45 protein-coding genes, 1 tRNA gene and 1 pseudogene (2 of these 47 cut by a window edge) are annotated in these 57,671 nt (G+C 56.1%); 31 read left to right on the top strand and 16 right to left on the bottom strand.

Annotated features, from left to right (window positions below; translation table 11 throughout):
* On the bottom strand, positions 1–886 hold the 5' portion of the coding sequence (locus P273_RS0103145) for an NAD(P)-dependent alcohol dehydrogenase (RefSeq protein ID WP_024627037.1). 212 nt of this gene lie to the left of the window's left edge; 886 of the gene's 1,098 nt are visible here — the first part of the coding sequence; its start codon is at positions 884–886; its stop codon lies off the left edge, out of view.
* Positions 887–1,112: 226 nt separating this feature from the next.
* Here P273_RS0103145 and P273_RS0103140 point away from each other — a divergent pair, with 226 nt between their 5' ends.
* The 6 genes and pseudogenes from P273_RS0103140 (at position 1,113) to P273_RS0103115 (ending at position 7,610) form a co-directional block, all read left to right on the top strand.
* The gene (locus P273_RS0103140) at positions 1,113–1,994 is read left to right on the top strand and encodes an AraC family transcriptional regulator (RefSeq protein ID WP_024627036.1); all 882 of its coding nucleotides are present in this window, start codon (positions 1,113–1,115) and stop codon (positions 1,992–1,994) included.
* 202 nt (positions 1,995–2,196) lie between these two features.
* Positions 2,197–3,363 carry an extracellular solute-binding protein gene (locus tag P273_RS0103135; RefSeq protein WP_024627035.1) on the top strand — a complete coding sequence of 389 codons (1,167 nt, stop codon included), beginning with the start codon at positions 2,197–2,199 and terminating at the stop codon, positions 3,361–3,363.
* A gap of 508 nt (positions 3,364–3,871) precedes the next feature.
* A complete protein-coding gene (locus P273_RS09210; RefSeq protein WP_253269560.1) occupies positions 3,872–4,561 on the top strand; it encodes a carbohydrate ABC transporter permease in 690 nt (229 codons plus the stop codon).
* Positions 4,558–5,373: a carbohydrate ABC transporter permease gene (locus tag P273_RS0103120; protein WP_024627033.1), complete on the top strand. Its 816-nt coding sequence runs from the start codon at positions 4,558–4,560 to the stop codon at positions 5,371–5,373. Before P273_RS09210 ends, P273_RS0103120 begins: the two co-directional genes overlap by 4 nt.
* 95 nt (positions 5,374–5,468) lie before the next feature.
* Positions 5,469–6,038: pseudogene (locus P273_RS10245) on the top strand (family 31 glucosidase); the annotation flags it as partial.
* A gap of 84 nt (positions 6,039–6,122) precedes the next feature.
* The gene (locus P273_RS0103115) at positions 6,123–7,610 is read left to right on the top strand and encodes a TIM-barrel domain-containing protein (protein WP_253269559.1); all 1,488 of its coding nucleotides are present in this window, start codon (positions 6,123–6,125) and stop codon (positions 7,608–7,610) included.
* A gap of 486 nt (positions 7,611–8,096) precedes the next feature.
* Here the strand turns inward: P273_RS0103115 and P273_RS0103110 are convergent, their stop codons facing one another.
* From P273_RS0103110 to P273_RS0103095, 4 genes are all read right to left on the bottom strand, one after another.
* Positions 8,097–10,103, bottom strand: coding sequence for a glycoside hydrolase family 127 protein (locus P273_RS0103110; protein ID WP_024627031.1), 2,007 nt, complete (start codon positions 10,101–10,103; stop codon positions 8,097–8,099).
* A 49-nt stretch (positions 10,104–10,152) separates the two neighbouring features.
* A complete protein-coding gene (locus tag P273_RS10205; RefSeq protein ID WP_024627030.1) occupies positions 10,153–10,971 on the bottom strand; it encodes a carbohydrate ABC transporter permease in 819 nt (272 codons plus the stop codon).
* 12 nt (positions 10,972–10,983) lie between these two features.
* On the bottom strand, positions 10,984–11,925 hold the full coding sequence (locus P273_RS0103100) for a carbohydrate ABC transporter permease (RefSeq protein WP_024627029.1): 942 nt from the start codon (positions 11,923–11,925) through the stop codon (positions 10,984–10,986).
* Positions 11,926–12,103: 178 nt separating this feature from the next.
* Entirely contained in the window at positions 12,104–13,429 is a 1,326-nt protein-coding gene (locus P273_RS0103095) for an ABC transporter substrate-binding protein (protein WP_051354112.1), read from the bottom strand.
* Between the two features lie 246 nt (positions 13,430–13,675).
* On the opposite strand from P273_RS0103095, the gene P273_RS0103090 reads away from it, so the two are divergent.
* From P273_RS0103090 to P273_RS0103080, 3 genes are all read left to right on the top strand, one after another.
* Positions 13,676–14,695, top strand: a complete 1,020-nt coding sequence (locus tag P273_RS0103090) for a LacI family DNA-binding transcriptional regulator (protein ID WP_024627027.1) — start codon at positions 13,676–13,678, stop codon at positions 14,693–14,695.
* An 880-nt stretch (positions 14,696–15,575) separates the two neighbouring features.
* Positions 15,576–17,213: an anthranilate synthase component I family protein gene (locus P273_RS0103085; protein WP_029676076.1), complete on the top strand. Its 1,638-nt coding sequence runs from the start codon at positions 15,576–15,578 to the stop codon at positions 17,211–17,213.
* Positions 17,194–17,769: an aminodeoxychorismate/anthranilate synthase component II gene (locus tag P273_RS0103080; RefSeq protein ID WP_024627025.1), complete on the top strand. Its 576-nt coding sequence runs from the start codon at positions 17,194–17,196 to the stop codon at positions 17,767–17,769. Before P273_RS0103085 ends, P273_RS0103080 begins: the two co-directional genes overlap by 20 nt.
* Positions 17,770–18,012: 243 nt before the next feature.
* Here P273_RS0103080 and P273_RS0103075 read toward each other — a convergent pair whose 3' ends face one another.
* The 5 genes from P273_RS0103075 to P273_RS0103055 all read right to left on the bottom strand — a co-directional run bounded on the left by P273_RS0103075 (position 18,013) and on the right by P273_RS0103055 (position 23,268).
* Positions 18,013–18,984: a siderophore-interacting protein gene (locus tag P273_RS0103075; RefSeq protein WP_024627024.1), complete on the bottom strand. Its 972-nt coding sequence runs from the start codon at positions 18,982–18,984 to the stop codon at positions 18,013–18,015.
* 188 nt (positions 18,985–19,172) lie between these two features.
* Entirely contained in the window at positions 19,173–20,036 is an 864-nt protein-coding gene (locus tag P273_RS0103070; protein ID WP_024627023.1) for an ABC transporter ATP-binding protein, read from the bottom strand.
* A 5-nt stretch (positions 20,037–20,041) separates the two neighbouring features.
* Positions 20,042–21,100: an iron chelate uptake ABC transporter family permease subunit gene (locus P273_RS0103065; RefSeq protein WP_029676074.1), complete on the bottom strand. Its 1,059-nt coding sequence runs from the start codon at positions 21,098–21,100 to the stop codon at positions 20,042–20,044.
* A gap of 2 nt (positions 21,101–21,102) precedes the next feature.
* Entirely contained in the window at positions 21,103–22,152 is a 1,050-nt protein-coding gene (locus P273_RS0103060; RefSeq protein WP_024627021.1) for an iron ABC transporter permease, read from the bottom strand.
* A 45-nt stretch (positions 22,153–22,197) separates the two neighbouring features.
* Positions 22,198–23,268 carry an iron-siderophore ABC transporter substrate-binding protein gene (locus tag P273_RS0103055; RefSeq protein WP_024627020.1) on the bottom strand — a complete coding sequence of 357 codons (1,071 nt, stop codon included), beginning with the start codon at positions 23,266–23,268 and terminating at the stop codon, positions 22,198–22,200.
* A gap of 428 nt (positions 23,269–23,696) precedes the next feature.
* On the opposite strand from P273_RS0103055, the gene P273_RS0103045 reads away from it, so the two are divergent.
* The 5 genes from P273_RS0103045 (at position 23,697) to P273_RS0103025 (ending at position 28,428) form a co-directional block, all read left to right on the top strand.
* A complete protein-coding gene (locus P273_RS0103045; RefSeq protein ID WP_024627018.1) occupies positions 23,697–24,392 on the top strand; it encodes a lantibiotic protection ABC transporter ATP-binding protein in 696 nt (231 codons plus the stop codon).
* Positions 24,389–25,225, top strand: coding sequence for a hypothetical protein (locus P273_RS0103040; RefSeq protein WP_024627017.1), 837 nt, complete (start codon positions 24,389–24,391; stop codon positions 25,223–25,225). The genes P273_RS0103045 and P273_RS0103040 overlap by 4 nt, the downstream gene beginning before the upstream one ends.
* Position 25,226: 1 nt before the next feature.
* Positions 25,227–26,051: an ABC transporter permease gene (locus tag P273_RS0103035; protein ID WP_024627016.1), complete on the top strand. Its 825-nt coding sequence runs from the start codon at positions 25,227–25,229 to the stop codon at positions 26,049–26,051.
* Between the two features lie 158 nt (positions 26,052–26,209).
* Positions 26,210–26,932 carry a response regulator transcription factor gene (locus P273_RS0103030; protein ID WP_081709247.1) on the top strand — a complete coding sequence of 241 codons (723 nt, stop codon included), beginning with the start codon at positions 26,210–26,212 and terminating at the stop codon, positions 26,930–26,932.
* Entirely contained in the window at positions 26,920–28,428 is a 1,509-nt protein-coding gene (locus P273_RS0103025) for a HAMP domain-containing sensor histidine kinase (RefSeq protein ID WP_024627014.1), read from the top strand. The genes P273_RS0103030 and P273_RS0103025 overlap by 13 nt, the downstream gene beginning before the upstream one ends.
* A 1,429-nt stretch (positions 28,429–29,857) precedes the next feature.
* On the opposite strand, the gene P273_RS0103015 is transcribed toward P273_RS0103025, so the two are convergent.
* From P273_RS0103015 to P273_RS0103000, 4 genes are all read right to left on the bottom strand, one after another.
* Positions 29,858–30,154: an ATP-binding cassette domain-containing protein gene (locus P273_RS0103015; protein ID WP_198217313.1), complete on the bottom strand. Its 297-nt coding sequence runs from the start codon at positions 30,152–30,154 to the stop codon at positions 29,858–29,860.
* Between the two features lie 397 nt (positions 30,155–30,551).
* Positions 30,552–30,845 (bottom strand): ABC transporter transmembrane domain-containing protein, encoded by a 294-nt coding sequence (locus tag P273_RS10240; RefSeq protein WP_024627011.1) that lies wholly within the window; start codon positions 30,843–30,845, stop codon positions 30,552–30,554.
* 433 nt (positions 30,846–31,278) lie between these two features.
* Positions 31,279–32,709 carry an ABC transporter permease gene (locus P273_RS0103005; protein ID WP_024627010.1) on the bottom strand — a complete coding sequence of 477 codons (1,431 nt, stop codon included), beginning with the start codon at positions 32,707–32,709 and terminating at the stop codon, positions 31,279–31,281.
* A complete protein-coding gene (locus tag P273_RS0103000) occupies positions 32,706–33,371 on the bottom strand; it encodes an ABC transporter ATP-binding protein (RefSeq protein WP_231575806.1) in 666 nt (221 codons plus the stop codon). Before P273_RS0103000 ends, P273_RS0103005 begins: the two co-directional genes overlap by 4 nt.
* Positions 33,372–33,482: 111 nt before the next feature.
* On the opposite strand from P273_RS0103000, the gene P273_RS09960 reads away from it, so the two are divergent.
* The 5 genes from P273_RS09960 (at position 33,483) to P273_RS10235 (ending at position 42,428) form a co-directional block, all read left to right on the top strand.
* Positions 33,483–33,869: a hypothetical protein gene (locus tag P273_RS09960; protein WP_155804679.1), complete on the top strand. Its 387-nt coding sequence runs from the start codon at positions 33,483–33,485 to the stop codon at positions 33,867–33,869.
* 357 nt (positions 33,870–34,226) lie between these two features.
* Positions 34,227–37,358: a cation-translocating P-type ATPase gene (locus P273_RS0102990; protein WP_024627007.1), complete on the top strand. Its 3,132-nt coding sequence runs from the start codon at positions 34,227–34,229 to the stop codon at positions 37,356–37,358.
* A 124-nt stretch (positions 37,359–37,482) separates the two neighbouring features.
* A complete protein-coding gene (locus P273_RS0102985) occupies positions 37,483–41,298 on the top strand; it encodes an AAA domain-containing protein (RefSeq protein WP_081709232.1) in 3,816 nt (1,271 codons plus the stop codon).
* Between the two features lie 537 nt (positions 41,299–41,835).
* Positions 41,836–42,126, top strand: coding sequence for a type II toxin-antitoxin system RelB/DinJ family antitoxin (locus P273_RS0102980; RefSeq protein WP_155804678.1), 291 nt, complete (start codon positions 41,836–41,838; stop codon positions 42,124–42,126).
* On the top strand, positions 42,123–42,428 hold the full coding sequence (locus tag P273_RS10235) for a type II toxin-antitoxin system YafQ family toxin (protein ID WP_029676068.1): 306 nt from the start codon (positions 42,123–42,125) through the stop codon (positions 42,426–42,428). Before P273_RS0102980 ends, P273_RS10235 begins: the two co-directional genes overlap by 4 nt.
* A 183-nt stretch (positions 42,429–42,611) precedes the next feature.
* Here the strand turns inward: P273_RS10235 and P273_RS0102970 are convergent.
* Positions 42,612–42,684 (bottom strand) — tRNA-Lys (locus tag P273_RS0102970).
* Between the two features lie 497 nt (positions 42,685–43,181).
* Here P273_RS0102970 and P273_RS0102965 point away from each other — a divergent pair.
* The 11 genes from P273_RS0102965 to P273_RS0102915 all read left to right on the top strand — a co-directional run bounded on the left by P273_RS0102965 (position 43,182) and on the right by P273_RS0102915 (position 54,762).
* Positions 43,182–43,919, top strand: a complete 738-nt coding sequence (locus tag P273_RS0102965) for an ABC transporter ATP-binding protein (protein WP_024627003.1) — start codon at positions 43,182–43,184, stop codon at positions 43,917–43,919.
* Positions 43,919–45,340, top strand: coding sequence for an FtsX-like permease family protein (locus P273_RS0102960; protein WP_024627002.1), 1,422 nt, complete (start codon positions 43,919–43,921; stop codon positions 45,338–45,340). Before P273_RS0102965 ends, P273_RS0102960 begins: the two co-directional genes overlap by 1 nt.
* Positions 45,341–45,737: 397 nt before the next feature.
* A complete protein-coding gene (locus P273_RS09490) occupies positions 45,738–46,643 on the top strand; it encodes a sensor histidine kinase (protein ID WP_172637234.1) in 906 nt (301 codons plus the stop codon).
* Entirely contained in the window at positions 46,636–47,310 is a 675-nt protein-coding gene (locus P273_RS0102950) for a response regulator transcription factor (RefSeq protein ID WP_024627000.1), read from the top strand. The genes P273_RS09490 and P273_RS0102950 overlap by 8 nt, the downstream gene beginning before the upstream one ends.
* 322 nt (positions 47,311–47,632) lie before the next feature.
* Positions 47,633–48,196, top strand: a complete 564-nt coding sequence (locus P273_RS0102945) for a GNAT family N-acetyltransferase (protein ID WP_029676066.1) — start codon at positions 47,633–47,635, stop codon at positions 48,194–48,196.
* A 1,062-nt stretch (positions 48,197–49,258) separates the two neighbouring features.
* Complete coding sequence (locus P273_RS0102940) at positions 49,259–50,167, top strand: ABC transporter ATP-binding protein (RefSeq protein ID WP_024626998.1); 909 nt, start codon at positions 49,259–49,261, stop codon at positions 50,165–50,167.
* Positions 50,164–50,895: an ABC transporter permease gene (locus P273_RS0102935; protein WP_024626997.1), complete on the top strand. Its 732-nt coding sequence runs from the start codon at positions 50,164–50,166 to the stop codon at positions 50,893–50,895. The genes P273_RS0102940 and P273_RS0102935 overlap by 4 nt, the downstream gene beginning before the upstream one ends.
* Positions 50,896–51,120: 225 nt before the next feature.
* Positions 51,121–51,684, top strand: a complete 564-nt coding sequence (locus P273_RS0102930) for a hypothetical protein (RefSeq protein ID WP_024626996.1) — start codon at positions 51,121–51,123, stop codon at positions 51,682–51,684.
* Between the two features lie 48 nt (positions 51,685–51,732).
* Positions 51,733–52,950 (top strand): signal recognition particle-docking protein FtsY, encoded by a 1,218-nt coding sequence (ftsY, locus tag P273_RS0102925; RefSeq protein WP_024626995.1) that lies wholly within the window; start codon positions 51,733–51,735, stop codon positions 52,948–52,950.
* 190 nt (positions 52,951–53,140) lie between these two features.
* Positions 53,141–54,406, top strand: a complete 1,266-nt coding sequence (locus tag P273_RS0102920) for an ammonium transporter (RefSeq protein WP_024626994.1) — start codon at positions 53,141–53,143, stop codon at positions 54,404–54,406.
* A 17-nt stretch (positions 54,407–54,423) separates the two neighbouring features.
* On the top strand, positions 54,424–54,762 hold the full coding sequence (locus P273_RS0102915; RefSeq protein ID WP_024626993.1) for a P-II family nitrogen regulator: 339 nt from the start codon (positions 54,424–54,426) through the stop codon (positions 54,760–54,762).
* A 92-nt stretch (positions 54,763–54,854) separates the two neighbouring features.
* Here P273_RS0102915 and P273_RS0102910 read toward each other — a convergent pair whose 3' ends face one another.
* Positions 54,855–56,246: an MATE family efflux transporter gene (locus P273_RS0102910; protein ID WP_253269564.1), complete on the bottom strand. Its 1,392-nt coding sequence runs from the start codon at positions 56,244–56,246 to the stop codon at positions 54,855–54,857.
* Between the two features lie 416 nt (positions 56,247–56,662).
* On the opposite strand from P273_RS0102910, the gene dnaB reads away from it, so the two are divergent.
* On the top strand, positions 56,663–57,671 hold the 5' portion of the coding sequence (gene dnaB / locus P273_RS0102905) for a replicative DNA helicase (RefSeq protein ID WP_029676065.1). 332 nt of this gene lie beyond the right edge of the window; only the first 1,009 of its 1,341 coding nucleotides appear in the window; it begins with the start codon at positions 56,663–56,665; its stop codon lies off the right edge, out of view.

Here is a 57,671-nt window from a genome sequence, read left to right as displayed (position 1 = left end):
AAACGTTGGCATATCTAAAGACATTCTCTATGCGAGTCTCCCTGGCCTGGACCTCGGTAATGTCCATGGGGACGATTCCTTTGGCTGGGATGCCGACAATAACGGTAGTGTTGCCCGGCGCTCCCAGTTTCCAGAGCTCCTGATAGGCATTGAGGTTTCCAGATGCCTCGAAGACACGGTCTGCTCCCCATCCGTCTGTCTCAGCCATGACCCGGTTCAGAAGGCTGTCTTGGTTGATGTCCACAGGAATGATTCCAGTGATTTGGGCAGCTAGGTTCAATTTAACTCGGGATGAGTCGGACACTAAGACGCGTGCGCATCCTCCTGCTATAGCTGAAGCCGCCGTCATCAGTCCAATGGTTCCAGCTCCAATCACGGCTCCAGTGTCACCTGGTTTTATCTTGGCCTTGGTAGCGGACCACATTCCTACTGAAAGGGGCTCTAAGAGCGCTCCTTCCGCGTAGGACATATTCTCTGGCAACTTGTAGGTGAAAGCTGCAGGATGAACAATTTTTTCGCAGAGGCACCCATCAACGGGCGGAGTTGCAAAGAAACGGACAGAAGGGTCAATATTGTATAGCCCCAGCTTGGAGGCTTTGGAATTCATATCAGGGATTCCGGGTTCCATCGCCACCTTATCGCCGACCTTGAATCCTTTGACTCCTGGTCCGACTTCAAGAACAGTCCCTGAGGCCTCATGTCCGATGATCATCGGTTTTTGCACCACGTACTTGCCCACCCTACCGTGTAAGTAGTAGTGCAAGTCCGAGCCGCATATACCAACGGTATGAGGAGCTATGAGCAATTCGCCAGAACCGGGTGCGGGTGGATCGGGGACATCCCGCACCTTGATGATGCCTTGTTTCTCTAAAACGACCGCTTTCATTTGCTGCTCCTTTAACCGGGCTAAAAAGGGGGTTTGAATCTACATCGTCATTGACAACTTGCTTCCATACTATGCATCACTAGTGGGTTGAATATATTACCCCATAACCAATAGTGGTATTATTTTGACTTCCAATCTGATCTGTGGGGGGAGCGTAGCGCGAACAGGCTTTCGATAGCTTTGTTGCACTTGATAGTGTCAGATTGCAACGGAGGTTTACATATACATGAGAGACGGCGCAGTTGATCGTGGTGCCCTTGAGGTTGTGGTGCCACGAGGAGATGAATCAATCCGTTGGCTGGAGCACGGCTACCCGTCCGCTCTGGCCCGGTGGCATTATCACCCGGAGATAGAGATCCATTTGATCAGGGAAAGCAGAGGCTACATGATGGCTGGTGACGGCATGGTCTCTTTTTCTCCAGGGCAGGTCTCGCTTTTGGGAAGCAATGTGCCACACAATTGGATTTCTGATCTGACTGCAGGCACAGTCATCTCGCATAGGGACGTGGCTTGTCAAGTTCATCCCAATCGTATCCAGGCCCTTGCGCGGATATTTCCTGAGGCCGGCCAGATTTCGGCCCTCCTGCAGCGGGGGCATCAGGCGATCGTGCTTTCCGGCCAATCCGCCATCCGGGTCGCCACGATACTGACGGACATGGGGAATCACCGTGAACTGGACCGTCTGATTGACCTCTTGGAGATATTCAGGGTCTTCGTGCAAGCTCCAAGCGATGAATGGTCCACCATGGTCACTCCGGGCTATGAGCCTGACGCTTCGGTAGATACGGCTAATCGGATCAATCAGGTCCTGGCATATATAAATTCACATATTGCGGCCCAGATCAGCCTGGACGAGGCTGCAGAGGTTGTTTCGATGAGTCCATCGGCCTTCTCCAGGTTCTTTAAGAGGGCTGCAGGAATTAACTTTTCCGACATGGTCCGTAGGCTGCGCATCTCCCGAGCATCCCGTCTCCTGGTCACGACCGACTTGCCCATTGCCAGTATTCGAGCTCGAAGTGGATTTGGCAATGTTGCCAATTTCAACCGTCGATTCAAACAGGAAATGGGAACGACGCCAAGAGCCTACCGGCAATCCCATCGGTACTGAGCTGACCGACCAATGATACTTATTTGTCAAATATTAATGCTGTCTTGCCCTTTTGGGCGTTTGGAGGAACAGAGAATTGCAGGCAGCTGCGATTAGCGCTATCTTATTTTGTGCAACGGATTGATTAAATAAGATCCGTCCTGTATTCATCCTTAAACACTCGCGATGAAGCGTGTTTTGGTGTCGCAGAAAAGAGAAACAAATGGTAGCAAAACAAACGAAGGCATTGGCAACACTGGTGTCACTGGTTCTAGCTTGCGGAGGCCTGTCCGCTTGTGGGGGGGGGGGGGGCTCCGATGCTCATGACAAGGAACTTGTGTTTCTAGATGGATATCCAGAACGGAAGGATGACTCCCCATGGGGCAAGGCCGTTCAGGGATGCGCACCCAAGGGATACACGATAAAGCGCCAGCTTCAGGACGAGACAATGAATCCTCTGACCATTGCAGTCAAGGAGAACAATGCGCCTGATATCGCTATGATCGACAATCCATCCATGCCAACCGCCGTTGATTCAGGAATGGTGGTCGACATGAAAGAGGCCGGCGTTGATACCAGCGGATTCGATAAGAACATAGCAGCACCAGGAATCATCGACGGCAAGACTTACGGAGTCAGTTACGGTGTCAATACCTTGGGCTTGTACTACAAACCAGATATTTTACAGAAGGCCGGGGTCGATCCGGCTGGCATCAAGGATTGGGATTCGCTTAATGCGGCCATCGAGAAGGTAGTCCAAGCAGGTTTTAAAGGTATTTCATTCTCAGGGATAGCCACTGAGGAAGGAGTTTTTCAGTACCTTCCTTGGTTCTGGGGCGCAGGCGGGGATCTGGAAAATCCTGACTCTCAAGCTGCTCAGGATGCCCGTGACCTCCTTTCAGGGTGGGTTAAGAACGGGTGGGCTCCAAAATCATCCACCACGAATAACCAGTCAGCTGCTTGGGATGTCTTCATGAGCGGTGAGTATGGTTTCGCTGAGAATGGCTCTTGGCAGGCGGAGAGTGCCTCCAAGAAAGGTTACGGAGTGCTTTCCATCCCTGCTAAGAATGGTGGGCCGGCTAAGGTGCCGGCGGGTGGCGAGTTCCTGGTCCTTCCCTTCCATAAGAAGGGTGATGAGACCAAGCAAAAGGCTGCTGCTCAATTCCTGAATTGCTTGACGGGTCGTGACCTTCTCAAGGCCAGTGAATCTACTGGGTATCTTGCTTCTAAAAAAGCGGTAAGAGAACAACAGTTAAAGGATCAGGCCTACTTGCAGAGCTGGGACCAACCTGCGGCTAACGCCCAAGGACGCACCACACGACTGGGGCTTAAATACGAGAACGTTTCTTCCGACCTCTCCAAGAAACTTCAAGCCGCCCTCAACAAGTAAGTCCATGATTATTCGGTAGAGCGACTCTCAGCCAGTAAAGCAACTTGTGACTGGTGAATTCCGAATATGGTGGATAGCCCTCAAGCACTTGAGGCTATCCACTTGATGTCGGCAAGGGGTTGAAAGCCGATTCCTGTGTCGGATCGGAACAGTCGCCTACCGTATTTCTTCACTTCGTCCAGATTCAGATTCTGGGTCTGCTGATTGCCTCTTCTGCCCAGCAAGAGAGGCTTTGCTTCAACTGGTATCTTCCTGATTTCCATTTTTGAAAGAAAAACATGATTTCCTTCCAATCCTCAACTACGAGGAGACCACGGCGGTTCACCCGCCTTGCGGCTTGGGGGTTCGCGCTCCCACTCTGCATTTATTTGATCCTCTTCTACGTCGCCCCCCTCCTGCAAAACATCTCTATGAGCCTGCATAGGTATACCCGCCGAACCTTTGTGACCGGAGGTGCCCCCTTTGCTGGGCTGGATATATATAAAGAGGTGCTCTCTTCAAACGAATTTTGGACCACTCTTCTGCACACTCTTATCTTTGTGGTCGCCTCCATTGCCGTTCAGTACACTCTCGGACTGGCCCTGGCTGTTTTTTCAACCAATCATTCCATCTATCCTCCTTCTTAAGAGGCATTTTCCTGGTCCCTTGGCTTCTGCCCCCAATGGTTTCAGGAACGGTCTGGCAGTGGATGATGGACGCTGACAACGGAATTGTTAACAAGTTCTTGGGTCTATTTGGAGTCGACCCGATTTGGTGGCTGCAGGCAGATCATTCACTGTGGTCTGTGATCATCGCCAACATCTGGCTTGGAATACCTTTCAACCTAGTAATCCTCTATGCGGGTCTGCAGAACATTAACGGAGACCTCTATGAGGCTGCCGCGATTGACGGAGCAAATGCCTGGCAACGCTTCTGGAAAATTACCTTCCCCCTCTTGCGGCCAGTGACTCTCATTACCCTTATGCTGGGCTTCGTCTATACCCTAAAGACCGTCGACATTATCTGGATCATGACCCAGGGCACTGGTACCTCCCAGACCCTTGCTACCTGGGCCTATGCATTGGCTTTCGCCAAGGGTAGCAACATGACAATCAAGTACTCGGAGGCATCCGTTATAGGGACGGTGTTGATCCTGGTGGCCCTCATCTTTGCATTCATCTACCTCTGGGCACAGAAGAAGGAGGATGAACTGTCATGAAACCACGTCCTACATGGTGGAAAACGTTGATTGCGATCCTGATAACCATGGTTATGCTCTTCCCGCTCTACTGGATGATCAACATATCCTTCACCCAGCGCAGATCGATTCGAGCGGCGGACCTGTACCCCAAGGATTTCACATTCTCCAACTATTCGGCCATGATTCATACCCAACTGCCCTACCTAGGCACTTCGCTCTTGATAGCTTTCAGTGTGGTCATTGTGACGCTTATCATAGCTCTCCCGGCTTCCTATGCTCTGAGCTTCCTGAACTTCGCCGGCAGTCGCAGTATGAACTTCATCTTGATCCTGGCCCAGATGATACCGGCTGTGGTGATGTCATTGGGCTTCTATCAGATCTTCAATGACTTGGGGTTGCTTGACTCCATTCCAGGGCTAATTCTGGCTGACAGTACCTTATCAGTTCCCTTCGCGGTCATCCTGCAGACTGCTTTTATGCAAACCATGCCTAAGTCTTTGATCGAGGCGGCTAAAATTGATGGGGCTTCAAATTGGCGGATATTCATGGAGATCGTCATACCGTTGTCCCGGAACACCATAGTGACGACATCCCTTTTCGCCTTCCTTTGGTCTTGGTCGGACTTCATGTTCGCTTCGACGCTCAATGCAGGAGGCGGCAAAATGAGGCCCATAACCATGGGCATCTATGATTTCATTTCCGCCAATAACGAGGAGTGGGGCCCGTTGATGGCAACCGCCGTTATGGCTTCCGTTCCTACGGCTGTTCTTCTCTTGGTAGCACAGAAATATGTGGCAGCCGGCGTTACTGCCGGAGCCATTAAGGACTGATGAAATTTGAGCCGCACAATCCGACAGACTTGGCGTTCCGTAGAACTTGGATTCAATAAGCAAATTTCATTTAATACACAAAGTTTGGAGAGATCATGACGCAATTCAAGACAACAGAAGACGGTAAGGCCCTTCTCTGGACAGGGGATGGGGAATATCTGAGGATCGAACCATGGGGTCAGGGACTGCGCGTCCGTGCTTCTATGATGAGCCCGATCTCGTTGGACCAGGATTGGGCCCTCCTACCCTACAAGGGCCGAGGTAATTCCAGTATCGAGATCTTTCCAGATGAGGACCGGGCTACGGTGACCGTCGGTGATATCCGACTAATTGCGGAAGGAGGGTATGAGTGGAACGGCTCTCGTGGATATGGAGTTTCCACTTGTAGACTCCGGTTCTTCAACAAGGAGGGAAAATTCCTTTTTGAAGAGAGTGATAACGGGGGTTCGTTGAACCTGAAAGCCAGAGACTACCAGTCCATGTCGGGTGGTGATTATCGGGCTACTGTTACTTTTCGTGTTCCTGATGATGAGTGTTTGTATGGGATGGGTGAGTATCAGCAGGATCGGTTGGATTTGAAGGGGTGTTCGTTTGAGTTGGCGCATCGGAATTCGCAGGCGTCGGTGCCGTTTGTGGTGTCGAGTGCGGGGTATGGGTTTTTGTGGAATAATCCGGCGGTTGGTCGGGTGTCGTTTGCGTCGAATGGGACCAGGTGGTGTGCGGCTTCGACGCGGCAGATTGATTATTGGGTGACGGCGGGTTCGTCGCCGCGGGCTGTGGTGCGTCGGTATGCGGATGTGACGGGGCATGCGCCGGTGATGCCTGAGTGGGGGTTGGGTTTTTGGCAGTGCAAGCTGCGGTATTGGAATCAGCGTCAGGTGGAGGATGTGGTGGAGGGGTTCCGTCGTCGTGGGATCCCGTTGGATGTTGTGGTGGTGGATTTCTTCCATTGGCCGCATATGGGTGATTACCGGTTTGAGGATGAGTTCTGGCCTGATCCTGAGGGCATGTGCGAGCGGCTGCATGCCCAGGGCGTCAAGGTCATGGTCTCCGTCTGGCCCCAAGTAGCACTATCCAGCGAAAACTATGACCTGATGAGACAGAACAACCTGCTGATCCATGCCGAAAAAGGCGAAGATATAGCCATGATGTGCTGGGAGCCCTGTACCTTCGTCGATGTGACTAATCCTGAGGCTCGTAGGTTTGTTTGGGATCTGTGCAAGCACAATTATGCGGACAAGGGGGTGGATGCGTTCTGGCTGGATGAGGCTGAGCCTGAGTACGGGACGTATGATTTCGCTAATTACCGGTATTATGCCGGGCCCAATGTTGAGGTGGGGAACATCTATCCCCTGGAGTACAACAGGGGCTTTTATGAGGGTCAGCTGGAGGCGGGCCGGGAGGGCCGGATCGTGAATCTGACCCGGTGCGCCTGGGCTGGTTCGCAGCGGTACGGGGCTCTGGTCTGGTCGGGGGATGTGGGGTCCTCATTCCAGGATCTGAAGGCGCAGATCACCTGTGCCATCCACATGGGCATGGCCGGCATCCCCTGGTTCACCACCGACATGGGCGGCTTCCACGACGGGGACATCGAAGACCCCCAATTCAAAGAACTATTCATCCGCTGGTCTCAATTTTCCTGCTTCCTCCCTGTCATGCGGAACCACGGCAACCGCAGTCTTTCCCACCCACATGCCGATGACCCATCACTTGCCGCCTTGGATGCTCCGCATGAACGGCTTTTGAAAGAGGAGGGGGAGTTCAAGGAGATCGTCAGGGCCCAGGATGGTTCACCACGGTTCTATTCTGGCGCTGATAACGAGCCATGGTCCATGGGTAAGGAGGTTGAGGCCATTCTCGTAAAGTACATCACCATTCGAAATAAGATGCGACCCTACCTCCGTGAGCTATTTGATCAGGCCCACAAAGATGGCGACCCTATCGTACGGGGTCTCTTCTATGAGTTCCCTCAAGATCACAGGGCTGCCAGGTTGAGCGATGAGTATATGTTCGGACCGGATATTTTGGTGGCTCCTGTGGTCCAGGCTGGGGCTCGTTCTAGAGAAGTCTATCTGCCGGGCGGGGAAGAGACCATATGGGAGAATCTATCTGACGGCCAGATCTATCATGGCGGTGCATGGGAGACGGTTGAAGCTCCCTTGGACGTCATACCCCTCTTCGCGCGTCAGGGCAAAGATCAGGGATTAAGAAAGGCTATACAGGAGGCTTCCGCCTGAGCCTTTCTTGTCAAAGGCACCGTCGGGCCTAAGAACTCGACGGTGCCTCCTCTGCTTGCATGGTGAAGATGTGTTCTGTGAATATGAGACAGAACTTTTCTTTATCGTTTTCTATGGGAATGATCCCCAGCCTAAGTGAGCAGTTGGCTGCGTCTTTCTTCAGGATGGACCAACCGATATCAAGCTCTTCCGTTTGTCGTCATAATTCTGCATCAGGTCGAAGCACGTGCCTCGGCTTTCCAGATTTCATAACGCGCTCATTAGTGGAGTAATTTTCATAGTTGAGCGATAGTTAATTTCGCGAGTATCGCGATTCATCTGACGCAACTGAATCACCTCACTCAGAGCCCTAATAGAGGGTTGACCAAGATATACGTAGATCCGGTGGTGATAGCTATGATTAATTGTCATGACCGAAGTGCCATTCCGTCTGAGAACGTCAAGATGGAATGGCACTTCGGCAGGTGCTTGGTTGAAAGGTGCAGTCTACAAATCTGCATGCAGCCAGACGCTCATCGCTCCTTCGGCGCGATTAGCCCAGGCATAATAGGGGATCAGTGTCATTGTTGATTTTTGGCTGCCTATCGATTCTTGGGCTGAATCATACGATTCGTATAAATTCGGCGAGGTATTCTCCTGTAGTTCACATGGCACTTTTAGGGTCATAACACCGCCTAACAGATCTTTCTGATACTTGGTTTCCACTTCGTTGCTCGGCGTGCGTAGGGCTTCATGGGTGACGCGATACCTATGGAGCGGTTGGTCATTGTCAGCGCCTTCGGCGCAGAAAACCTGGGGGCCACGTATGAACGCCACCTTGTAGGAGTCTGCTCGAACAGTTGATGAGGCAACCATAGCCTTGGGTTCCATATCCAATGCGAGCGACATTGATACATGATTATCATCAGGTCCGATTTCTATGAATACGAAGCCTTGATATGGCTTTGTCGTGATAAGCTGACTGTCCCTCACGACGGTATAGTGCTTCTGCGACCAGGACGGTATGCGTATTGCGAAGGAGAATTGTGCCTTCTCTGGGTTGTCGATTTCGAATCTGATCTCCCCTGTTCGAGGGAAGTCGCTTTGCTGTTCGATGACGATTCCGTGGTCAAACTTTGTCCGGTTGGCTATAAATTGATGAGAATAAATGATATCCATGCCGTTGTGACGATCGACAACATAGATGTATTTATCAATAGAGGCAACTAATCGGGCGATGTTCGATGGGCAACAGGCACAGCCGAACCATTCAGCACGATGTGTGAGCACATGAGCATAGTCGGGGTTAGATCTTGATGCTTCGGGATCGGCATCAAGAGGGTTGACATAGAAGAAATGTGAACCATCCAGGGACATCCCACTGATAGCTCCGTTAAACAGCTCCTTTTCCAGGATATCGGCATATTCGCTGCGTTGATCAATCTGAAGCATCCTGCGGGCGAACATCGCCATAGCCACTGAGGCGCACGATTCTCCATACATCGTCCCATTGGGCAGGTCGTAATCGTAAGTGAAGGCTTCTCCCTGATGTGTGGAACCCACTTGGCCAGTGATATACATCCGGCGATGGACGATATCTGTCCAGAGTTTTTGAGCCTCTTGAATCAGTGATGTGTCATTCGTCAGTCGGCCTGTCATAGCTGCCCCGATGCACAGATAAATTAGCCTTACGGCATGACCGTTGGCGGATTCTTGCTGAGTGAAGGGCTTGTCTATCTGGTAATAGGTGTGATCGAATCGGTTGTCATCAAGCACTGGGATTCCACTGGGGCCTTGACGGAATTGCTCGTCTAAGAAGTCCGGATTTTGCCCACGTTCATGAATGAAGAATGAGGCCAGTCGCAAATACCGCCTCTCGCCGGTCACTTCGTAAAGACGAGGAAGAGCTATTTCAATCTCAGGATGCCCATCTACTCCATGTATTTTGCCGTCTTCTGGGCCGAAATGTGCATCAATGCAATCTGCCATGCCACGTGCAATGAGCAAGGCTTTTTCGTTGCCTGTGCTTCTGTAATAGGCTGTAGCAGCTTCGATGTAGTGCCCCATTGTATAGAGCTCATGTGATTGGCGGAGTCTGTGGAATCGCTCCTTTGGCGCGTCAATTTGGAAAAGGGTGACTAGGTATCCATCTTTGTCTTGAGCCATACTGATCAGATCAATGAGTCGGTCTGCCAGGGTGCGCAGATCCTTATCGTACCGATATTGAAGAGTGTAGGCGACAGCTTCCAGCCATTTGTAGAGATCCGAGTCCTGGAATTGGTATCCCGTGTGATGTCCTGATTTGAGCCCCGCCGCAATTTCAAGGTTACGTAGGGTATGGCCTCTCGGGGGTTCTGACATTTGTCCCGACGAAGGGTCCTTAGGAGTGCTGTATTGCCTTTCGTCGGCCATGACCGACCACTGATAGGGCAGAACTTTTTCCGCGATCAGTTGTCGATAATTGTTCCAGAATTCCGAGGTGATTTCGACTGAAATATTGTTGGAGATTGACATGACTTTCCTTGTGTGATGAGCGACGGATGCTTTGGGTTCCTAAGGACTTTTATCCCTTGACAGCACCGGACATGAAACCTCGCACATAGTATTTCTGAAGGGCGAGGAAGAGAAATGCGCAAGGAATCATCAGGACTACAACACCTGCCTCGGTTATGCCATAGTCTATGGCGCCCAAGGCTTGGGAACGCATGTTGACCATGGCAAGAGGCAGCGGCGCGTTCTCTGAACCGACCAGGTAGAGGGGAATCATGAAGTTGTTCCAAGCTTCAAGGAAGGCTAGGAGCCCGACCGTGATCATGGACGGGAGGACGGATGGGACAAGTATGCGAACCAGGGCCGTGAAAGAATTGCAACCATCGCATAGGGCTGCTTCCTCTAGAGATTTCGGAACCGTGTTGAAGGCGATACGCATGATGAATGTACCCATGGGCAATTGGAAAAGCGTCAGAACCAGCCCTACTCCGACCAGGGAGTCATTCAGGCCGATGTTCTTGAACCAAACCATCATGGGAATCAGCAAGGAAGCATAAGGCACCATCAGTATGCTGAGTGTCACCATGAACCCCAGATTTCTTCCAGGATAACGGAAACGGCTGAACGAATACCCAGCCAAGGTACAGACGACAACGGAGAAAACTACGGCAATGACAGTAACGATCACCGAATTCAAAACATAGTGCAGTAGACCTTCCTGGTAATGGGCCAGTTTAAGGTAGTTGGCGAATCCCCATCCTGAGGATTGCGATGATCCGGGTTGTGGAGACACGGAACAAACCACCACCCAGACCAGAGGCGCTAAGAAGATCAGAGCGAGTACGGCCTGAAGTACCCGTGCCGTGTATGTTTTCCAACGAGGTGTAGACATAACCTGCTTCTTTCAGTCGTTATCATCGCGCATGCCGCGCAACTGAATCGAATTCAATACAATCAGGGCCATCAACACACATAACGACAGGGCAGCTGCCATGCCGAGGTCCTTCTTGGATTCAAAGGCGAAGCTGTAGATGAGCTGTACAACGGTCAAGGTGGAGTTGTTGGGTCCTCCGCGTGTGATGATGAAAAATTGGTCGAATGCAAGGATCGATCCTGTTACGCAGTAGACCAAACACATGATGATGGTTGGTCGCATCAAAGGCAGGGTTATCGACGTGAAGATACGCAGAGGGCTTGCCCCATCCATCCTGGCCGCTTCATACAAGTCACCGGGTATCGCCTGTAGACCGATCATCATGAGGAGCATGTAGTATCCGGAGAAACGCCACACGATTACGACAATTGTCGCCCACATTGCGCTGCGCCCTGTGGCAAGGACCGAGTCGCCTGGATTCATGAGTCCCAGGAAACTGAGGATGCCGCTTACTGGGCCGACCTGTGGAGAGTACATTGCGTAGAAAAGAAGTGACGCGGAGGCCAGACCTGTGGCGCTAGGCAAAAGGAAGCAGGTTCGGAGGATGCTGTTCCGCCGGCTTGATTCCTGCACGATCAAAGCCAATCCCAATCCCAAGGCCAGGAGGATCACAGTCACGATGACCGTGTACTCGAGAGTGAAAACAATGGATTGGCAGAGTAATGGGTGCTGGAATACCTTGATGAAGTTGTCAGGGAAGTTGAATCCCCGGCTTCCGCTCATTAGGCCCCAGCGTGAACATGCCATAACGACCAGGAGAAGGCATGGGATGAAGAGCAGGGTGACTATGAACACCCAATCAGGGAGTGCGTAGAGCCATCCTCGTCTAGTCTCGGCCTTTTCGACATCAGTCAAGCCATGATTTTTGGATCTTTTGCCGCGTGCCGGATTCCGCGTATTTTGACCGGCCATTGTGTTTCCTTTCATGGATGCAGATAGAGTGCGCATATACGAGTGGGGTATTGCAGACGCTTTTAGCTGTGGATTAAGCGATTTCAATGAGCTTCAAGGTATGAGCAATGGCAAGGTACCCTACTGTTTTCAACTTCGCAGGGCACCTTACCAAAGAGTCGACGGATGAGTATGCCAATCACTGACTGAGGACAGCCGTTATCGCCTTATTGTCGGCTTCGAGCTTTGAGGCATCTCCCCATATTTGATTCTGCAGAAGAATCTGCCATGGTGATCCGGAAGCGTTGAATGCTTCATTGAAATGTGGAGAGACTGGTGTGCGGCCATTTGCTAGAGTGCTGTTCTCGATCTGTATCCGCGGATCTGATTGGCTGTACCCATTTTTGAGCACTTTCAGATTTGCGGCCGTGTCACCTTTGTCAGCGAAGGCACCTTGCTGCGCCTTTTCTCCTGTCAGCCACTTGAGGAAGTTCCATGCCTGGTCGGTCTTCTTTGAATCCTTGCTGATGCCTATGGCATCTCCGCCTAAGAAAGTCGATCCTTTGCCTTCCTTGGTGCCTGGGATAGGAGCGACGCCAAAGTGGAATCCGCCATTCTGCTCATTCTTTATCAGGGAAGCAATGGCAGTACCGGAGTATGGCATGACGCCAATCTTGCCGTTGAGGAAGGGGGTCGTCCACGTTGAACAGTTCTCTTCCTTGGAGCCTGCGCCGATTCCATTTTTAGTCTCTGCCAGGTCTCTGTATGCTTCATACACCTTCTTAGCGGAGGGGCCATCTAGCAAGGATTTGGTACCTTCCTTATTCATGACTTGGTCTCCGCTGGCCCAAACCATGGGGAAGAGCATAAAGATATCGGCTCCTCCGCATTGGCCGCCGACATAGGTTCCGGCAACCCCTTCATGGTCAAGCGCGGCAACCGCCTTCGCCTGTTGCTGGAATTCCTGAATTGTTGCAGGTCCCTTCTCGGGATCCAAGCCTGCCTGTTTATAGAGATCTTTGTTCCAAACCATGACTGAAACATCGGTGAAGAAAGGCAATGTATAGTTTCGGTTTTCCACCGTACCTGCGTCGATATGCCCCTGTTGCAGGTCTTTAAGATTGCTTAGGCCCTTGATCTGCTTGGTTATGTCAGAGAAAATCCCCTCAGAAGCCCAGTATGGTATCCTCACCACGTCTCCTGACAGAAGATCTGGCAGAGAATCCGTCTGGGAAGAGCTACCTACTTTTCCCTCCATATCTTCACTGGGCACAAGCTTGAGTTTGACGGAGTTCTTATGGGACTTGTTGTACAGGTTGACCACGTTCTTAGCCTGTGATTCCTTATCAGAGCGAACCCAAAGGACCAGTTCGGTTCCATCGTCGGTTCCGTCCGCAGTGATGTTTTTTGTGTTGGCTTCGCTGCTGCTGCCGCAGGCGGCGAGTCGGCCGACGCAGAGCACAGAAGCCATCAGGCCAAGACATAAGCGCTTTGTGATTGATGTTGGTGTACGAGGATTTACCATATTGGCCTCCAATGCCCGGAACTCTTCTTCGAGCGGTTTCCTGTATGTACATTCCGGTTTGAATAGACGATCTTTAGTAGTCCAAAAGCTCAATCTGTGCAAACCTTTTCACAATATATAATATCAATCAAAGCATGTCAATTTGGAGTTTCTATCTTTTAAAATGTGAAATAAATAAATTTATTATTTTCACACGTAGTAAACTTGTTTGAGATTAGCGGCTTCGGCATGTATCCAGGGGGCAATATGGAAAAGGGCTCAAGAAAAAAATCTGCAAGACTAGTGGATGTAGCGGAGCGGGCTGGGGTTTCTGTGGCCACCGCTTCAAAAGCCCTTCATGATAATCCACGTGTGAGTGCACGAACCAGGAATCATGTCCAGAGGATCGCCAGTGAGTTGGCCTATACCCCTAATAAACTTGCCCAGTCGCTGGTCAGCGGGCTTACGGGAACTGTCGGACTGGTTACCTCGGATATGCAAGGCCGGTTCTCAACTCAGATTCTGATCGGTGCCGAGAACACCCTTGAGACCCAGTCCTTCTCGGTTCTTCTGACCAATGCCCGGGGTGATTCGTCCTTGGAGGCTTTGCATGTTAGGAAATTGCTTTCCTTGAAGGTGGACGGTTTTATTCTGATGGGAAGGGAGACCGACCCCCGTGCATCCTGGGGTTCTGATTTGAATGTACCCTTGGTGTACGCTTATGCTCCCTCTACAGATCCGAACGATGCTTCAATCACTTGCGATAACGTTGATGCTGGGAAAATGGCTGTCAACCATCTCATTTCCTGCGGTCGCCACAAAATTGCCATAATTGGTGGGGATGGAACCTTTGCAGCATCACAGGACCGGACCAAGGGCTCCATGGCTGCGCTCAAAGAAGCTGGCCTGAAGCCAGCGGGTCCTGTTAGATTTGGTCAGTGGGACGGCTCTTGGGGAAGGGGGGCCACTCGATTGTTGCTTGATCAGAATGTCGATTTTGATGCGGTTGTGTGTCAGAATGACCAGATAGCGCGGGGTTGCATTGATGTGTTGAAGGAGCGCGGGATCCGTGTTCCTGAAGATGTCGCGGTTATCGGACATGACAATTGGAGCGAGCTGGTTGACATTTCCCGTCCAGAACTTACCAGCATTGACAATAACGCCATTGAAATCGGCAGTCAGGCTGCTCAGATGCTTCTGGATGCCATAGGAGGTAAGCCCCACCATGGCATCCGCTATCTGCCTTGCCGCCTTGTGCAGCGGGGATCGACGGTGCTGCTTGATTAGTGTTTATGGTCAGCAAGGCTGGTGGGGATGCCTGCGTCAGGCGTCTTCAATGGCGGGGGAGTAAGGCGCATATAGCATATAGATAGTGCAATACTCTTTCTTACTTCTCAGGTATTATTTCAGCAACCTTGTTTGGAAAGTGTCAATCGAGTCTTTTTCTGGCATTGTGATGCACAAGGCTGTCACAATCGTGCTGTTTAGTGCCACAGTATCTTGTGGACAATGGAATTATGGGCTTAGGGATCAAATTTTATAAGGCATAAGAGTGTGGATTATGTGGGATGTTCTATCCGAAGCCAGTAGAGAGGCACTCCGAATGAGCCTTATTACGAAAGCCCTTTCAACACCATATCGGCATCCAAGCCGTTCTGCTTATGCCAACAAAGTGCATTTGCCTTCATTCGCCATGTTGAGCATAGGGCATCAGCGATCAGGAAGGCTCATGTCATTACCGGATAAGCAGGCTTGATTGTTGAGTTTGCGAGAAGTGTCACGCATGCCACCGTCCATGGCATCGTCAAAGACGGCTGATTTCGTTGCTGACATCGGCATCTATTGAAATGGACAGATTGCGTCCGAATTATGGATACCGATTGGGCGTTTGCATCCTGGTGCTCTAGCATCGTGGCCATGAAGAAAACGACATCACTGAAGCCTTGGTTGCCCAAGGGTGTCTTCTTCTATGTCGATGCCCGATGGCGTTGATGTTGTAGTCGGTTCTTCTTCTGATTCCTCTACTTACCTCGGTGTTTGAGGTTGTTCTTGTATTATCTGCGGACATGCTGCCATAGGAAATCCATATCCATGGCGTACTGACTCGGCATCAGGTGGGGTTTCGCTGCCGTTTCAAGCCGCAGCATTTGACCTAGGAAGTCCCCTAATGACTATCAACGTAACTATGGAATCTCACAGGTTTTCCAGCGACCTCGATGCCCTGGCCATCTACAGACGGCTGTGCATCAGATATCGGGAGGATCAGCTCTTCCTCCTGGAGTCTCTGAGTGGCCCCAACAAGGACCGGAAGCGCTCAGTTATCGGGTTCGAGCCGATGCTGACCCTGAGCGTGACGGACCATGTCATGACCATCGATCCTTTGGGCAATGCTCAGCTGACTGGGATGCTGGAGCCCTTTGGCCCGATTGAGCATGGGGTGGTCCATCATCCGGTCCCCGACATCCAAGAGGTTTTTGCAGTGCTGAGGCGGCTGGAATCCTCCTTCGCCATCAGCGGCGACCACGAAGGCCCCTTCGGAATGGGCTGGTTCGGCTATTTCGGGTATGACACCATCTTCATGATCGAGGATCTGGAGGAGCGCACACCAAGGGACGCGGCCTTGCCGGTCATTTCCTTGACCCTGTATCGGGGAATCATCACTTTGGATCTGAAGGCTGGCGGCTACTGCGCCACTTTGATCCATGCCGAAGAGGGTTCGGCCGAATGCGGCATTCCAGAGGGCGGGGAAAATCTGCGAGAGCGCGGATCTTCTACACGGTCTGGTGCACAGATCCAGAATGCGGCAATTGAAAGCGGCGGGCACGGTCATGGATTCGCGTCGTTGGAAGAGGTGGTGGAGCTGCTCAAATCCGACGCATTGTCGGAGCAATCTTCTGAATCGCATGCTGACCAGGGTGGCATACAGGATGGCATAGGGCCGGACTATCCATATAAGGCCCACGACACGATTGACCGGGACCTCTTCTATCGGTGGTTTGCCAAGGGCAAGGAGCACATAGCCCAGGGAGATGTGTACCAGCTCCAGCTCGGGCATGAGATTCAGGTGGACTCCAGGATTCCGCCCTTCCAGGTCTACCAGCGGCTGCGCCAGCAGGACCCGTCCCCCTATATGTACTATTTTGTGACTCCCCAAGGGGTGCATGTCATCGGCGCCAGCCCCGAGCTCTTCATCGGGCTGACTCCTGATGGTGACATAACCCTGCGGCCCATCGCCGGAACGGTCGGCAATCCCGGAGATGGAGAGGCCCGCCAGGCGGCCATCAGGCAACTGACCGGCGACCCCAAGGAGCGGGCCGAGCACCTGATGCTGGTGGACCTGGGCCGCAACGACGTAGCCAGGTGCTGCACACCCGAATCCTTGGAGGTGGACCGGCTGATGACCACCGAGGTTTACTCCCACGTCATTCATATGGTCTCGGATGTGGTCGGTCGAATCCGGCCTGGCCTGGACAAGTACGACGTCTTCTCGGCCGCCTTCCCCGCCGGCACCATGACAGGAACCCCCAAGGTGCGCGCCGTGGAGATCATCGAGGAGACCGAGGTCAGTTCGCGCGGGGTATATGCCGGGGCGGTGGGCTTCCTCGGATTTGACGGCCAGGTCCTGACGGCGCTGTGCATAAGGACAGCCTCCTGCCATTCGGGCAGATACCACCTGCGCGCCTCGGCCGGAATCGTCGAGGATTCTCAGCCGGAAAGCGAATGGCAGGAAACCATGAAGAAGATGAGTTCGGCCTATCTGGCCATCACCGGAAAGGAGCTGGCCCATGAGAGTCTTGCTGGTTGATGCCTTCGACAGTTTCGTCTATGTGGTCAAGAACTACGTGGACCTGTTGGGCGCCGATACGACCATTGTCCGGGTGAACCACCTTGCCGAGGTGGACCCGCTCACCTTTGACGCGGTCATTCTGGGTCCCGGACCGGGTCGCCCGGAAGACTGCGGCTACCTGGAGCTCTTGGACCAGGTGGCAGGACGGAAGCCGGTCTTCGGCATCTGTTTGGGCATGCAGGCCATCGCGGTACACGCCGGAGCTCGGGTGGTCAGGGCCTCCAGTCGTCAGCACGGCAAGGTGAGCGGGATAAGCAACGACGGGAAGGGCTGCTTCAAGGGCCTGCCCGATACCTTCGATGTGACCAGATACCATTCCCTGGTTGCCGACGAGGCTTCGGTCAGTCAGGTCGCCGACCTGGAGATCAGCGCGCGCTCGCTTCTGGATGGCTATGTGATGGGTCTGAGGCGGGACAGGTCGCTCATGGAGGGCATCCAGTTCCACCCCGAGAGCATCGGTAGCCAGTATGGTCACCAGGTTATTGCCAATTTCTTCCAGGAGTACTCCGGCTGATTTGATGGGGACTGTCTCATCAGGACCGGATCGGGTTGTTTTCTCCCGCAATCCGCCATTCAGTAAGCAAAGCCAGTAATTTCTCTGGGTAAGTCCGGCAAGATGCTGCGGCGGATTCGATTTGGCAGCCCATGACCTGGACCTGACGCTCACACGATCAGGGGAACTTGTGCGACCGCTCTCTAAACTCACAGGTCAGGAAGGACAAAGGTGGGTGGCCGTTCGTGTGTGAGATTCGGCCGGTCAGGACATCTCGCTGCGGCCCTGGCGCCAATAACCCATGAAAGATACGTTGCGACGGTCCATTCCCCGGTCTCTGACCAGCATGCGTCTCAGCTCGCGAACGGTGGCTGCCTCTCCGGCGATCCAGGCATACAGGTCGTCGGCATGAATAGAGGCATCGGCTTGGGTGGCATCGGCAGTCTCCCAGAGCAGCTCTTTGTCGATATCGACCTCTGTGAATTCCTGGGAGGATTCAGCGGCTGCGGCCGTAGGCGAATGGATCGGTAGGTCCTCCAGCAGGCTGCGCATGGCTTCAGTCAGGGCGTGCCCATGCCCGGATTCGTCGCAGGTCGTCCAAATTATGCGGATTCCTTCATCCTCGGGCAGTGGAAGACGATCCTCTTCGGTCGGGACTTCGATCACTGCCACCCCCTCTCCCTGCCAGTGGTCGCGGATCAGGCTGTCCATTATGGCGGCGATGGCTGGTACCGCCGTCTCGTCGCCCACTAGGAGGAGATGTCTGGATTGCCCTGGATGAAAGTCCATACCTGCGACCGGTCCTCCGGCCTGTGCATTCGGGCCGATGATGATGGCCTGGTCGCCAGGCCTTGCAACCTCTGCGAAGGCTCCAGCCGGTCCGGCATGATCGTGGATGACGAAGTCCACATCGATTTGCTCGCTCTCGGGTCTGACCTTGCGAACCGTATAGGTGCGCAGGGGATTGCGGCGCTCTGCGGGCAGGGTCCTCCACTTTCGGTACCAAGCAAGTGGATCTTCAGGGGTCGCCTCGAAGAAGGAAGAGGGCGGCACGGATCCGTCGGGGAGGGGCAGGAGGATTTTGATTCGCTCATCGTAGCCAGCGTCTGCAAAAATCTTCAGATTCGGTCCCTGGAAGACGATCCGCTTGAAGTGGGGCGAGAGCGTTTCCGCTCTGGCTACGGAGACGCGGAAGGGAATCAAAGGGACAGGCTGATTGTTGGCTTGGTGTTCCATGACTAGCTCTCTTTCGGTTGGTATTTATGGGTTGGCCTTGGTGTCGGGTTGTCGCTGTTCAGGTTGTAGCGGCTTGAGACTTTGTGGCTTGAGGCTTTGCGGTTTGGGACGTCGGGGTAAGCGATGTGGGGAGCGGAACGAGAGGTTTTACATCATTGGGTTGTTTGGTGTCGTTCTGCCGAGTCATCTCAGTGTACGTGTACATTACAAGCCCCGCCAGAGTGAGCTGCAAGACTATGGAGGGGAGCAGGTGTCATCAGTGGAGTGCCGGTGGACCCATCCTTCACCACGGTGGACGCGATGTCGAACACCTCCGTGACCAGGTTCTCGGTCATGACCTCGTCGGGAGCGCCCAGGGCGACCCTCCTGCCATCCTTGATGGCCAGGATCCAATCCGAGTATCTGGCGGCCATGTTCAGGTCGTGGAGAACCATGACCACCGTGACGCCCTCCTGCCTGTTCAGGGTGCTCAGCAGGTCAAGCACCTCAAGTTGGTAGGCGATGTCGAGATACGTGGTCGGCTCGTCAAGAAGGAGTATGTCGGTCTGCTGGGCGAGGGTCAGGGCAATCCAGGCGCGCTGGCGCTGGCCTCCGGACAGGCGGTCGATTGGACACCCCGCCATATCGGTCAGTCCGGTCAGGGCAAGGGCCCGTTCCACCGCCTTTTCATCCTTGGTCGTCCACCGTTCTACGAAGTGGTGGTGGGGGTATCGGCCGCGAGCGACCAGGTCGGCGATGGTGATGCCGGCGGGGGCTGACGGGTTCTGTGGCAACAGCCCCAGAATCGTTGCAACCTTGCGAGTGGGGATGCTGGTGATGGGCTCTCCATCCAGCATGACGGCCCCCGAGGCCGGTTTCAGTATCCTGGCCATGGCCTTGAGGAAGGTTGATTTTCCGCACCCGTTGGGTCCGATGATGGACCCCATCGTGTGTGGGGGTACATCCAGACTCAGGTCCTCGATGACCGTACGCCCGCCATAGGTGAGACGAAGGTGCGAGGCGGTCAGCCTATGCGCGCTGCTCCAGGAGTCGTGTGCCGGGGATGACGTCATGATGTTCAGAGCTCCTGTCTGCGGGTCATGAGGACCATGATCAGGATGAGGACGGGGCCGCCCACAATGCTGGTGATGATGCCGACCGGCACCTGGGTTGTGGGCAGATGTTGGGCGACGATGTCCGACCCCAGAACCAGGCAACCTCCCACCAGGCCCGACTGGATAAGGGCCGATGTTCCCCGACCAACCAGGACTGTGGCGATGGGGCCGGAGAGGAACGAAACAAAGGAGATGGGACCGGTGGTCGCCGTTGCGACGGCCAGGAGCAGCACACCCACGATGATCACCTCGAACTGGACACGGCTTACCCTGACTCCCAGTCCGGCGGCCATCTCCGGTCCCAGCTGCAGTGTGCTGACATTCCTGTCGAGTGCCAGCAGGAGCATGGCGCCGACCAGGGTTGTTGTTGCCAGTATGGGTAGATCGGACCACTGGGCATCGGCCAGGCTGCCCGTCAACCATCGGGTAGCTGTCTGGATGTCCCATTGGTTGCTGCGAATCATCAGCCAGGAACCCAGAGCATTGAACCCTGCGGCCACTCCGATTCCGATCAGTATCAGCCGGGTCGGGTCGAACGAACCGCGCCAGGCCAGGGCCATGACCAGGAGGGCTGTCATGAGACCACCCACGACCGCCAGGCAGGCCAGAGGCATGCCCGACAGGCCCAATACGACAATGCCGAAGATGGCGGCCGTGTTGGCTCCGGCCGTGATGCCGATGATATCCGGGCTGGCCATCATGTTGCGCAGGAGATGCTGGAAACCAATCCCGGCCATACCGAATGCGATGCCGGCGACGCAGCCGATCAGCGCCCTGGGCATACGGAGTTGGAGAATCACGAACCTGGTCCCCTCGTCCCCCTGCCCCAGGAGTGCTCCAATCAGGTCGTTCATGGAGTATGTGCGGTGTCCCAGAACCAGGTCGGACAGCGCGAGAGCAACCAGGAGTACCACAAGCAGGATGGTGACCGCCAGTGAACGAACGGTATGGGTCCGTCGTATCCGTTGCAGGTCGGTCATCGCATCGTGCCTACGCGAATCATAGAGGGAACAAGCATCCATGCCTATACCTCCGCCGTTCTTCTGCGCCCGGCCAGAATCACGAATACGGGAGCCCCAATCAGTGCCGTGACGATGCCGACCTCTACATCGGATGGACGGGTGATTATCCTGCCCACCACGTCGGCGCCAACCACCAGAAGGGGGCCGATGAGGATGCTCAGAGCCATGATTCGTCTGTAGTCGGGTCCTATGAGCAGTCGTGCCATATGGGGGACGACCAATCCGACGAAGCCAATCGGACCCGCCAGTGCCGTACAGGAGGCGCAGAGGAGTATCGCCGCAAGCCAGGTCAGGCTGCGGACACGTCCGACGTGCATACCCAGTCCTTCGGCCATTTGGTCACCCAGGGTCAAGGCGTTGATTCCGGGTGTCAGACAGAAGGCGAGTATCAGGCCAAGGGCGAGAAGAGGCAGGACCGGCATCATGAGATAGAACCGGGCGCCGGAGATTCCGCCCACCTGCCAGAAGCGATATGAGCTGATGACATTGATGCGCGGCAGAAGGATGGCGGAGGTAAGAGACCCCAGTACCGAACTGATCACGACGCCGGCCAGGGTCAGTCGCAGCGGCGATGGGCCGGATGGACCCAGGGAGCCTATGGCCCAGACGACCAGTGCGGTCGTCGCACTGCCCAGCAGCCCCACCCAGACATACTGGGCCGGGGTCGATAGGGAGAAGAAGGCTATGGAGCAGACGATCGCCAGGGCCGCCCCCGTATTGAACCCCAGAATCGACGGGTCCGCCAGTGGATTGCGAGATATGCCCTGCATCAGGGTCCCGGCCACCCCGAGCCCGGCACCGACCAGGAGGCCGAGGACGGTGCGGGGAATTCTCAGGCGGATGGCCGAGACCGCGATGTCATCCGAGGTGGCGGACAGGGCGTGGAGGATGTCGGAAGAGCTGACGGAGCGGGAGCCGAAAACCAGGGACAGGGCGCAGACCATGATCAGGCAGACCGCCAGAATCAGCCCGGACAGGACCATGGGTCCGTTTCCGTTGCGATGCGTGGCTGCCCGCCGGGTGCCTGGGCGCGGAGTCACTCCCGACCGCATGTATGCGCCACCTCCCCCTCTTTCATCCCCTCACCTGCGGCCTGATCAGACCTTGGCGGCAGCCTCGCCCAGAAGTTGGGCGTAGGTGTCGGTCGTCTTCTGGATGGACAGGGCCGAGGGGTCAAGGGCATTGGCCATCTCGCCGTCACTGTCGATGACCACGACGGATCCGCGCTCAACTGCGGGAATCTTGGAGAGGAGAGGGTCCTTGCGCATCGCTTCAAGCAGGTCCGGGGTGCCGTAGGTAACGATGATGTCGACATCCTTGTACCTGTCGGCATGCTCGGAGGAGATCTCCTTGTAGAAGTTCTTGGTGCCCTTGGAGTCCTCCTTGATGGACTCCGGTGTTTCCATACCGAGGTCGTTCAGGAACTGAGGTCGGGCGTCGGAGGTGGTGTAGACGCTGAACTTAGAGAGCTTGGAAGCATCGAAGTACATCACTGCCGCGGTCTTGCCCTTGATGGCCGGTTGGGTCTCTCCGGCCTTTGAGATGCGCTCCTCCAGGTCGGATATCAGCTGCTTGCCCTTTTCGGGTTCTCCGATGGCCTTGGCTGTCGACGTGATGACCTTGCGCCAGGGGTCGCCCCAGGCAACCTCCTGATAGGCGATGGTCGGCGCAATCTTGCTCAAGGTGTCATACTGCTTCTTGGTCATGCCGGAGAGCAGGCCGATGATTAGATCGGGCTTGGACGCGGCGATGGCCTCGACATCGATGCCGTCCGATTCGTCATGCAGCTTGGGCATATCCGCCTTGGCCACATGCATCTCATCCAGGGCATCCTTGGTCCAGGTCAGATACCCTCCATCCACGGTCTTGCCGAAGGAGTTCTTCTGGATGCTGACCGGCACGACCCCCAAGGCGATGAGGTTGTCGGGAGTAGCCCATCCGACGGTGGCGATGCGCTTGGGCTTGGAAGGGATCGAGGTGGTGCCGTAAACATGATCGATCTTGACGGGGAAGGGGCCTTGCCCTTCCGAGGCCTTTGACTGGCTGGATGGGTTTGCCTGCGGGTCCGATCCGCAGGCGCCCAGGAAGAGGAGGGCGCTTGCCAGTACCAGGATTACTGCGATAGTGCGCTTGAATCGAGCGAGGGAAGGGAGTGGTCGAATGTGCATGTGGTTCCTTTGATCGTGCTGTCGAATTGGCATGGTGCACCAGAGCCAGACACAAGATGTAGCATTGGCGCGACGGGAAGAAAAGAGTTGATTTCCCTGGCCGCATGTGTTAATTAGCGCGCTGCGAAATCGAGGAGATGGCAAGGAAAAGACGAGGGTTGGCTCAGATCGGCACCTTTATAGCCTTTGTCGAAACCATCTAGCAAAACCTTTGCTTTGCTGGCCTCTTGCTCTGCCGGCTTGCCGCGGATCCTGTCGGATGTCAAGGTTCGGCAGACGTAGGGTTCTGACTGTTCCAGGTCTCTCAGACCTTCACCCTTCACAGTGCCTTCCTAGGATTGCAACAGGGCTCTGCTCGCTCCTTTATCTTTCTTTATTTTCGGTCTTTAGTCTGGCTCCTGCCACACGGAAATGAATAGGAGCTGACCATGCGTTACATATTGCGGACCGAGGGGCTGACCAAGGTTTTCGGCCACGGACAGCGGGCCGTCGACCAGGTGTCCCTGCATGTCCCCGAGGGCGGAGTCTACGGGCTCTTGGGGCCAAATGGGGCTGGCAAATCCACTACCTTAAAGATGGTCACAGGCATGCTGCACCCCACTGGCGGATCCATGATTCTGAATGGGCACCCCTGGTCGCGCCGGGACCTCTACGACATCGGCGCCCTGATCGAGCAGCCGCCCGTCTACCCCAACCTGACGGCCCGTCAGAACCTCAAGGTGCGCACAACCCTCTTCGGCCTGCCTGATGAGCGGATCGACCAGGCGCTCTCCATTGCCGGGCTGAGCGATACGGGTTCCAAGAAGGCTGGACAGTTTTCCATGGGCATGAAGCAGCGCCTGGGGATAGCGAACGCCATTCTGACCAAACCTCGTCTGCTGATCCTGGACGAGCCCACCAACGGGTTGGATCCGCTGGGCATCGAGGAGCTGAGGGGGATGATCCGCAGCTTTCCGCAGCAGGGGATGAGCGTGATCGTCTCCAGCCATATCCTCTCCGAGGTGTCAATCCTGGCGGATCATATCGGCATCATCGCTGACGGTCGCCTGGCTTATGAGAATGAACTGCACGCCGGGGAGGACCTGGAGGGGCTATTCATGGACGTGCTCAGGAGGTCACGATGAGCAGCGGGAATGCCAGCGAACTCATCCAGCAGAATACGGCTGAAGAAGTCGGAACCAGGGGCAACGGCATCCCCTTCGGCAGGATCCTGGCAGCGGAGATCATGAAGGGCCGGTCGGCAGCACCCAGACGGATGGCCCTGGCTTTTCCCCTGGTGCTCATTGTCATCGTGGCTTGCTTCGCATTCGGACTGCACGCCTGGTTGCCCTCCTGGGTCAACTACTGGTATGTCCTGCTCCTTCCGGCCATGACCGCCCTGATAAGCGTCGCCGTGGCCAACATCGACGGAAAGCAGCGGTGGAGAACGACCCTGTCCCTGCCTGCCGCGCCCGTTATGGTCTGGTGGGCCAAGATCGTCTACTGCCTGCTTCTGGTCGGCCTCGCCACCCTGCTGGCTCTGGGCCTTTCGGCACTCATAGTCGCCGTTTCCGGGGTTCAGGGCCCCTCCCTGGTCGATTTTGTAGTCAGCGCCCTGATGCTGGTTCTGGCCTGCTCCTGGATGATACCGGCGGGACTTGCCCTGACCGCCCGGTTCGGCGTTCTGATCGGGTTCGGCCTGCCTCACATGGTGGACCTGCTGGTCTCAATCATCTTCTGGGGAAGCCAACGGCTATGGCCCTTCCTGCCGCCCGCCGCCATGATCAACCTGCCGGTGCCCTTCATGAAGGTCATGCCTGATGGCGTGCCCCTGGAGACCGAGGACAACAGCCCGATCAAGGCTGCGCTGTCTGTCTTCGGTGGGCAAAGCCTGACGGCCTTGGTGGCCTGTCTGGTCTGGTTCCTGCTCCTGTCCGTCCTGACGGGCATCTGGTTCTCGCGGAAGGAGACCAACTGACATGGCTGGGATGACAGTCGGCCGGGTCGTGGCCTCGGAAGTCGTGAGATTGCATGGATCTGTGCTTATCGCCATCCATGTCGTCTGCGGGTTGGCGGCAGGACTCGTCTGCGGTGCCTACTTCGCCGCAGCCCCCTATGATCCCGGGTTGGAGACCGATGCCTTCTTTCAGGTTCTGGGTGCCTTCATGCCCCTGATGGCCGCCATCGTCGTTGCCATAAACATCGAAACCGAGCGTGAGGCCGGCGACATGGCCAACCTTCTGGGGATTCCCAGCCGCCGTCTGGGTCTGGCGGCCAAGGTCCTGGTGCTCTGGCTTCTGGGTCTGCTGGCACTGGCCCTGGCGGCTCTGGCCTTCTGCCTGCCCATGGTTCTGGCTGGCGGACTGGGTGCACCAATCTCGGCCGTCGCGCTCGCCACCGTGGGCATGGCAGGTGGTTCCCTCTGCCTCTACCTTTTCTCTATCGCCCTAGCCCTGAGCTTCGGCCGGAACGCGACCATCGCCATTGGTGTCCTCGGCACCGGAGTATCCATCAGTTCCCTTGGTGGCCTCTTCAACGGCCTGTACAGCCGTACCCTGTCCGGCGCCGCCAGCACTCTTGGGATCAGCCAGTGGATACCCTTTACCTGGCCTACCAGGTTCGGCTCCCTGGGAATCGAACAGGCCCTGGCCTTGACCATGCCGGGAGGGGAGGGTCTGCGTGCTTCAATCAGCGTGACGGCTGTGGATAATCTGGTTCCCTGTCTGGTCCTCACCCTGACCTTGGGCCTGGCCCTCCTGCTCTGGATCGGCAGGTTCGAGGATCGGCGCAAGGTCAGCGATTAGACTGGATTGCAGGGCATCCGGTTCGTAAGGAATCTGTCCTGCAAGAAAATCGTCCTGCAGGAAATCAAGCTTGCAAGAATCCTGGCCTGCAAAGGTTCATTCTCAAACGCTGCTGGGCCGGGTCGCCAAGCGCAGAAAAGGAGCCAATCGTGGCTGACATGCACGCCGAAGGTTCCCGTGGGGACGATCGGCATCGGGCTTCCATCCTGGTGGTGGACGACGATCCAAGGATCACCACCCTGCTGATGGCTGCCCTGTCCAAGGACGGCTATGCCGTGACCGTGGTCAACGAGTCGCGGAAAGTTGTAAGCATGGACCTGTCCTCGGTCGACCTGATTCTCTGCGATGTCATGATGCCCCACATGGACGGCTTTGCCCTCCTGGCTGCCATCAGGGAACGGGTGTCCTGTCCGATCATCTTCCTGACGGCCAAGACCGACGAGGACAGTGCGGTCCTGGCCTATGGCCTGGGGGCTGACGATTACATACGCAAGCCTTTCGGCATTGCCGAGCTCCGAGCCAAGGTCAGGGCGAGGCTGTCCCAGGGCAGTCGGCGTGGGCGTCCGCTCCTGCGTTTCGGCTCCTTGGACATGGATCTTCAGGCGCGGCAGATCAGGGTGGACGGGCGCAACGCCAATCTGACGGATGCGGAATACCGCATATGCGCACTGCTGGCCGAACATCCAGGGCGGGCCTACGCGCCCATGCAGATATGGGAGGCCTGCTTGGCCGCTGAGGATGACCCGGCCGCTGAGGATACGGACAGCGATGCCACGGCTGCGGTCAGAGTCCATCTGAGCAATGCCCGGCGCAAGCTCAAGGCCCTGGGGGTGGACCCCATCAGGACCATCTGGTCGGTGGGTTACCAATGGGCGGCCTGACCGACGGCGTGCCCGAAGCGCCGGGGGAGCAGAACCCCGACGGCAAGGGCCGGCCAAGCCGCAAGGGAATGCCCATCGTTCTGCTGATCATCAGATACTTTCTCTACGTGCTGCTGATTCTGGCTCTGCTGTTCGCCGGTATGTATATGGTCTGGATAAACCTGGGGACCAGGGGTGACTTCTTCTGGGCCAACTATGGCGAACAGCATCTGGAGGAGGTGGGGCACTCCATCGGCCGTTCGACTGCTATTGACGAATCCATGATTCCCGCTGCTTACTGGTACCGAACCTATGACCATCAGGTGCATCCCACGGGGGGAGATATGAAGGGCGGCATGGCCAGCGAAGCCGACCAGCTGGCGGCCGACCACTGGGAGCACAGGGCATCCATGCCATCGGAAGAGCGGGAGAAGAAGACGGGACGGCCTCTCGCCACTCGTGCAAGGCCGAATGCGACCTACCTCGTCTATGCCACAGCCGATGGGCGGCCATGCGTCCTGGCCTATCGGATCCAGCCGCAGTGGGTATCGAGGCAGGCCCGGGACCGCTATCCCAATCCCCAGAATCTTCTGCTGGTGTCTTGCGGGGCGGTCCTGCTGATCACCCTCCTGCTGATCGGGTTGCGGGCGGCCCATGTCATATCGTCCAAGCTCAAGGTTTTCAACCAGGTGGCTGACGACATAGGGCGGCAGGATCTTGACGCATCCCTGCCCCGCAGCAACGTGCTGGAGATCAACCGGGTGCTGGGGTCCTTCGATAGGATGCGCGCCACGTTGAAGGAATCCCTGGAGAAGACCTGGATGGCCCAGGAGTCCCAGCGTCGGCAGGTGGCGGCCCTGGCACACGACCTGAAGACGCCGCTGACCATCATGCGAGGCAATGCAGACCTGCTGGGGGAGACCGGGCTCAGCCGGGAGCAGCAGTCCTACCTGGACTCCATCGAGGATGCCATCCGTGAGATGGCTGACTATGCGCAAGCCATCAGCCAGGGTTCCGTGGGCACGGCTTCAGGGCGATCCGGGGTCATGGCGGTTGCTTTGAAAGATGCGGTCAACAACCAGGCCCAAGGCTACCTGAATGCCCGGAGTCTGCGGCTTGAGCGGGATGACCGTCTAGGTTCCGACACCGGTCAGGTTTCCGGTGACGCGGCTGACCTTACCCGAGCGATCATGAACATCATCGCCAACGCGGCCGACTACTCGCCGGACCATGGCTTGGTGACGCTGACCTGGAGGCTGGAGGGTGGTCAGGAGGGCGGGCGAGCCTTAGTGGTGACGGTGCGTGACCGGGGTCCAGGTTTCAGCAGCCGGGCTCTGGCCCATGCCACGGAATGGCTCTATCAGGCTGACAGCAGTCGGCACGGCTCCAGCGGTCACCATGGCATCGGCCTGGCTGCAGCGCGGTCGACTGTGGAAAGTGCAGGAGGCCGCCTAATCCTCGCCAATGCAGCCAGTGGCGATGGCGCAGCAGTCACTGTATTTTTGCCAGTGCAGTGAATTCAGCGGAGCTGATACCGGTCACAGCAAACTCGGTGTCCAGTTAAGAATTGCACAGTGGTAAAGATTAGCAAATAGTGTTAATCGTGGGCCAATAATTATGAAAACATCAATTGTTTAGCAATCGCTTTAGTAATTGATTACTAAAGTTCACCATTCTTTGGCAGATCTGTATGTTACAGATAACAGAAAGTATCAATCTGTAGGGATCTGCATGTAAAAATCAGATGACGCTGAACAGAGCGATCTGTCGCTGGAGTAGGCGATAATAGCACAGGGAAAAAGAAATGAATCCCGAGGTCAAACATATTCTATAGCGAAAGCCTGATCGACGGCAAAACGGTGGTTTCGGCTTGCATCAACGGCAGACACATAGGCGAAGAGGCCTGTCTACTGCAAGACAGCAGGCATCAGCGCAGGCAGTCATACCCGATCGGAGATGCCGATGCCCGTATGACGCCTACGCAGCTGTATGAAATTGAAACTATTTGAGATGACCGGAGGAGCCTCGAGATCGTCGTCAGGGCCTGGCATGAAAATACCGTAATACGGTTCAAAACGCACGGCCGACATGGAATATAGGTGCCGTATCCTCTTCTTTCTTTTTGTATCATCCTATCTGGTATGAGAAGCTCAGAGCGTACGTCATGTATCAGCCCACGCCCACTCGTTTAGGCTATTAACCAGCGGTCTGATGCCCGGTCCGGCTCCTTAAGCCCGTAGGCGATCAACATCGTCGTGATCATATAGTCATCAAAAAACAGATAGCTGATTGACTGTGCGGAACAGCGAGGGTCATGTCTTGACAATGAGCAATTCCAAGATTTATTCCCGCGTGCCCTGTGTAAGGTTCACGTGCTGTACTCCCAGCTAAACTTTACTGCTAGATATCCCGTGGTCAGTCTAGTAATGACTGCATATCATGCTGGAAACCAAGCAGCCAATAAATGTCATTAAAGATATCTTTAGAGGGCAAGACGATAGTTTGAATCGTCTGTTCCTTTGTTGAGGTGAGAACCTTGCTGCCGGTGGATCGTATTTTCCGCGCATATTTATATATAGCCAAATTATTCACATTGGTATCAAGTTTATTAACAGCAATACATATAGGAGAGTAGGATTGGCAGACAATATTTTCCAAAGGAAACCATTGATAGTTCTATTGGCCAAAACCATGATTCTATTTGACGAAGCGATTGATTGTATTCTCTGTGCCGCCATGACTATTGTCTGCTCCGGGGAATTGGCATGAATGACTTGTGCGACGAGCTCCTCGTTTTTAGCGTCTAAATGGTACGTTGTTTCGTCAAGCAGCATGATCGGCCGCCTTATGGACAACAGCCTTGCCAGGGCCAAGCGATAGCGTTCACCGCTACTCAGCAATACACCGCGTTGCCTACTGGGGTATCCAATCCATCGAAGGTGTCTCTCACTTTGGCGTGAGGTTCACCTTATTTAAGGCATTCCAGCAGCCTTCATCGGATACGCCGTTCTTGTTCATCGCCAAATTCGTTCTGGAAGAACCGGAATATATGGGGGCATCTTGTTCTACATAGCCGATCAGAGAACGTACATAAGAGGAGCTGAGAGTTGAAATATCAATGCCATTAAAGAGAACATGGCCATGATTTGGCTTATAGAATACCTTTATAAGGGCCAGCATGGTTGATTTGCCCGCTTCGGATGGTCCGACTATCGCGTAGACGACGCCGCCTTTCATATGCACACCCGCTTCATTCAGTTGGAGCCCGCCACGATTGTTCCGTGCGTCATCATACGGAATATCAGCATGGTCAAGATCGATGTCAATCTGATCGGAGTTGGTGACCTTCCTTTGGACCCTACTGGATACTGCTCATGCTGATGTCGCATCTTCGGTCGGCATTCTCATTATCGCTTGAATGCTGGAGTTCGCGCCCAACGCTCTGAACAGTCTGCTATATGTCGAAGAAAGTGTCGCCATAGGCGTGGGCATCATTTCTAGGTACATAGAAAAGTTACCAGTTGCTGAACAGTCATCACTCCTTTGGCCACTTGGAAAGCGCCGATTCCCGATACAACCATCAGGCACAACTGCATTAAGGCCATTCCTGATGGCCATATCAGTGACTGCTTCTTTGAAATTAGACGACCGGATGTGCACGCTTGCCTGGCTTCTCGCCGATTTTATTGGTCTCACGCTCCGTGGCGTCGAAAACCCTGATCCTTTTCAAACTCATCAAAGCATCAGTGGCTGCAGACGTCATATCTCCTATGGCCGTTTGAGCCCCTCTGGAGCAGTCTCGTAATTTTCCGGATAAGACTACCAGTAAACCGACAGTAACAAGACAGGTCGAAAGAGAGATAACGAACATGACGGGACTGATTATGACCATTCCCACACACGCGCCTATGAACACCAGTAAAGTGCCAAACACTTCTGGCAATTATCGGTCAGCAATCGCTTCAGTTCATTTGTATCAGATGAAATAATAGAAATTACGTTGCCTGTATGCGACTGGTCCAGATCTTTGAACGGCAAATGCAGAATATGCATTACTAGAGACCGTCTCATATCGTTCAACAGCAGGTAAGCGTCAAAAGAAGTGATTGCTGCGCCGGACAGAAACACTCCTGCCAACGCTATTAGAGGGGCACTGCGGATCGCATGTTATGCTGCACGCGTCCAAGAATGACATTGACAAGCTGTGGCTGAGCCAGATTTAAGAGGGCGCTCGCTATACTTAGCAGACTAACCGTGAATAAAACACCCTTATGGATTTCAAAAGGCGGGGCACGTCTATCAAAGATGCGGTTTTCTCATTACTATTCCGCTTGTGTGGCGACATTTTCGTCCTTTGTTGGGGGTGGTTACTCACCGACTGCACGTGATATGACCCTCACAGAATCCTCGGAACGCGCGCACAGCGCCTGCACGCCTGTGACGAGGGCGCCTACGACAATAGCGAGGAGTGCGATGACCGCCCAATATCCCCATTGAACGCTTATCTTTGCGCTTCCCAGATATCGTTGCAGCATGAAGGCGGTGCCGCAGGTGCTGAGCAGTGTGATGACGAAGGCGAGCAGCACCGAGGTGACCATCGAAATGAGACCATCGAGGGCTCCCAAAATGCGCAACTGTCCGGTACTGGCACCGGATACGTATGTCAGCGCCAGATCCAGGCGTCGCCCTCGTGCGGTGATCATCAGTCCGGAGATTGCGCCCACCAAAGCGATGATGAGCGCAGGGCCGAGCATGGCCATCAGGTTCGTCAGCATGTGTGGGTTCACGTTCATGGAATGGCCGTTACTGGCGAAATTCTTGAGGCTGTCGGTCAGCGTATGCAACACACCAGAGAAAGTCATGAGCAACGACAAGCCGGCCGTCATGGGAATGATGGTCGCGTTCTGTCGTTGGATCCTCCCGACGGCCTGCTGCCTGGCGAGTTTCCAGGTGCTGAACGGCAGGGGGAGAAGATGCGTCCATCCTTTGGTGAACCAGTGCATGACATAGGGAGCCAGAACAGCCAATGCGAAGATCAGGAGGAACATGCCTCCCATGGAGAACCCAATGAATCCTGTCACTCTGGACTCTATGGGATTCCTGCCGGAAATGTGCGTGGCGAGCTCGCCAGAGTCTATCTTGCGTGTAGCTGTCCCCGGGATGATGAGCGCGCATATCGCTCCCACGAGCAACGATGCGCCTAGCAGAACACGGAATGCGTTCACTTGTCTCGGCGGGTTTTGTGACTGCCGAAGCGCCTCTATCGGCCTGATCTTGGATAGTGTGCGCACGGTCAGCACTGTGCCTGCAAGGACGGCGACTCCGGCAATGGCCAACCCAGTGCCGATGGATGCCAGCAGCTGGGTTGCTTGATACGTCAGTTTCAGCTCGAATGCTCTGGCCAGGAGGTCGAACAGATATGGTGCTGCCAGCGGCGTCAGGAGGGATGACGCTACTGCTGCCAAGATGAATAGGACGATGATGATAGCCAGATTCCCGAAGAGCAGCTGCCAAGGCGTGGCGCCTTGAAGGACCAGCAATGCTAGTTGGTGCCGACGCTGGTTCAGAGCGGCGGTCACGACCCACAGCATTACGAACACGGCTATGACCACGCTGAACAGCATTGCTGGGCCGGAAAGGTTGGCGCCTAGCCCGGCATCCGGTCCGTGGTAAGCGGCATCAATAGCCCTGCGCGCGGCGACAATAGTGCACACAGCGGTCTGGGAAACGATTAGTGACAGCCATACGCCTGCCCATACGGCCGGGGCTGCTTTCAGATCAGAGAGTGCGCCCCTCATATACCGGCCCCGCTCTCCGCATCGGCGTTCAGCACGTGGCCATCACGGACCTCAACGATCTGGTCGCACTGTCCGGCTACCTCTCCACTGTGGGTCACTATTACTACGGTCCTGCCCGCATCCATAGCCAGACTTTTGAACACCTGCATGACCTTGGCGCCAGATTCCTGATCCAAGGCTCCAGTCGGCTCGTCGGCGAAAATGATATCTGCATCGGAGAGTAGCACTCGTGCAAGCGCGACACGTTGCTGCTCTCCGCCTGAGAGCATCGTCACGCTCCTTTTTTTCTCGTTTGCCAATCCGAAGTACCGCAACATCTCATCCGCTTTTTGCTTGGGGAGTCGACGGCCGCGCAGGGTGAATGGCAGCGCGAGGTTCTCCTCCACCGTCATGCTCGTGATCAGGTTGTAGGACTGAAACACGAATCCCAGATGCCGACGCCGAAACCGAGTGAGCGCGGACGCTCGCATATGCGTGATGTCATGCCCTAGAAGGGAGATGCTTCCGGATGTCGCACGTTCCAATCCCGAAAGGCAGTACAGCAAGGTGGACTTTCCGCTGCCTGAGGGGCCGACAATCCCCGTGATTCTTCCGGGCTCAGCATGGAAGTCGACATGGTCGAGGATGGTGATCGAATCATCCTTCCTCGGAGTCACCGTCATCGTCAATCCATTTGAACTCACTGAAGCACCACTCATCACCGTTCTCCCATCATCGCCGTTCTCGCGACTTATAAATCTTCATCAGAATAATGCTATGGATGCCATACAAGGATGGCACCCATAGACTTACATGACTGTTGTCCTTGCCATCATCAAGGCAAAAATGACAGCCCATGCCATTTTGGTGAATACGTCATCGCAGTGGCATATTTTTGTGGATTAGCTGCAGGTCCATCAACTCCAGATATTATCATGCCCACCGCCGTGGCATGCAAATATGCTGACGCCGCTATGATGAGCGGCTTCATCATTCATGGCGATATTACTATTCTGCAGATCGATAATGTTGTGCATTTTGTCCGTCTCTCTCCTCTCTTTCTCGTGTTTAGTGCTATTTCCAATGGTGTCTCCACTGAAAGGATCGTTAGGGCAGACGGCTGGCAAGAACTACCATGGTTGGCCTATAAGACTATTTACTGCTCAGATAACGCCAGCTGAGCCTGTCGAATAATCACAAGAGGGTCTTAAATAGGATTCTCAGGGCAGATAAGGGTTTTTATGCCAGATGAGCCCAAATTGATTAAAGCTTTTCTAATGAAGATCTAGTATTTTTGGGGGGGGGATTCGGCAACTAGGGCGCTGCCAAGTTAAGTGCAGCAAAGATACCGTCTCTGTCATGAGACAGGCCTGAGAATGCATACTGAAGCAAAGGCCTTGACGACTTCGGCCGTGTTTATGTATATTATTGGTTCAACTTGGCAAGCATCCACGCAGCGTTTTGGTCTGGCCGCCTCTGATTTCTTCCAACGGGCCTCTGAAGCGTTGACTACTCCGTGGCATAAGCAGGAGAGTGGCATGACTGGGTTGACCAGCGATCCCAAGCATGAGCAATCGACAGATACCGGCGTGATCCCGACTGCAGGGCAGGGCCATGAGCAGAGGCGCAGAGTGAATGGCCCCGTCCTCAAGGACCCTTCTATAGTAGGTGTCGATCAGGTTGCCCTTGCCCTGAATGTGGACCCCGACCGGGGCCTGGATGAGGCCGAGGCGGCGCGTCGGCTGGACAGGTTCGGTCCTAATGAGCTGGCTGGAGCGCCTCCCGTTCCTGCATGGAGGAAATTCCTTCAACAGTTCAAGGACCCCTTGGTCTATCTGCTTCTGGCAGCCACGGCCATTTCGTTGGTGGCCTGGGTGGTGGAACGCTCACATCCGGCATCAGGAGGCGGGGAGCCCCTGCCCTTTGATGCCATCGTCATCATGATCATCCTCATCCTTAATGCCGCCCTGGGGTACGCTCAGGAGGCTAAGGCCGAGCGGGCTGTGGATGCTCTGGCGAGCATGACGGCCCCGCACGCCTCGGTGCTGCGAGGCGGCCGGGTGGTCAGCCTGGAGACCAGCAGGATCGTGCCTGGTGATGTAGTAGTCCTGGCTGAAGGCGATTCGGTCGGCGCCGACGGAAGACTGTTCCAGGCCGCGGGTCTGCGCGTGGCCGAGGCATCGCTGACCGGCGAGTCGCTGCCGGTGGGCAAGCGGCCCGGTCGGCTTGACCAGCCCAAGGCTCTGGGTGACAGAACCAACATGGTCTTCAACGGCACCGCAGTGACCCAGGGGAACGGGCGCATGATCGTCACCTCTACTGGTATGGACACCCAGGTCGGGAAGATCGCCGACATGCTGGCTGATACCCAGGAGGAACCCACGCCCCTACAGAAGGAGATGGCCCGCGTCTCCAAGCTCCTCGGACTGGCCGTCTGCTTGATTGCCGCCCTGGTTTTGGCTGCTTTGGCCCTGATGGAAGGCTTTCAGACAACCCAGGATCTGATTGATTCCCTGCTCATGGCCGTATCCCTGGCCGTAGCTGCTGTGCCGGAGGGGCTGACGGCCATCCTGACTGTGGTTCTCGCCCTGGGCGTGCAGCGCATGGCCAAGCACCATGCCATCGTCAAGAAGCTCAGCTCTGTTGAGACGCTGGGATCGGCATCAGTCATCTGCTCCGACAAGACAGGGACTCTTACACGCAATGAAATGACCGTTGAACGGGTGGTCGTCCCCTCGGGGCAGGTCAGGCTCACTGGCACCGGGTACGCTCCGGAGGGAACCATGCAGCCGGTCGAGGCCAGTGGGTCAGATGATCAACAACTGACAGATACCATTGGTTCATCTCTGGCTGAGGCAGTGGAAGAGACCCTGATGGTCGGGGCCATCGCCAACGACGGAGACCTGCATTGGCAGCCGGTCGAGGCCGAACCTGATTCCCAGACCCAGTCTGGATCCGGGCAGGGTCACTGGCAGAGCGTCGGCGATCCCACGGAGGTCTCTCTGATTGTCGCCGCTCGCAAAGTCGGCGCTGATGCCAAGGCTGACGGCTACCGTCGTCTGGCTGAGATTCCTTTCACGTCCGAGCGCAAGCTCATGTCGGTCCTGGCCGCTCCGCGTGACGGCAGCGAAGGGCAATCGCGCCTCTTCTGCAAGGGTGCTCCCGATGTGCTGCTCGGCCGGTGCGACCGGATTCTCGAAGACAGCCAGGTCAGGCCTATGACTAGCGCTGACCGGGAGAGGATACTCGCCCAAGTCAGCCATCTGTCCGGCGATGCCTACAGGACTCTGGGACAGGCTTTCCGGCCTGTATCCGGTCAGGAACTGTCGTCCCTGACCGAAGATGACGAGGGGGAGAGGCCGTCAAGCACGATTGGGACAGGCCAGACGGACCGTTTGTCTAAGGAGACTCAGCGTGCTTCCGCAGTTCTCCTGTCTGCGGACAAGGTATTCCAGGAGAGCGCCCATTTGGAAAGCGATTTGATCTGGGCGGGCATGGTCGGCATCATCGATCCGCCTCGGACTGAGGTACGCCAGGCTGTGGCTCAGGCTCACAGTGCCGGCATCAGAACGATCATGATCACTGGCGACCATCCATTCACTGCGGCCAGGATCGCGGGTGACCTGGGCATCACCGAGCCCGGCGGCCCCGCCTGCACCGGCGAGCAGCTGGATGCCATGGACGCGGACCAGCTTCGGGAGACCACCTCCAAGGTCTCCGTCTACGCTCGCGTGGCCCCCGAGCACAAGCTGAAGATCGTCGAATCGCTTCAGGACCAGGGCAAGGTCGTGGCCATGACCGGCGACGGCGTCAACGACGCCCCCGCTGTAAAGGCTGCGGACATAGGCGTGGCCATGGGCATCACCGGGACCGAGGTCACCAAGGAGTCGGCCAAGATGATTCTGGCGGACGACAATTTCGCCACCATCGTCCAGGCTGTACGAGAGGGCCGGGGCATATTCGACAACATCCGCAAGTTCCTGCGCTACCTGCTCAGCTCCAACATGGGCGAGGTTTTCACGGTCTTCGGGGGCGTGGTCTTTGCGGGTCTTCTGGGCATATCGCAGCCCGGCGTGGCGGGCGTGACCGTGCCGCTCCTGGCCACTCAGCTGCTCTGGATCAACCTTCTGACCGATGCGGCTCCCGCCCTGGCCATGGGAGTGGACCCGCAGAGCGACGATCTGATGGGCCGTCCGCCCCGGTCCATCGACGACCGGGTGATTGACCGGAACATGTGGGTCGACATCGTCTATATCGGCCTGGTCATGGCCCTGGTGACCCTGATTGGCATGGACATGCATTTGAGTGGCGGTCTCTTCACTGACAGGTCGGTCCAGGCGATCGGCCATGAGGCGCAGATGCGTGAGGCGCGGACCATGGGCTTCACGATCCTGGTCTTCGCCCAGCTGTTCAACGCGCTGGCCTCCCGCTCCTCCCGCAAGTCGGCCTTCCAGGGGCTCTTCGGCAACCCCTGGCTCTGGGGCGCCATCGGCGTCTCCATCCTGCTGCAGCTCCTGGTGATCTACGTGCCCTTCCTGGGCGAGGCCTTCGGCACCGTCCCCCTCCAGCCCCAGGCCTGGCTGGAGTGCATCGCCCTGGCCTCCCTGGTCTTAGTGGCCTCGGAGCTGCGCAAACTGTTCAACTGGGCGGTCAGACGGCTGCGGGCATAACCTGGCTTCTTCCTGATGCGGTGATTGGTCTGGACATTACCGCATCGGGATTGCCTCCTATGGCCTCATCTGTGGCTCGAACCTGTTCCTGCATCTGTCCCCGCTTATCCGCATACTGGCAAATATGGGGAACGATGAGCAACGGCATGCAATGGATGTTTTGTCGTATTGGTGCGCGGTTGAACTGTTCTCGCCGCAAAATTGGAGGGATAACCAGCTCATTGCTTTATCCTCCCCCCGCAGCGACGACCAAAGGGTAAGCATTTCTGAGCAGGAGCGACTTCCATGGAATGACATTCATGCTGATCTTCTCATCGGGCCGGTTGACAATGAGCATCGTTCCTATACAAACCTCTATAACGACCTGCAGAGCAGGAAAATATACCGATTGCAGACAGACATGAACGCCCGGCTGACCAAACCTTTCTCGTTTGCAGAAGATACTGAGAACTGGCTGCGGGCGCAGGCGGTCAGATCCGGACTCGACGAACAGACTATAACCGGTCTACTTGGGGAGATGAGCCAGTTATGGCTAGAGGTGGCTAAGCAGCCCGATCCTCTGCCGGCAGGTACTGAACTGACGGATTCCATGGTTTCGCGCCTGCTGCAGGTGGCGGGAAAGCTGTCAGCAACGGCCAATCGGCCTGGCTCAGCTTGTGCTGTTTACCGCAAGGACTATGACCGCCGATTTGCGCGTCGCCCCGTCCACCAGGCAGTGAAACCTGACGAGGATTCGGAGCAGCAAGAAGCGGTGGGACGACAAAATCGGTGGCTTAAGCATGAACGTTTTCGAATAGCAGTCGGGCTCTCCCAGCGTGTAGTCACGAATGCGCTGTTGAAGGCCGCCAAGCTTGTTCGAGAGCTCTCGCCAGCCGAGGAGACTGCTCAGGACGAGGTGTTGCAGGAGTTAGCGCATCGGCAGAACAGGCGCGCCGGCGGTCCTTCTACCGTGGCTTCCCTTATGGAGTTCTGCGTAGGGGATGATGGCTGTCTGGCCCCAAGATCGTTGACGCTCTCTCAATATGCCAAGGCGGTTTCCTGCCTGTTCAATCATGAAGGCTGGCCTGATTGCCCGGCTGGGTGGCCGCATATCGAAGTATTTGACGAGACGGAAAGGAAACTCAAATCCGAATTCAATCGTCTGGCTGGGGAAGACTCTGAAGACGGAGCAGATCCGGTCGGCAGATACGAGATCGAAAGCCTCATTGAACATGTAGCGGATCGGATGGGACTGGATGACCGCGCGGTGAGTAGATCTCCTCTTTTCGCTCGCGCTGACGGCTCACCACTGATCAGGGATTATGTCAATTGCCATCTGGAAGCCAGCTCAGAATCATTGAATGGCGAAATGATGGATTCCTTCTTCCTAGAAGATCTTGAAGACCTTTATCAAAATGGGACTGAAATATTTTCTGAACCGGTCAGGCAATATCTATCGGTTGGTCATCCTCGACGGTTCAATCTGCAGAAGGACCCTGAAGGGCATCTGGTCGGCGACCTCACAGAACCAGCCAACATGCCGTTCGGGCGATGGCCAAGTGCTTCCAATCAATTTCAGTCGACAGGCCAGCAGCTGGCGATTAATCAAATACGGGCGGCCTTGGAAGGATATGGCAGGTCATCGCTGCTAGGTGTCAATGGTCCTCCTGGAACTGGCAAGACCACCCTGCTCAAGGATGTGGTGGCCGAGATTATTGTGGCCAGGGCTCGGCGGTTGGCAGGATTCTCCCGTCCTCAGGATATTTTCACATCCCGGAGGCTGGCCAGAGCAACCTCGGACGAGGACAAGGACTATGTCTACTGGACGCTTGATCCGTCGGTGACCGGTTTTGAGATTGTCGTTGCTTCCAGTAACAACAAGGCTGTTGAAAACGTCAGCCAGGATCTGCCCAGTGCCGATGCTATAGACGCCGAGTGGGAATCCTATATTGACAGTGAATTCAAACAGGTTCCCTGTGGATTCGCTTTTCGAGACTTTGCCGGGCAAATTGCCGATCGCAAGAGTCAGGATAAGGAGAGCAGCCCTTCAAATACCTCCTCTGCCTGGGCTCTTATATCGGCGGTCTTGGGGAACATGAGCAACAAAAACCGATTCCTGTGGCCCTTCAAAAATGAGTTTATCTATAAATCATTGAGATATAGGCCAGATGAAAGGGCCAGTAGGACCAATTGGACAAAGGCCAGGAACGACTTTAATGCTGCTCTGAAGAAGGAAGAGAGCATTCGCGCCAGGAAAATTGTCCAGTACAATCTTGTGCGTTCTTATTCAGGCCTGTGCAATCAGCGATCCAATCTGTCAGCCGAGCTGAAAACCCTCAATGAACAACTTCATGGCATGAAGGCAAGCCGATCAAGGTATGTCGGACAGGTTCAAGCGATGGAACGGCAGATGTCGGATGCTGGCCAGGCTGCCAATAATGCGCAAGCTGCTTGGGAACAGGCTGATAGCATTTGTCAGGTTCACTTGTCTTACTGGAAGGCGCATTCTCTAAGGTCGTTTTTCCACAGCCGCGAAAGGCAGCAGGACGAGCTTAAGGTACGTACTGATCTGGAGCAGGCACGTCGTGCAAAGCAGCATTTCGATGAGCAGGCCAGCACGGTCCATCAGCGGTTGCAGTCCTTCTATGGAGGGTTGGAAGTCGGTGATCAGAAGTTAGGGGAATGCCAAACACAGATTGCGACTTTGAACAGGCAACTTGCTGCCCTTGAACAGCAGATCGCTGAGGCCGAGCAGATTCAGTGGCCCAGGCCTGACATTGGCGATGACCATGTTGCGTGGATGGACCAGGAATGGAGCAAGGCGCGGACGGAGGTCTACATCAAGGCGCTGTCTCTTCACCAGCAGGCCGTCATGGGTGCTGCCCATCAGTTCATGTGCAATCTTTCCCTGGCTTGCGCTGTGCTGCAGTCGAATGGTTTTACGGATGACGAGCGGCTGGTGGCTTGGCAGACTTTCTTCCTGGTGATCCCGGTTGTCTCCTCGTCCTTTGCTTCAATATCCAGAATGTTTTCGGGGATAGGCAAGGAGGCGCTCGGCTGGGCGATTGTGGATGAGGCCGGACAGGCCCTGCCTCAGGCTGCGGCCGGTCTGCTGCAGCGCGTGAAACATGCGGTTGCAGTTGGAGATCCTATGCAGCTTCAGCCCGTGGATACCATGCCCAAGCCGATGCGTGAACTCCTGGCGAGCACTCATCACCTCCAGCGCCTGGGACTGGAATCTGAAAACATGCAGGCCTTGGTCGATTACCAGACTCCTTGCGGCCTTTTGGACGAGACGGACGACCACTGGCTGGGGATGCCTCTGGTGGTGCATCGGCGCTGCGATGAGCCCATGTTTTCTATATGCAACGATATGGCTTACTCCGGCAGGATGGTTCGTGTAGGGCCGGAGCATCGGCCATGCGCCTATCCGTCCGGGCCTCATACGGGAGATGAGCTGCCGACCTCCTGCTGGTACGATGTGCCGCCGAATTCCGGCGAAACTGGGAAAACGCAATGGAGGCCGCAGGAGGGCTACGAACTGCACAAGCGTCTGTGCGGGCTCTTCCAGGGTGGGATCGACCCCACCAATATTCTGGTCATCGCTCCGTTCAGGGCTGTGGCTAACGGGGTGCGTGACACCTTCGCAAACGCCTTGCGGCAATGCACTGGTTGCAACCGCAGCGAAGCGAACCGGCTGGCATCAAGCCAGGCCGGAACCGTCCACACTTCCCAAGGGCGGGAAGCCGATGTGGTTTTCATAGTCCTCGGCAGCAGGGCCGGCAAGCGTGGAGAAGGCTCTCGTTTATGGGTTAACGGGTCGCCCAATCTGCTCAACGTCGCCGTGTCGCGAGCCAAGCGCCGTGTCTACGTGGTCGGCAATCTCGCTGATTGGAAGAATGGAGCCTATACGTCCAGGATTGCAAAGGACCTACCGGTGGAGGCGAGCGCAGAAAACTGAGTGGAGCGGGAAAGGTGCGGCCAGAATTCCTTTTGATACAGCACGTCATCCTCAGTCTGTAAGACCAATACTTTTGTCGCAGATTAAAAAGTGAGGCAGGGTTGTTAGTGACTTTGCCTTACGCTTTGACTGCCTATTTATTCTCGCTTGACTGCATTCAGAATAGGGCCGGAATGGCAATCGGCGTAAAACCTCTGACGTAGCGTGGCTATGATTAATCAGCTGCCTGGTTCCAAGGCTGTTGCCGTTAAGAGGTGAGCGTAGTTGAGTTCAGTGTCTTTCTCGTTCGGGCGGTTTGGTTGTAGTAGAAGACCGGTTGGCTATCGCTTTCGTAGAGATCCGCTTCGTCAAAGTTGGCTTGGAAGCATGAGTAGTCGGAATCACCCAGCGCAGCATAAAGCAATGGATGCATGCTATTGCTGTCAACTATACACATTGATGCCTTACCATGCACTGTAATTTTGCATTAAAGTAAGAAATTAGCTGTAATTTTGCACTTTAATGCAAAATTATAGACAACAAGGAAGGTGGGCTCCGATGGAGAAGATGTCTCAGGTTACGGTGCGTATATCCGATGCAGACAAGCAACAGGTGGATCGTATCGTGAAGGAGCTTGGTCTGGATATGACTACGGTCACCAGAGCCTTCTACAAGCAGATCATTCGGGAGCAGCGGATCCCCTTGGACTTCAGCTTGGATCTACCTGCCGAAACCGAGGAGGCCTTGGAGGAATCGCGCCGTCTGGCCATGAGGGGAAAGACTAAGGGGTACGCCACAGGAAAGGACCTGGTGGATGGCGTGCTAGCAGCTGCTGGCGCGGATCGATGAGGCTTGCGCTGGTTCCCACTGGTGCTTTTACGAGAGACCTGAAGCGCATGGCTCGCAGGCACGTCCCGTTAGAGCCGGTCGAGGAGGTGCTAGATCTGATAGCGGAGAATTCTGAAGCGTCGCTCCAGACATTGAAGGCGCATCATCGGATGCATATGCTGCAAGGCTATGCGGCTGTTTATGAGTGCCATGTGGGCAATGCTGGAGATCTGCTGCTGGTGTGGCATAGGGAGGGCGACGCTGCCTATATGCTGCGAGTAGGTTCCCACGATCAGGTGTTGGGTAGGCGCGGTAGATACTGATCCCCAGCGAATGAATCAAGGCTATATATCAGGTGCTCAGCACGCTGTTGCCCAGGCGAATGGTCTGGATATATGCTGTGTCGGGGTTGTAGCACTTGGGTATGGCGGGAGATACTCACGCTCTCGTGGTATGAATCTTTTACGGAGCATAGTGGCTGGTATTAAATAATCGGTAATCCAAAGTGCCCCCCGTGGGACTCGAACCCACAACCCACGACTTAAAAGGACGCTGCTCTAACCATTGAGCCAGAGGGGCAACAGCTCAACACTACATGTTTGTTCTCGATTTTTCCAGTTCGCGACAAGCCGGTTCTCGCGCGAAGCAAGACCGAGAAACCGTAAAGATCAAGGAAGAATATCAACTTGAAACGCTACCTTTCCGCCCACTTAAGAAGGTTGTTGGGATGCGTGGGGGAGGGGTGGGGCAAACTCTGAACCTGCCAACGGGATCTGTGCCGGACAGTAAACCAACCTGTCTGCCAAAAGCTTCTGCCAAAGCGTAGGGTAGCTTCCTACCCGTTGCGCAGTGAGTCGGACAATGTTTTGCCATCTGCAGATGGCGAACTGGCGAGCGACGTTGATTCCCCGTACTCGGATTGAAAGAATCATCCCTGCGAGGCGATCTCTTGTCCTCGCAACTGCGCTGAGGGAGGGAGCTCCGATGAAACATCCGGCTCAATGCGCATCGCCGCATGTACAGAGCGGCACAGGCTCATACTGGCATTCACCCGTTTGCAAGCGCGGGATACTGCTATGAAGCGTACCGCCAATCCTTCCGGCCAGAGCGAGCCTTTCACCATCCATGCATCTGGTCTGTGCAAGCAGGTTTCGCCCAGGAAAGGGGAGACCATAACTCTCTTGGAGAATGTGGAGTTCACTGCCTCCTGGAGAGCCATGACTGGGATTGTAGGGCCATCGGGTAGCGGCAAATCAACCCTGCTCTACTGCCTGGCTGGTCTCGAACCAGTCAGCTCGGGCAAGGTGGAAGTCTTGGGTCGTCGCATCTCTGCCATGGGGCCTGCAGCGTCGGCGCGGTTCCGCCGCGCGCACCTGGGCTTCGTTTTCCAGTCCTATAATCTGGTGCCTTCGATGAGTGTGGAGGACAACCTCAAGCTGCCCTTTATTCTGCGCAAGACCCGCTGGCCGGAGAACCAGGCGGCCAAACTGCTGGACAGACTGGGCATCAGGGGGCTGCTCAAGGCCAATGTGACCCTCCTTTCAGGGGGCGAGCAGCAGCGTGTGGCTCTGGCCCGCGCGCTGATTTCGGATCCCGATATCATCTTCGCCGATGAGCCTACTGGCGCCCTTGACCAGGAGACCGGCAACGCGGTCGTCAATGAACTCGCCGCCTTCGCTAATAGGCCGGGCCATGCAGTGATTATGGTCACCCACAGTCCGGAAGTCGCCTCCCGCTGCAACACTCTGGTGCATCTGTGCGACGGTCGCATAGCCACAGCCGACAAGGTTCCTGTGCCGAAAGCAGGCATCTGATGCGACTTCTTCTGCGAGATTTCAAGGATGCCCCCTTGGCCTGGTCTGGTGTCGCCCTCGTGCTGATCGCCTCGCAAACCATGGTCGGTCTGCTTGCCATGATGCTCTCTTCAGCCAAGGCCCTGGGCGACCTTCCCGGCATGGCCGAGCAAGGCCGCACCGCCTACCAAAATTTGATGATCCCCTTCGTAGCACTTCTCGTTGCCGCAGTATTGATCGTTCTGCAAGTCGTTTCGTCGGTGATCAACCAGCGCAGACGCAACCTTGCCCTGTTAGCCTTGCAAGGCGCAACGCCCTGGCAACTGACCTCGCTGACCTGTCTGCGCGTGCTCATTTTGGCGCTCGCGGCCAGCGTGGTCTCTCTGGCGGCCTCTTTTCTACTGGCCCGTCCCCTCTATGCCTGGGAGACTTCCCAGTTCCTGATCGGCTGGCAGCCTTTCATCGCCAGCCACCAGCTGGCTTCCTGGGAAGCAGGAACCTCATGCGGAATATTGGTGGCCTTGATCGGCACACTGCTGACCATCCGGACCATCAGCAGGATCAGTCCCGTGGAATCTCTGCGTGCTGCAATCATTCCTCCAAAAACAGCAGGTTTGGCTCGTCGTATCGCCGCTGCCTTGTGTCTGCTGGCAGCCTTGGCAGTCATGCTGATGCCGATTATGCAGGCTCGGACCATACCTGATGAGCAACTGGTCCGTTTGCACACTGCGGCACCCATCCTGCCTATTGCCATGGGCAGCACTTTCGGTTTCGTGCTCCTGCTGGCAGCAATCTGCTTGGCAGGTCCCTCTCTGCTGGGTGTGGTCACCAGCGGCTGGACCAGGCTCGTCGCTCTTCGCCAGCCCTCATGGCTGATCGCCTGCCGGCAAGCTAGCGCCCGCATGCGCAGCCTCAGCTCCACGGTCATACCGCTGGTCGTGGGGGTTTCATTGCTGATGATGACCGATTCCTTCTACCAGACCAGCGCCGATTCCAGTCGTCTGCTGCCTCCCAACCTGGATGTCAGCAGCTCTGATTTCTCCATGCTCATGACGCTCCTGGGTCCCGCGCTGGTCGTCACGCTGGCTGGAGTATGCGCCGGATACCTGATCTCAGCCCATGGTCGAAGCCTGGATCTGTCCCTTATCTCGATCGCTGGCGCGGACCCGAACCAACTTGAAATCATGGCCGCTCTTGAAGGGTTCATCATGGCAACCACCGCCGTACTGATATCCCTCACCTCCAGCCTTCTGCCAGTCTTGGCCTATGCAATCGGATTCCACAAGGTCTTCGGCGCTGCCAGCATTGGCATACCTTGGGCTCACTGGGTGCTGGTCTACCTGCTTCTGTCTTCGTCGGCATCACTGGCTTCGTTGATCACGGTGCGCAAATCAGCAGGTCGTTCCCCTGCCTGTGTGATAGCACAGTACACTGGCGAATGAACCTGGGCATCCTCGGCATACGGCGTGAGGGGGCGCGATGAAGGGCATGGCAACCTACCTATTCGAGCTGTTGAGCAATCAACGCTTGACCAGATTTGTCGCGCCTCTGCTGAGCCTGGCGTATACGCTTCTCTATGTCAGCGCCCCTACGTTTCCTCCAGTCTGGGCCGAGAACATTCCTTTGCCCGTTTGGAAGACGGCCATTGGCCTGATTGGGCTCCTGTCTTCCTGCCTGCTGTACTGGAGCAGGCAGCTTCCCCTGCTCATCACGACTTTGGAGACCCTGACGTACATCGGTCTGTCATTTGCTACCTCGGACGATAGCTTCCTGATACCCCTGGTAGGCGCGCTCTATTTCTGTGTCTGTTTATCGTCAGCACCCAGGATTGCGGCAGGCGTGAGTGAGGCAGTCGCGGCCGTCAGCCTGGTCACTGTCAGTATGCATGCCGGGCACATGCTCTTTCTGGAATGGTCGGCCCGGATGGCTGTCATCATGGCGGTCGCGGCCGTTGCCGTAGCTGCCAGGTCCTACCGGATCCGACGCGAGACGCAGCAGCGTGAGGAGCAGGAGCGCATCCGCTCTGAAATGCTTGCCAGGCAAAGGGATCAGGCTATATCGCGTGCCCAGGTAGCAGGGGAGTTGCACGATAGCGTGGGCCATGACCTCACCACGATCATCGCCCTGACCCAGGGATTCGCTGACTCGGTTGAGATCGAAGAGCTGCAAGAGGTGCTTAAGGATATCAATCAGGTGGCCAGGGATGGATTGGCCGACACACGACAAGCCGTCCGTACCCTTGTTCAAGAGCATGAGGCGCTACCTGAAAAGTCCGATGATGATGGGCGCAGGTTTGGCTCCAGGCTGCACACGCTCGACGAGCTCGATACAGTAATTGCCCATGCCCGCGCGGCTGGTCTGGCTGTCGTGTCTACCGAAACAGGGCATCAGCGGCACGATCCCAGACAGGACAACCTCTGCTTCATCATCAGCAGGGAAGCCATCACCAACACACTCCGGCACGCCTCGGACCCGAGCACCATCGTCATCTCCCGCGACTACGAGCAGGACGGCACCCTCCGCATCAGCATCCACGACGATGGGCGTGGGGATGAGCACGGGCAAGTCTTGGGCGATCAGCAACCAGCCATTCATGATCATCAAGGAATGGGGCTAAGACAAATCGGCGAGCAATGCCGACTGATGGGAGGGAGCCTGAGTTGCGGACCGAGCGAGAACGGGGGATGGACGGTAGAAGCCATCCTGCCTGGCACCAGCGAGAAAGGGTGCAGCGCCCATGATTGACCTGATGCTGGTCGATGACCTTGCGCTCCTCCGCAAGGGGTTGGTACGCATGATTGAGGCCGACCACGATTTACAGGTCGTCAGACAAGCCTCCAACGGTCAGGAGGCAGTGACCATGCTTCGGGAGATGAAAGCAGCCGCCCAGCCGTTGCCTCGGGTGATCCTGATGGACGTTCGCATGCCGGTGATGGACGGCATCAGTGCCACTGCGGTCATTGCCAAGGAGTTCCCCGACATTCGCACGCTGATCCTGACCACCTATGACGAAGACGATTACGCCTTCACCGGTCTGCACGCAGGCGCCTACGGCTTTCTGCTTAAGGACGTATCCACCAGAGACCTGCACCGAGCCATTCACGCAGTGGCCGATGGGGACGCAGTGCTCACCCCCCGCATCACAGCAGAACTCATCAACCGCGACAGAGCCTATGCCCGGCATAAGGTTAGTGACCCACAGGCCAGGCAGCAGCTGGATAAGTTGACCCCCAGGGAGTACGAGATAGCCGGGCTCATCGCTCAAGGGCTCTCCAACCAGGAAATAGCCCAGTGCCTCACTCTCGAAACTACCTCCGTCCGGCGCTACGTAAGCCGCATACTCGACAAGACCGGTCTCCGAGATCGTACGCAAATTGTCATCACATGGTTTCAGGCCGGAATGTCTGACTGACGGTCCATGAGCAGTTGTTCCAGGCATCGCGAGGAGAAAACCAGAAGAACGATAGATTCCGGAGTGACGCCTTCGTTGACCTGATGAAGCTGAAGCTGGGAACTAAAGATCAGAACTTAAGTTTGGACGAACTTTTATTGGACCTTTGCCGAACAATCATTACACATTGTGATTCTTGCTGTATTGAGTTCCGGCTATTCGTTTATGGGCGCGGTGTGCCGACGGCGATTGTTCGCTTTGGAAACCCCCCAGCTCCGTTGAATGCTGCTCTTGTAAGCTGAAGCACAAAGAGTGGCCAAGCACTCGACAGAAGAGGTGGACCATGAGAATCCGTCTGGTGAGGTTGGACCGGCCGGGGGCGATGGATGCTGAAATGATCTGGGAATATCTGCAGGCCTGCCGTTCTCAGCCTCAGGATGAAGCGGCGGGTCTCGGCCCCCTGGAGGACTGCCACAGCCTGGATGAGGTTCGTCGGTTTGGTCTGCCGGAGGTGGCTCGTCAGGCGCGTGGTGATGATCTGCCGCCGGGGTTTGTGCCAGCTCTGCAGTTCGCCGCCATGGACCCCAGCGGCAAACTGGTGGGGATGATTCAGCTGAGGTTGCAGCTTACGCAGGCACTTCTGCGAGTGGGCGGCAACATCGGCTATTCAGTTCGTCCGGGTTGTCGCCGGCTGGGCTATGCCGGGCTGATGCTGGATGAATGCCTTCGACAAGCTGCCACTCTGGGCATGAGTAAGGTCCTGATTACTTGTTCCCCGTCGAATCTGGCCAGCCGCCGGACCATCCTTTCGCGTGGCGGGCGACTGGAGAATGTGCTCCCCAGCAGATCTGGTCAGCCAGTAGAACGGTATTGGATTGATTTGTCTACGAAACGAACAGATCGGTAAACGCAATCTTGGATGCAAAAGCAGCTTTCATGTAATTGCTTCCTGGCTAGGGTCTCTGCAATGATTTTCTCCGGCTATGACGTACATGCGCATCCAGAACGCGAACTTATTTTAAGCTTATTTTGAGCGAATACCGGTTAGTGTATATTTTGTTTTTATGCACATTCTGTGCATTATGTATGACGGCAAAGGAACCGCCATGAGACAAACAGCTTCGACACAGAAACCATCCGATAAGCCGCAAGTCATTGCTGTCAACTTTTTTGCCCTGGCATTAATTCTCGCCCATGTTATATCGTTTGCCACCGGTTCACAGTTCTGGGGTTTATGCACGTACCCAGCAGCGTGGCTAATGATGATTGTCTTCATGATGGTAAGACACTGGCGGCGAAACGGTGAAGGCCAGCATCATTCGAGATAGCCAATACGCGAAAAGGGCGAAATAGTGGGTTCCGTCGATAACTTGCAGAGTTTCGCATCATCGCCGTCCCTGTTCGTTCGCGCGGTCTACTGTTGTCGGCGGTCAACCTCCCCACTGGTGAGCATGAGCCGGGGGAACAAGCATCGCACTTTTCTCAATATCCGCTTTTGCTGATACTGGTATGGCTTCTCTTACCAAAGTGCCGATTGGGAACAAGGTAGATGTACCCGTCCGCCCCTTGGTGGCTCGCTTGATAAATGGGAATATGCTGTTCCAGCTGCAGGTAAACCAGTAGTGGAATCAGTGTTTGTCAGTACGTGCTCTTGGACGCCATAATTTGTGGGACGGTGGCGGTTTTATGTCTGATCCAGCTTGTATTTTATTAGAAAATGCCTGAAATTCTGGGCTCATGGGTGAGGAAAAAATATGGATTAATAAGCTATCGTAGTTGAAGCAGATGGTCTCATGGCAAAGACTGTCGGAGCCAAAAATCACCAGAATATGCTGGGCCGGAATTTGAACTGATTCTTTCCCCTGCCTGCCCAGACTCAGCAAATTGAAATACTCATGAATAGGCAAGCAACAATAGACGACACAACCCGCGCTTTACCACATCAGTATTGACGCTGAAAGGCTCTGGAATGGGCAATATCGAAGTAAGCGTATCGAACCTTACTGTTCGAATAAAGAACAAAACAATTCTCTCTCATCTTTCATTGGAGGTTGAAGAAGGGGCCTTCCATGGGGTCATCGGGCCAAATGGCGCTGGAAAGACAACCTTGTTCACCGTCTTGGAAGGACTGCAAAAACCGGTTGAGGGAACGGTCTCCGTTCTGGGCAAGACGCCCTATCCACGCAACTTGGCCCTGCTCCGCCAAATAGGCATCCAGCCTCAAAAGTCGTCCTTCTTCCCCAAAACGACGCTCCTTGAGCACCTTACTGCAGTGGCCGATATCTACCAGGTGCCCCGGTCGCGTGTGGACGATCTTATTGATGCATTGAAACTGGATCATGTGGCATCCAACAAGGTTGAATCATTGTCCGGCGGCGAACAACAGCGACTGGCCATCGCCACGGCTGTCGTCCACCATCCTCGGCTGCTCTTTTTGGACGAACCCACTGCTGCCCTCGATCCTGAGTCACGCCATGACCTTGTGAGCCTGCTCAAATCCAGTCAGCAATTGGCCGCCACGGTTCTTTATACAACGCACCATCTGGACGAGGCGGAGCGGTTGTGCAACGTGGTCTCGATCTTGGCGGATAAGCATATTCTCGTGACGGCCAGTCCTAGCAAGCTTATTGCGCAAGCAGAGATGGAATCGACCATTCTTCTTCCGAATGCCTTGAATCAGGCCGATCATGTAGCCCGTCTCGTGGGAGCTGACTATGTAAAAGCCACACCCGACGGTCTAACAGTTCGCACCAGGGATACCGGAGTTACTTTCGCGAAATTGGTTGATTCAGGGATCAATACAAGCCAGGCGCAAGTCAAGGATGGGCGTCTGGAGGATGTCTACCTTCGCCTTCTCGAAAAGGAGAACGTCAAATGAACAGCTTCAAAACTCTATTCAAGTTGATGTTCCACTACGATATTCGTGACTGGTCCACTTTGGTTTTCACCTTTCTCTTTCCTATAGCCTTGTTGCTGGTCCTGGTCCTGTCTTTTAAGAGCTACGTTCCTGGAGTTGATATTGCCAGTCAAATCAGCGCCAATGTCATTGCGTTTGGTGCGGCCTACGTGGGTATTTTTGCCGGTGCTTCGCACCTTGCCCTCTGGCGTGAGAATGGCATGCTTCAGACGGTTCGCAATTTTCCTCTATCCTGGAATGTGATTATCCTTTCCCAGGCTGTTGTGGGTATCGTCGTCCTTCTGGCGCAGGCTGTAGTGCTTGTCGTCCTGGGGATGGTCATGGGAATGAGGCTGAAACCGACGTTTTTGTCGGGATTGCTTCCCCTGGTCCTTGGCTATCTTTTGTTCTTCTTCCTGGGTGTCATTATCGCCATGATAATTTACTCCATCGCAGGGGTATCCATCCTTGCGAACATCATTATTCTGCCCCTGGGCTTCATTGGCGGAGCTATGATGCCGCTCAATATGCTGCCGTCCTGGGTGCAGACCATTGCCCCGTATACGCCCCTATATCACATGAGGGAGGCCTTATCGATGATGCTGATCGGATCGGGCACCTGGCCTCATGCTTGGCTCGGAATCCTATACCTAGCTGTGGGCTGCATCACCTTAGGACTTGTTTCCATATACGGTTTTCGCTGGAAATAATACTGCTGGCGATTATGCACCGTATCCCAAAAGACTTCTCGTTTCTTGAATGGTAGTTGCGGACTCGGCTTAGGGTAATTCCTGCGCGAACCTTTCTTCGCTGCCTGCAGCCGCATCGGATATAAGAAGGATCTTGAGCATACGCTGACCCTTCAGTGTGAAAGAGACCGATAGATTCCTCGTGTCTTAGCGCGTCTGTGGCGTTCTTCTGAGAGAATGGCGTGTATGGTCTGGCTGATTGTCCTGATATGGGTGCTGGTGGTGGCGGCATTCATCGTATTCGTCATGCGTCTGGCGCTTGGCGAGTCCCAGGACCGTGCCTTCTCCCAGTCTCTGAATGAGCGTGTGCACAGGGCCGCCCGCCGTCAGCAGGAGCGAGAGAATCAGCTGCCGCGTGTAGCAGGGGGGCATCTGTCTTTCGCCCCTGGATCGGGCGAGGATGCATCAACCGCTGAAGATTCCGAACATCCCTATCCGGTCTATGTCAATTCCTCCTCCGTGGTGGAGGTTCGAGGCATGCTGGCCTCCGATTCCACGGACGAAATAAATCTGCCCCCGCCACCGAGCAGCGATTCCGCATCGTCGGTCAGCCCGAGACAACAGAAGAATGCCGCGCAGTTGGCTTCTACGGCCTCTGGGCCTCCAGCTCCCAGGAGCTCTACCTTGCGATCACCCAGCCTTGAGCCTTCGCGTTCGCAGCGACGGGAGCCTCAGTCCACCACCTCCGACGTCATGCCGGCAGTCAAGAGCGGTTCGCAGGCGGGAACGAGCTATCCAAGCGGAAAGTGACCGCTGGTGGTGACCTCCGTGTCCCTTTTCGCCTTTAGGCTGGTACCTATGACAACACAGCAGCTCCTTATTCTTATCGCGGTGCTGATCGTCCTGGTGCTGGCCGTGGTCGGCATTCTGGTGGCGGTCCGTAAACGCCGTTCCCGGGAGGATTCCACGCGCTCCGACAGAGTGCAAGAGTCTGATGCCTCCCCAGCGGATTCGCATGCATCGGGTGCTTCACCCAATCCGGACGCTTCTGCGGGTTCCGGCTCAGTTGATTCAAAGGAGTCCAGTCAGCCGTCCGCGGTTGTGCAAGCGGCATCGTCGGCGCAGGAGGATCTGGCTCATCCGGAGGCCTCCGCATCCCGTATGACCAGACTCAAGGCCAGGCTGGCCAAGAGCCCCAACCCCTTCGGCAAGGCCCTCTTTGCCATTCTGACCAAGGACCATCTGAGCGAATCCGACTGGGAGGATGTGGAAGACACCCTGCTCATGGCGGATGTGGGCGCCGAGGCCAGCGAACAGTTGGTGAAGCAGTTGCGTGACGATGCCCGGGTTACCGGACAGAAGGACACCGCGGCAGTGCGTCGTGGTCTTCGTCAGCGCCTGATCGATCTGGTCGATCCCTCTATGGATCGAACTCTGGTGGCTGCCCGACCTCAAGCCAACAGGCCGTCGGTCATCATCATGGTGGGTGTCAACGGTACGGGCAAGACCACCACGGCGGGCAAGCTGGCCAGACTCTTCGTGGCTGATGGCAAATCGGTGGTCATGGGTGCCGCCGACACCTTCCGCGCCGCCGCCGCTGACCAGCTCGAAACCTGGGGCGGCAAGGTGGGTGTGCCCGTGGTTCGCAGCGACCGAGACGGCGCCGACCCGGCTTCTGTGGCCTTCGAAGCGGCTGAACGGGCCAAAAATGATCATGCAGATGTCCTCATTGTGGACACCGCCGGCCGTCTGCAGAACAAGGCCAATCTGATGGACCAACTGGGCAAGATCCGGCGGGTGATCGAAAAGAACCTGCCCGTGGACGAGGTTCTGCTGGTCCTGGATGCCACCACCGGGCAGAACGGGATGATCCAGGCTCAGGTCTTCGCCCAGGCCATCGGGGTCACGGGCATCGTCCTGACCAAGCTGGACGGCTCAGCCAAGGGCGGCATCGTCGTTTCGGTCCAGCGCGAGCTGGGTGTGCCTGTCAAGCTGGTTGGGCTGGGCGAGGGACCCGATGATCTGGCCGTTTTCGATCCCGAGTCCTTTGTCGACGGCATTCTGGGAGACGAGTAGTCCGGCCGTTCGGCTGGTCATAAAGTGGTCATCCAATAGTCACCCGGAGGTAATGCGACGGTGACCTGACCGTCATCCTCTTCCTGTTTGATGAATCGGGAAGTGGAAGAGAATCTGACGTAGGCTGTCCGGAGGGAAGTCCTCTTTATTGGGGACTGCTCGCCCGGATGGGGAAAAGAGAGGTGTAGGCATGGATTCTGGAAATGCTGCCTGGATGCTGATAGCGGCATCCCTGGTTTTCCTGATGACTCCAGCAGTGGCTTTCTTCTATGGGGGTATGGTCCGAGCCAAGGCTGTGCTCAACATGATGATGATGTCCACGCTGGCCATTGCCGTGACTGGGTTCATTTGGACCCTCTGGGGATGGTCAATTTCCTTTGCTGGCAAGGATATTGGAGGCGTCTTCGGCGACCCCATCACCGGCTTCCTGCTCAAGGACACGGTCACAGCCAAGGATGGGGTCTTCACCTCGCTTGATTCTGCAAACGCTGCCTACCCACATACGATAGACATTGCCTTCCAGGCCGCCTTCGCCATGATCTGCGTGGCCCTGATCTCAGGAGCACTGGCAGAGCGAGTCAAAATCAGCACCTGGATGATCTTCGTGGCCCTCTGGATTACCTTGGATTATGCGCCCATGGCCCACATGGTCTGGAATCACGGACTGCTGGCTGCTGATGGACCCATCTCCAATGCCATCGGAGCTCAGGCCCACGACTTCGCAGGCGGTACGGTCATTCACATCAATGCCGCAGTAGCAGCCTTGGTCATTGTGCTCATCATCGGCAGGCGAATCGGCTTCCCCAAGGAGTCCATACGCCCCCACAATGTGCCCATGGTCATGCTGGGCGCCTTCCTGCTCTGGTTCGGCTGGTTCGGCTTCAATGCCGGGTCTGCCTTCGCCGCCAATGGCACAGCTGGATATGCCTGGGTCTCCACGACCATAGCCGCCAGCGGTGCCACCCTGGGCTGGCTCTTTACTGAACGGATCCGTACAGGGCATTACACCGCCATGGGTGCCGCATCCGGCATGGTCGCCGGCCTGGTGGCCATCACTCCAGCGGCCGACGTGGTTTCCCCGCTCTGGGCCATGGTCATCGGCCTCCTGGCTGGTTTCGTCTGCTGCCTGGCCTGCGGGCTCAAGTTCCGTTTCGCCTATGACGACTCCTTGGATGTGGTAGGCATCCACGGTGTGGGTGGTTTATTGGGCACGCTGCTGATAGGCTTCTTTGGTACCGGCACGGGCTTCCTGGCCGGTGGCAATTTCCGGCAGCTGCTGGTTCAGTTCCTGGTGGCGCTGATTGCGATCATCTACGCAGCTGTAGTAACCGGTGTGATCGCCTTTGCACTGGAGAAGACCATTGGTTGGCGAGTCAGCAAGGATCAGGAGGTCATCGGCGTCGATCAGAGCGATCAGGGTGAGAGCGCCTACGACTTCGGGTCCATTCTGAACTGATCAGAAAGGAAGGCAGCATGAAACTCATTACCGCCATCGTTCAGCCCGGGCGGCTGGATCAGATTAAGCAGGCCCTCAACGAGGTCGGCGTACACGGCATGACCGTTTCGTCAGCCCAGGGCTATGGTCGGCAGGGCGGCCATAAGGAGGTCTACCGGGGCAGCACTGTCAAGGTGGATCTGGTTCCCAAGGTTCGCCTGGAGGTGCTGACCGAGGATCGTCGGGTTGACGAGCTGGTCGACACCATCGTCCAGGCTGCCGCCACCAACACCGTGGGCGACGGCAAGGTCTGGGTGCAGACCCTGGACTCGGTGGTCAGGGTCCGTACCGGGGAGACCGGCGTCGACGCCATCTGAGGCAGTCACCTGCTGACCAGTTTCGGCAGGATCCCGTCGCTGTGACCGATTTCATGGTCCGGCAGTCGGGGTCCTGCTTTTTCTATGCCTTTTCAGGCTTGGCTGGTCTGGTCGATTGTTCCCATCCAGACATCGGTGCGCGTTCTCAAGCCATTGCAGATGGCTCTGACACCGATGAAGAGGACATTGAGCACGGCCCAGAGCATGGCTATCCGCCAGGTGGGTGTCCAGTTCATGGCCAGAGCAGTCATGCCCAGCAGACCGATCACGTAGATTACAGCCGTCAGGGAGCAGGTGGCTGCCAGGTAGCGATAGTCCCCGGCCCCGATCAGGATCCCGTCCAGTGCCCACATCCATCCGGCGACGGGCATGAAGACCCCCTGGACGATCATGCCCACGGTGATCAGCGATCTGATGGCCGGCGTTGGGCTGAATAGGGGAGCGGCGAAGAGGCCCAGGGCGATCATGACCAGTCCGACCAGCACTCCCATGGCCATGCCGGCCTTGGCTGACAGGTCGGTCATGACCCGTGCCCGTGAACGCTGTCCGGCACCCAGCTCGGTGGCTACCAGTGATTGGCCGGCGATGCCCACGGCATCCAGCATGTTCAGTCCGAAGTTCCAGGCCGAATTGACCCCCTGGTAGGCGGCCAGTACCTGCTCGCCCAGGTGAGCCGCAGCCACCACGGTCATAAACAGGCAGACCCGCAGGGCCAGGGTCCGCAGGAAGAGCGGGAAGCCGTCGCCCATGCTGGCCGCCATGCCTGAGAGCCGGGGCCGCAGTTGGGCGCCTTCCCGACGGGCCCAGACCAAGGCGGGAATGGTCAGGAAGAGCCCCATGGCCCACTCGGCGATCAGGGTGGCCACGCCCGAACCCAGAATGTCCATGTGCAGGCCGAAGACCAGAAGGACCTCCAGGGCGGTATTGAGTATGGCGCCTGACACGGCGGCCACCAAGGTGATCTTTACCTTCTGCAATCCGCGGAAGATGCCGTTGGCCGCGTAGACCAGGAGCATGGCCGGGAGGCCGAAGACCAGAGCATTCAGATAGGTCTGGGCTGCCTGCAGGACCGGCCCGCGGGCTCCCATCAGGCTGCAGATGGGCCGACTCAAAGCCAGGAGAACGGCACAGACGACCAGGCCGATGACGAAGGCCAGCCACATGCCATCCACACCGGCCTGCATCCCCTCCCTGCGGCGGCCGGCACCCATGAGTCGGGCCACCTGGGAGGTGGTCCCGTAGGCCAGGAAGATGCACAGGCCCACGGTGGTCAGCACCACGGTGGATCCGACGGAGAGTCCGGCCAGGGCCGAGTCGCTGATGTGGCCCACAATGGCGGTGTCGATCATGACGAAGAGCGGGGAGGCGATCAGCTGGCCAAAGGTGGGTATGGCCAGTCTAGCGATGGTCCGGTAGGTCGCCCGCCGTTCTTCCGGCGTGATTGGTCCGGTCTTGGTTTCGGTGATGTTCCTGTGGCTGCGCATGGACGTCATGCTAATGCTCTGGACTGAAGACACAACCCCTGGAAGTCAGTCCGTGGACGCCTTGCCGGTAGATGCCCTATCACCAAACAGGCCCGAGTGCAAGCTGGATTGATGATGTGGAAGACTGTCCCCAAGTTTTGCACAGAGTTATACCCATGAGGTGGATAAGTTGCGCACATGTCCTCTAGGACACGCCTTGAATGTGGATAACTTATTTTTCTATGCACATGCAGGGGCGACTCTGTGCTGCGCCGGAGGGCTCGGTGCCTCCTGGTGAATGCCTTGGGTGAAATCCTTCTCTTAGGGCTGTTAAGGACGGTCTTCTTCGTAGAATCGTGGCTATGGCTTCCGACGACTACACCGACTACACCCATCCCGAACAGCATCCCACCGATCATGCTCAGACCGGCCGCGACATGCTCTTCGACCGGGTGCCCCCGCATGACGACGATGCGGAGATGGCTGTCCTGGGCGGCATGCTCATGAGCAAGGATGCCATCGGCGAAGTCAGCCAGATGATCGACATATCCGACTTCTACCAGCCCAAGCACCAGACCATCTACGAGGCCATCGTCACCCTCTTCTCGGCCTCCCAGCCGGTGGATGCGGTCCTGGTGGCCAACGAGCTGCTCAAGTCCGGCGACTTGGAGAAGGTGGGGGGCACTGACTATCTACACTCCCTGGTGGCCTCGGTCCCGACAGCCGCCAACGCCACTTACTATGCCGAGATCGTCCACCAGCGGGCCATCCTGCGCAATGTGATCGCGGCCGGCACCAAGATCGCCCAGCTGGGTTACTCGGCCGAGGGCTCCCAGGCCGAGGACATCGTCAACCTGGCCCAGGCCGAGGTCTACGAGATGAGCGTGGGCAGGGTTCGTCAGGATTACGAGGCCATCGGGCCGGTCGTCCATGACACCCTGGAACAGTTGGACAAGCTGCAGAACGGCAGCTTGGAGCGGGGCGTGCCCACAGGCTTCAAGAGCATCGACGACGTGACCCAGGGCCTGCAGCCCGGGCAGATGATTGTGGTGGCCGGCCGTCCCGCCATGGGCAAGTCCACCTTAGGCATCGACTTTGCCCGCGCCGCGGCCCTCCACAACAACATGACCACAGTGGTCTTCTCCCTGGAGATGAGCAAGACCGAGCTGGCCCAGCGCATCATCTCGGCCGAGACTAATATTCCTCTGGTGGCATTGCGCCGGGCAGATGACATCACCCCCGAGTACTGGAACACCTTGAACACCTTCTGGAGCAGACTCCAGGATGCTCCGCTCTTCCTGGACGATTCGCCCAACATGAGCCTGATGGAGATCCGGGCCAAGTGCCGTCGGCTCAAGCAGACCAATGACCTGAAGCTGGTGGTCATCGACTACCTGCAGCTGATGACCTCCGGCAAGCGGGTCGAATCCCGCCAGCAGGAGGTTT

The sequence above is a fragment of the Bifidobacterium sp. A11 genome (assembly GCF_000499185.1).
GTDB classification, from domain to species: Bacteria; Actinomycetota; Actinomycetes; order Actinomycetales; family Bifidobacteriaceae; genus Bombiscardovia; species Bombiscardovia mizhiensis.
The sequence above is the reverse complement of the archived record's forward strand: the minus strand, read 5'-3'. Positions and strand labels throughout refer to the sequence as shown.

Bases quoted from the DNA above. Each gene is read 5' to 3' on its own strand.
- P273_RS0103140 (WP_024627036.1), top strand. From the start codon at position 1,113: ATGAGAGACGGCGCAGTTGATCGTGGTGCCCTTGAGGTTGTGGTGCCA.
- P273_RS0103135 (WP_024627035.1), top strand. From the start codon at position 2,197: ATGGTAGCAAAACAAACGAAGGCATTGGCAACACTGGTGTCACTGGTT.
- P273_RS0103120 (WP_024627033.1), top strand. From the start codon at position 4,558: ATGAAACCACGTCCTACATGGTGGAAAACGTTGATTGCGATCCTGATA.
- P273_RS0103110 (WP_024627031.1), bottom strand. From the start codon at position 10,103: ATGTCAATCTCCAACAATATTTCAGTCGAAATCACCTCGGAATTCTGG.
- P273_RS10205 (WP_024627030.1), bottom strand. From the start codon at position 10,971: ATGTCTACACCTCGTTGGAAAACATACACGGCACGGGTACTTCAGGCC.
- P273_RS0103100 (WP_024627029.1), bottom strand. From the start codon at position 11,925: ATGGCCGGTCAAAATACGCGGAATCCGGCACGCGGCAAAAGATCCAAA.
- P273_RS0103095 (WP_051354112.1), bottom strand. From the start codon at position 13,429: ATGGTAAATCCTCGTACACCAACATCAATCACAAAGCGCTTATGTCTT.
- P273_RS0103090 (WP_024627027.1), top strand. From the start codon at position 13,676: ATGGAAAAGGGCTCAAGAAAAAAATCTGCAAGACTAGTGGATGTAGCG.
- P273_RS0103085 (WP_029676076.1), top strand. From the start codon at position 15,576: ATGACTATCAACGTAACTATGGAATCTCACAGGTTTTCCAGCGACCTC.
- P273_RS0103080 (WP_024627025.1), top strand. From the start codon at position 17,194: ATGAGAGTCTTGCTGGTTGATGCCTTCGACAGTTTCGTCTATGTGGTC.
- P273_RS0103075 (WP_024627024.1), bottom strand. From the start codon at position 18,984: ATGGAACACCAAGCCAACAATCAGCCTGTCCCTTTGATTCCCTTCCGC.
- P273_RS0103070 (WP_024627023.1), bottom strand. From the start codon at position 20,036: ATGACGTCATCCCCGGCACACGACTCCTGGAGCAGCGCGCATAGGCTG.
- P273_RS0103065 (WP_029676074.1), bottom strand. From the start codon at position 21,100: ATGGATGCTTGTTCCCTCTATGATTCGCGTAGGCACGATGCGATGACC.
- P273_RS0103060 (WP_024627021.1), bottom strand. From the start codon at position 22,152: ATGCGGTCGGGAGTGACTCCGCGCCCAGGCACCCGGCGGGCAGCCACG.
- P273_RS0103055 (WP_024627020.1), bottom strand. From the start codon at position 23,268: ATGCACATTCGACCACTCCCTTCCCTCGCTCGATTCAAGCGCACTATC.
- P273_RS0103045 (WP_024627018.1), top strand. From the start codon at position 23,697: ATGCGTTACATATTGCGGACCGAGGGGCTGACCAAGGTTTTCGGCCAC.
- P273_RS0103040 (WP_024627017.1), top strand. From the start codon at position 24,389: ATGAGCAGCGGGAATGCCAGCGAACTCATCCAGCAGAATACGGCTGAA.
- P273_RS0103035 (WP_024627016.1), top strand. From the start codon at position 25,227: ATGGCTGGGATGACAGTCGGCCGGGTCGTGGCCTCGGAAGTCGTGAGA.
- P273_RS0103030 (WP_081709247.1), top strand. From the start codon at position 26,210: ATGCACGCCGAAGGTTCCCGTGGGGACGATCGGCATCGGGCTTCCATC.
- P273_RS0103025 (WP_024627014.1), top strand. From the start codon at position 26,920: ATGGGCGGCCTGACCGACGGCGTGCCCGAAGCGCCGGGGGAGCAGAAC.
- P273_RS0103005 (WP_024627010.1), bottom strand. From the start codon at position 32,709: ATGAGGGGCGCACTCTCTGATCTGAAAGCAGCCCCGGCCGTATGGGCA.
- P273_RS0103000 (WP_231575806.1), bottom strand. From the start codon at position 33,371: ATGACGGTGACTCCGAGGAAGGATGATTCGATCACCATCCTCGACCAT.
- P273_RS09960 (WP_155804679.1), top strand. From the start codon at position 33,483: ATGGCACCCATAGACTTACATGACTGTTGTCCTTGCCATCATCAAGGC.
- P273_RS0102990 (WP_024627007.1), top strand. From the start codon at position 34,227: ATGACTGGGTTGACCAGCGATCCCAAGCATGAGCAATCGACAGATACC.
- P273_RS0102985 (WP_081709232.1), top strand. From the start codon at position 37,483: ATGGGGAACGATGAGCAACGGCATGCAATGGATGTTTTGTCGTATTGG.
- P273_RS0102980 (WP_155804678.1), top strand. From the start codon at position 41,836: ATGGAGAAGATGTCTCAGGTTACGGTGCGTATATCCGATGCAGACAAG.
- P273_RS10235 (WP_029676068.1), top strand. From the start codon at position 42,123: ATGAGGCTTGCGCTGGTTCCCACTGGTGCTTTTACGAGAGACCTGAAG.
- P273_RS0102965 (WP_024627003.1), top strand. From the start codon at position 43,182: ATGAAGCGTACCGCCAATCCTTCCGGCCAGAGCGAGCCTTTCACCATC.
- P273_RS0102960 (WP_024627002.1), top strand. From the start codon at position 43,919: ATGCGACTTCTTCTGCGAGATTTCAAGGATGCCCCCTTGGCCTGGTCT.
- P273_RS0102950 (WP_024627000.1), top strand. From the start codon at position 46,636: ATGATTGACCTGATGCTGGTCGATGACCTTGCGCTCCTCCGCAAGGGG.
- P273_RS0102945 (WP_029676066.1), top strand. From the start codon at position 47,633: ATGAGAATCCGTCTGGTGAGGTTGGACCGGCCGGGGGCGATGGATGCT.
- P273_RS0102940 (WP_024626998.1), top strand. From the start codon at position 49,259: ATGGGCAATATCGAAGTAAGCGTATCGAACCTTACTGTTCGAATAAAG.
- P273_RS0102935 (WP_024626997.1), top strand. From the start codon at position 50,164: ATGAACAGCTTCAAAACTCTATTCAAGTTGATGTTCCACTACGATATT.
- P273_RS0102930 (WP_024626996.1), top strand. From the start codon at position 51,121: ATGGTCTGGCTGATTGTCCTGATATGGGTGCTGGTGGTGGCGGCATTC.
- ftsY (WP_024626995.1), top strand. From the start codon at position 51,733: ATGACAACACAGCAGCTCCTTATTCTTATCGCGGTGCTGATCGTCCTG.
- P273_RS0102920 (WP_024626994.1), top strand. From the start codon at position 53,141: ATGGATTCTGGAAATGCTGCCTGGATGCTGATAGCGGCATCCCTGGTT.
- P273_RS0102915 (WP_024626993.1), top strand. From the start codon at position 54,424: ATGAAACTCATTACCGCCATCGTTCAGCCCGGGCGGCTGGATCAGATT.
- P273_RS0102910 (WP_253269564.1), bottom strand. From the start codon at position 56,246: ATGCGCAGCCACAGGAACATCACCGAAACCAAGACCGGACCAATCACG.